Raw genomic sequence first — 57,671 nt, forward strand, 5'->3', positions numbered from 1 at the left:
GATACCCCTAGTTTTTCAAATGGAATGGCTTATGGCGATTTAGACAACGATGGTGATCTAGATGTGGTTGTTAACAATATCGATGGTCAGGCGTTTATTTACAATAATAATGCGACAGGAAATTTCTTAAAAATAGCTTTTAAGGGACCTGTTAATAACCCATTTGGAATCGGAGCCAAAGCAAAAATTTATCAAAAGAACAAAGTTCAGGTGTCCGAGCATTTTTTGTCGAGAGGTTATTTATCTTCTGTAGCACCAGGTTTGTTTTTTGGAGTTGGAAAGGATACACAAATAGACAAGATCGAGATCAGCTGGCCTGATGGTATGGTAAGCGTATTTACAGATGTTGTAGTTAATAAAACAATAACTGCAAATCACTCAAAAGCAATAAAAAGGGATGTTCCTTCTGAAATAAACAAGACGCTGCTGTCATCTGTGGCATCCAATGATATTGGTATCGACTTTATACATACTGAAAATGACTTTGACGATTTTAAAGAGCAAATACTTTTACCTCATAAACTGTCTGAAAACGGTCCATTCACAGCCATAAAAGATGTGAATAATGATGGGCTAGAGGATGTATTTATTGGTGGTGCCGCTGGACAAAGTGCTGTGTTGTATTTGCAACAAGAAAGTGGTACGTTTCTTAGAAGTCCTTCTCAACCATGGCAATGGGATATAGCTAGTGAAGATATGGAAGCTGTCTTTGTTGACGTAGATGGTGATAATGACGTTGATTTATATGTAGCAAGTGGAGGAAGTGAATTTAATATAGGAAATCCGCTACTTAAAGATCGTTTGTATATCAACGATGGGCAAGGGAACTTTAGTAAAAATGAACAAGCCTTACCAGCAATTGCCCAAAGTACCCAAACTGTTAAAATATCCGACATAGATAATGATGGGGATCTGGATCTTTTTGTGGGAACTAGAATGATTCCTGGTAAATACAGTTTCCCAGCAACCAGTTATTTTCTTATTAATGACAATGGAGTGTTTAAAAAATCATCAAGCGATATAGCACCAGCACTACAGGATATAGGAATGGTTACCGATGCTGTATTTACCGATATAGATAATGATGGGGATGAGGATTTAATGATCGTAGGGGAGTGGATGGAAATCAAAGTTTTAATAAATGAAAAAGGTATTTTCAACGATCATTCAAAGCAATTTGGGTTAGAAAATACCAGAGGAATTTGGTGGTCTATTACTGCCAGTGATATAGATAACGATGGTGATGAAGATTATATAATTGGTAATCTGGGTAAAAACAATAAGTTTAAAGCTTCTAAAGAGCACCCTTTTAAAGTGTATGCAAATGATTTTGACAACAACGGTACTAATGACGTCGTATTTGCTAAGTTTTATAAAGGCGATTATGTACCCTTACGAGGCAGAGAATGCACTAGTCAGCAAATGCCCTATGTAGCCGATAAGTTTGAAGATTATCACAGTTTTGCTTCTTCTACCTTGATAGAAATTTTACCTGATGAAAAGATGGAGGGTAGTGTCGTTTACGAAATATCTAGTTTTGAAAGTATCCTATTGATCAATGAAAACGGTAAGTTCATCGTAAAACCATTACCTAATGAAGCGCAAATAGCTCCTATTAAATCATCTCTTGTTATAGACATTAATAAGGATGGTTATAAGGACATCATCACGGTGGGCAATCATTACGGAGTTGAGGTAGAAACAGTGAGGTATGATGCAGGTTATGGAACGGTGTTATTGGGTGATGGCAACAACAATTTTACTTTCATGCCTCCTAGAAAAAGTGGTTTTTATGTACCGCTAGATAGTCGGGACCTCCAACAGTTATCAATTAAGGGAGGTAAGACTCTTGTGATCACAAATAATAATTCCTCTTTATCCCTTTTTAAGGAATAACTTCAGTTCTACACGATAAATTAGAACCAGTGATTGCTACATTGAATACGCTTGTTCATTTTGTATAAATGAGAAGTGTAAAGTTGGTTTCATTTTTTTTACGCATCTTTTTTGCTTGTAAAGGGACTATGATGTATGATTTCGTGCTCGTACTTTTGATAAGGCTTGTATTTTTATAAGTAAAGGTTTCTTTTTTTATATCTGAATCTATTTGAACGTTTTTTATACCATATGGCAGGTTTTAAGTCAGTAGGTATACATAAATAGTCCAAGGAGTAAAACAAAATACTGCATTTATCTTCACATTTCTAAATTACTTTTGGCTACGGCTTAGATGTGCTGGTAAGAAAATTTGTTTTTATTGGATTAAATGGGCACTTTTCTGTATTTAAAAACTACAATTACCTCAAGCTCTAACGGTATATGTTATGCTGATTTAAGGAGAAAACCTTCTTAAATTTTTTATTTCTATTCCTACTAGTAGTAGTTTTTTATATTTTAACACCTTATTTCTAGATTATTACAATTTTGTATAGTTTTTGTATAGGTGTTTTTTAATAGCTATATCGTTATAGTTTTGCATATTGTAGTCTTAAAATTTTAATCAAAAACACCATGAAAAAAATTACATTTTTATTAACCTTCTTAATTAGTTCTGCTTGTATAGCACAAGTTGTTCTAGAAGATTTTGAAGGACCAGCACCTACCTTAGGTTTTTCTAACGGACCAGGTACAGCGACAATTGTGCCAGACCCTGCTGTTGGAGGAACTAATGGTAACGTTCTCGAGATCATTACTGGAGCAGCATCTGCTCCATGGCAACAAGCAGAGCTTACGTTGCAAAACGACTGGATGGATTTAACTACCAACAAAATAGTTTCTGTTGATGTATATTCCACTTCTGCATTTGATATGTTAGCAAGAGTTGAAGGAGGTACAGGACCTGTTTCTGCTACTGATGATAGTCATACTGGTTCTGGATGGGAAACATTAAGTTTTGATTTCAGTATACCTAAAGACAATCAGCAACCAGCTAACGGTTCGTATCCTAAAATTTTCTTTTTCAACCTTTGGGATAGTTCAGCAGGCGGGGGAGCAGGCGGATGGGCCGATCCAAATGGTGCAAGTACGGTAAGAACTAGTTATGTGGATAATATTACTGCATTTTCTACGCCACCACCACCAACATGTAATGATGGTATTCAAAACCAAGGAGAAACAGGAGTAGATTGTGGAGGACCTAACTGTGCAGCCTGTCCTACACCACCAACTGTAGCAGCACCAACTCCACCTAATAGACCAGCCGCTGATGTGATTTCTTTCTTTAGTGATGCTTATACAGACGTTACAGTAGGAACATTTGATACCCCTTGGTGTCCAAATAGTACTGCTGATGTTTCTATCGCTGGAAACCCAACCAAATTAACTACTGGTGCGGTATGTGAAGGAATTGATTTTGCCAGTAATCGTGTAAATGCCTCAGGTTTTACTCGACTGCATATAGATTTTTATACAGATGAGACGAATATCTTAGGCAAAGTATTTAACATGAAATTAGTAGATTTTAATGGAGGTGCAGGAGAAGACAATTCCAGAACTATCGAAATCAATATCAATGATGGTACTAATCCGGGGGTTGTCGCGGGTAATGGTACCAATTGGGTTTCTATAGACGCTGTTGTGTCACCTTTCGATGATCTTGCACAAATAGTTTTTACTACCAACTTAAACAATGTTTGGTACGATAACTTATACTTGCACAAGGATACTACAGCTAGTTTAGAAGATGCTAATGCAGCTGTCTTTACGGCATATCCTAATCCAACTTCAAATAACTGGACTATTTCTGGTACTACTACCATTAATTCAGTTGCTATTTTTGACATTACGGGTAAGCAAATTACTACTGTAGAAGCTAATGATATGGATGTAGTAATTAATACTACTAACATGGTGGCAGGTATGTACTTTGCTAGAATTGAAAGTGCTAATGGCGCACAAACCATAAAACTTATTAAAGAGTAACTATTGGTTATTAGATTGAATTCATTATGAGTTAAAAGGGCTGTCTTAAAGGACAGCCCTTTTTATTTTCCATGATTATGGAATATCTTAAAATTATAAATAGTTTATTTTGCATTAAAATTACATGTGATGATGATTCCTAAAGTTCTCATTTTCGTAGCTTGTTTTATTTTAATTTCAAGTTGTACCAAAAAAGAAGAAAAACATATAGTAATAGTTGATCAAGGACGACCTGCTAATGATTTAGTTCATGAAACAAGTCCGTACTTATTGGAACATGCCTACAATCCTGTAGATTGGAAGGCCTGGAATTCAGAATCTTTAGAACTTGCAAAAAAGGAAAATAAGTTGGTGGTTATCTCCATAGGTTATTCTGCATGTCATTGGTGTCATGTCATGGAAGAAGAAAGCTTTGAAAATGATTCCATTGCAGCTTTAATGAACGAAAACTTTATCAGCATTAAGGTCGATCGGGAAGAGCGACCTGATGTGGATCAAATCTATATGGATGCGGTTCAATTAATGACAGGAAAAGGCGGCTGGCCGCTCAATTGCATTAGCCTTCCCGATGGGAGACCTGTATTTGGGGGTACCTATTTTACAAAAGATCAGTGGACAAAAGTATTGGTCGAAATGTCTGATCTGTACAAGAAGGAACCAGAAAAAGTGATCGCCTATGCCGATAGATTAACTAAAGGCATGAAATACAAGGACTTAATCACGGTTAATAAAGAGGCTGTTGCCTTTAATACGAAGTCACTTGATGCTCTAGTAAACTTTTGGAAACCTTCCTTAGATCTTGTTGATGGGGGACAACAAGGTGCTCCAAAATTCCCCATGCCTAATCAATTGCTCTTTTTACTTCGTTATAGTGTTCAGAACAATGATAAAGAGCTGCAAAAGCATGTAGAGAACTCTTTGTTTAAAATGGCTAATGGGGGTATATACGACCAAGTAGGTGGTGGTTTTTCTAGGTATACTGTTGATGAAGAATGGCACATTCCACATTTTGAAAAAATGCTGTACGATAATGCGCAACTGGTGAGCCTTTATGCTGCTGCATATCAACTCACAGGAAACGAATATTATAAAAAAATTATTGAAGAAACATTGGACTTTGTTCACACAGAGCTGACTCAAAAAGATGGGGCTTTTTATTCTTCTATAAATGCAGATAGTAAAACCAACACTGGTGAACTAAGGGAAGGGGCATTTTACATCTGGACTAAAAATGAGTTAGAAACTATTATAGATAGAGAAATAGAGCTTTTTTACTCCTATTATAATATCAATGAAGCTAGGAAGTGGGAAGATGATACGTACATCTTATACAAAACAAAATCAGATACAGCGTTTTTAAAAGAATTTGGTCTAACTCAACAGGACTTAAATGTCTTAGTTAGCGATTGGAAATCGCGGCTAGATACTTTTAGAGAAGAACGAGAACGACCTTCGACAGATGATAAAGTACTTACTTCTTGGAATGCATTAATGATTAAGGGTTACGTAGATGCTTATCGCGTTTTAGGGAATAAAAAATATTTGGCTCGAGCAATTAAAAGTGCCGAGTTTATAACAACCAAACAATTAAATAAAGACGGCTCTCTATTTCATAATTATAAAGATGGTAGAAGTACGATTGAGGGTTTTTCTGAAGATTATGCGCATACGATTGATGCTTTTATCTCCTTATACCAGGTCACGTTAGATGAACAATGGCTGGTTATGGCTAGTGATCTTATGAAGTATTCCATGATTCATTTTTACGATAAAAATAGCGGTATGTTTTATTTTACTTCTGATCAACAAACCAACCTAATCACTCGTAAAACAGAAGTAGTAGATCAGGTTATTTCTTCATCCAATTCAGTGTTAGCTATTAATTTATTTCAATTGGGGCATTACGAATCTAATAAAGACTACTCTAAAATTTCAGAACGTATGTTGTCTAATGTTTATAAGGATATAAAAACAACACCTTCTGCTTATGCTAATTGGCTGGCGTTATATTTAAACTATTCTAATCCTTATTATGAAGTAGCTATTTCTGGAAGTAATGCTATGGAAAAAATAAAGGAATTACATTCCTATTATTTACCTAATATATTAATTGCAGGTGCCACTGCTGATAGTGACTTACCTATCATGAAAAACAGGTTTAATAAGGATAATACGTATATCTATGTATGTGTAGATGGTAGTTGCAAACTTCCTGTTACCGATACAGAAAGAGCGGTTGGGCAGCTTTTAAAATAATTGATTTTAAAAAATCTTACCAGGATTCAAGATCCCCTTGGGATCCATAAAACTTTTCAGGGATCTCATCAACGCAATTTCTTCTGGAGTACGGCACAATTCTAAATAGGCTTTTTTATGAGTTCCTATTCCGTGCTCGGCACTTACAGAGCCTCCAATTTCTTGGAGTCCATCATAGATGCAATGGTCTATTTCTTTTTTGAGTTCGATACGTTGGTTTTCTTTTCCTATCATAAAATGAATGTTTCCATCTGCTACGTGGCCAAAAGCGTAGATTTGCTGCACACCTTTAATCGCAGCTAGAGCTTTATATCGGGCAGTTATATAAGCACCTATTAGTGGGATGGGCAAACTGATGTCAAAATGCTGATCGTGGGTCATGAAATCTGCCAGATTATTAACATCTTCTCTAATTCTAAAAAACCATTCTACATCACTGGGAGACTGTGCCATCACCGCATCTAGAATCATTTCATTTTCCAAAGCTTTTTCAAGTAAATCCTGAAATTCTGCTCGATCGTTCGTCGGATGATTTCCTGAAACTTCTGTTAGAACATAATACTGGTAATCATAAGGTAAAGGTGGTCTTACCGCTGCACTGGTACTGGTCATTTGCTCGTAACTATTTTTCCAAATCAGTTCAAAGCCACTTAATTTTCCGGCAAGATTACGGTCCATGTATTTTAAAAAACCAACCACTTTATTATAGTCATTAAAACCTATATAGGCGGCGTTGCGACTTTTAGGAGCTTCTTCCATTTTTAGAATCGCCCGAGTCACTATTCCTAGCGTACCTTCACTACCTATAAACAATTGTTTAAGGTCGTAACCACTATTGTCTTTAATGATTTTTTTCATGGAAGAGATCACCGTTCCGTCTGGAAGAACAGCTTCAATTCCCAAAACAAGCTGTCTGGTCATTCCGTACTTCAGAACACGTAATCCTCCGGCATTTGTGGAAATGACTCCACCTATTTGAGCGCTTCCTCTTGCACCAAAGTTTAATGGGAATAGCAATTCTTTCTCATGTGCTGCTTCATGTATGTGCTCCAGAATAACCCCTGCTTGCACGGTCATGGTTCTGCTTGCGGTATCTATTTCTTCTATTTTATGTAGCCTTTCTGTAGAGATGACTACTTCGTTTCCTGTAGTTTCAGTACCACCCACTAGATTAGTAAGACCACCGTGAACAACAACCGGATAGGCTTCTCGAAAACATATTTTCATGATCTCACTCACCTGTTCGGTGTTTTCGGGCAGAAGCACACACAAAGCTTGAAGAGGCTCGTCCATATGCCAGATATGATGGTATCTATGGGACAATTCATTTTTTTCAAGTATTTGTTCTTCTTGAAGACAATGAGAAAATAACTCGTGTGCGATCATGTAAAGAAAATCTTAGATAGTTATAAAAGATGAAAGTTAATCAATTCTAGCTCCATGTTACTTTTTCCCCTTACCATAATTGACCTCGGTGTGGCTTTAAAGCGTCTCTTACTGCTGGCATATCTTTTTCTTCTAGTGCTATAAAGGCGATGTGATGTTTGTCACTTATAGTGGCCACACCAGTGGCTATAGAAGCTACTTTTTCACTCACCACATATTCATCCAAGTGGATGAGGTGATGGGCTGCTGTTCTAGCCGCATCTGGACCTTTAAAATCCCAAATCAATTTTAACTTTCTCATGAATCGGTTTTAATAAAATTATCTTTGTTTTCTGCAAAGGTCTTGAAATCTTCCATGTATTGCAGTGTTTGCTGCTTAAATAATTTAGGTTGGGCTTTTGCTACTACTCTCATCATTCCTGTAAACTTAAAAATGCTGGTGGCATTCCACAAAGTAGTTGGTACTACTTGATCATTGATGTTTGTTTCGCTTTCGCGAAAGCGATTGCTCTGCATATTGAATACACCATTGGTGCGGTAGGTGGCCTCCCATAAATGAGGTAAGTCTACAGCGGTGATTTGTTCCTTCATAATAATGGTGGTTCCAGCAACCCTAATTTTCATTTCTCTAGTACTATTTTCCTCTCCAGGGTTTCCTGAAAGATTACGAGAGCTTACCAGTCCTTTTTGCCAATGTTTAAAATAACTTTGATTTTTAAACAATTCCATTACTTTATCAATAGGAAGTAAAATTTCAATAGAATATGCGCTTTTTATCATAATTTGTTAAGTCGTTCAAACGGAACTAAACTTAATTATATTTAATAAAATAACAAGGGAAACCCTGCGTTTTGAAAGGCAATGTTAAATAGCTATTTTTGCTGTTCTTGAAAATAAAAATATGAAAAATAAAAAGTATACAAAAGCTCTATTAGGTATGGCAGTAGTGCTATTTTCTGCACTGTCTTATGCACAACAACTAAAAGATGCTACTTTTCTTAGTATAGATGGAACGGACTATGATGCCGGAACTTTTATGAAATTTTATTTTAAGAATATTGATATTGTTCAAGAAGAGTCACAAAAAGATATCGATAATTACCTAGATCTTTATATAGACTATCGTTTAAAATTACAACAAGCTTATGAATTAGGATTAGATAAAAAGGATGCTCATATAAGAGATATTCAAAATACGCGTTCCAGTTTATCACAACCCTTTTTAACAGACCACAAGGTTACAGAAAGATTAGTTAAAGAAGGATATAAGAGAGGTTTGCAACAGGTAAATGCGAGTCATATTTTGATTAAAATAAGCAGAGGCGCTTCTCCGACAGATACCTTAATGGCTTGGAACAGAATCCAGGCTATTTATAAAGAGCTTCAACAAGGTGCGGACTTTGGATCTCTAGCCAGAGCTAAAAGTGAAGGTCCTAGCGCAGGTAATGAAGGCAATATAGGCTGGTTTGGAGCATTTGTAATGGCTTATGAATTTGAGACAGCTGCCTATGAGACGCCAGTAGCAAGCTTTTCAAAGCCTATAAGAACAGATTTTGGATATCATATCGTTTATGTAAATGATAAAAGACCTAATCCGGGAGAAGTGACCGTGGCGCACATAATGACTTATGATCAACAAGGAGAAGGGGAGCAAACTGCTGCTACCAGAATTCAGGAGATATACCAGCAACTCGAGGAAGGAAAAAGTTTTGAAGAACTAGCCAGAGAATTTTCTGATGATGAAAATAGTGCTGCCCGAGGAGGAAGGCTTAATAAATTCGGTACTGGCGGAATAGACGAAACTTTTGCAAATGCTGCCTTTGAACTACAAGAAAAAGGAGCATATACCAGACCTCTTGAAACTAAATACGGCTGGCATATTATTCAACTACTGGAAAAGCATCCTCTAAAAACTTTTGAAGACTTGGAAAATGAACTTAAAGATAAAATTCAAAAATCACCTCGTTCTCGTAAGATCACTGAGGCGTTTACCAATCAGCTAAAAAAACAATATCAAATTCCTGAAAAATTAGTCCTACCAAAAAAAGTTTACAATATCGTAAACGACAGTTTAATAATGTCTGGCACATACGTTTATGATAAGAACCAAAATGCTAACACTAACGAGCTTTTTAAAATTAGAGCAACCACCTATACCGTCTCTAATTTTCTTTCTTACGTAGAGCAAAAACAATTAAAAGATTTTACTTATTACGCAGATAAAAAAGAAAAGATAGATGCCTTTTACGACGCCTTTGTAACGGAGAAAATTATTTCTTACTACGATTCTAATTTAGAGAGAGACAATGAAGACTTTAGATTTTTATACAATGAATTTAAAGAAGGTTTTTTAGTGTTTGATCTCATTGAAACACAAATATGGAACAAAGCAGATAATGATTCTGTAGGGCAACAAAATTACTACAATCGTTACAAAGATAAGTATGCTTGGAAGCGTAGGTTAGATATTGACCTTACCCAAAGCACTTCTAAAGAAGTCGCTCAAGAGGTGAGGGGAATGTTGCAAGAAGGTATCCCACTAGATTCCATAAAGGCACGCCTTAATGTAGATAATACTACTAAAGTGATCATCTCTTCTGGAATAGTGGAAGAGACCTATGCAAGATTACCAAAGGATTTTGAACCGCAATTAGGTGTTTCTAAAGTGCACCACTCTGATGGCGATAGTTTTTATAAGGTCATACAAGTGAATGAAATTATAGAATCTACCCTGAAAACAATCGAAGAAGCTAGAGGTAGAGTAATTAATGACTTTAAACAGGAATTGGAAAAAAACTGGATTGAGGAGCTTAGGAAAGGTCATCAAATAGAGGTTGATAAAGAAGTGTTCCAAAAGGTAAAAGCTCAAATACAAAAGCAACTTGATTAAAAAAATCATTTATATCATCCTTTTTATTTCAGTAGTCTCTTGTGGGTATTTTACTAAAGAGACTCCTGCAGATACAGTGGTGAGTTTAGGGAAGTATTATTTAGATAAGGATGATATTGCACGACTTTTACCACAAGGCTATACGCAGCAAGACAGCGTTCAAATTGTAGATGCTTACATCAGTAAATGGGCAACGGCTCATTTGTTAATGGACAATGCTGTGGATAATATACCTCAAGAGAGACAGGTGCAACTGGATCAATTGATTGAAAATTATCAAATAGAATTGTATGCGCAAGAATACCTAGGAGAATTAACCAAGCAAAATTTGGACACGCTCATCTCAGAAAAAGCAATTCTGTCGTTCTATGAAACACGCAAAGAAGACTTTAAATTAAATGAAGATTTAGTTCAGTTTAGGTATGTGCAATTAGATCCTCTCAACACGGATTTGGGGAAAATAACAAAGTTGTTCAATAAAGGGGACCTAACTTCGTTAAAGGAACTAGACAGTTTGAAGTTATCCTACCGCACTTACTTTTTAAACGATAGTATTTGGGTAAAAAAGAGTGCACTCTTTGATGCTATAAATGTGATTAACATCACAAATGAAAAGTTATATATAAAAGAGAATAAAACGTGGAAGCTAGAAGATAGTCTTGGCGTATATTTGGTGCGATTTAATAAAGTGCTTCAACGCGGGGACCGTGCGCCTTTATCTTATGTAAAGCCTATTGTAAAACAGGTGTTGCTCAATAAGAGTAAACTTGCCTATATTAAGAAATTAGAAAAAGATCTATTAAATGACGCTATTAACAGTGATAAACTTAAAATCAATAACTAAATATCTAGCCATTATTTTGGTTGTCGCTTTCGCGAAAGCGGTAACAGCACAAGAGACAATCGAGCAAGATATTGCAGCTATAGATAACAAGAACGTACAAGAAACACTTGCCGCAATGGACAGTGTAACACCCAGTACAAAAAAGAGATTTCTTATTGAAGGAGTTGCTGGAGTTATAGGAGACTATGTTATTTTAGGATCTGATATCGTAAGTGCAAAAGCCCAAGCGAAAAGAGAAGCAGGAATATCTGATATTTCCAGTTGTGAACTGATGGAAAGTTTGCTTTCAGAAAAAATGTATGCACATCATGCCATTCAAGACAGTATTACCATAGGAGATCGGGAGATAGAAGGTAGAACAGAAGGTCAAATTCAATATTTTAAGAATGCACTCCAAACTAATGACGATCAAAAGATCGCAGATTTTTATAAAAAGGAGAATATTACACAGGTGAGAGAAGCCTTAAATCGAGTCAATCGCGATGGACTTCTAGCACAGCGTATGCAAGAACGCATAACCGAGCAGGTAGAAATCACTCCAGAGGAGGTTCGCGAGTTTTATAAATCCATTCCAGAAGTAGACCTACCTCTTTTTAATACGGAGGTAGAAATGGCTCAAATAGTAGTAATACCTGAGCCAGAGCCAGAAGAAGTGAAATTAGTGATTAATAAACTGGCAGGATATCGAGCAGATGTTTTGGATAATGGAGCCGATTTTGCAGCAAAAGCAACTCTTTATTCTGACGATACCGGTACGGAGCGTCAAGGTGGGGTGTTATCCCTTAAGAGAAACGATCCCTTTGTAAAAGAATTTAAAGATCAAGCTTTTTCACTCCAAGAAGGAGAAATCAGTGAGCCTTTTGAAACCATGTTTGGATGGCATATTCTTTATGTAGAAAAAATACGGGGGCAAATTAGGGATGTGAGGCATATTTTATTGAAGCCTTACATATCGGTGGCGCAAATTGAAAAATCAAAAGCAGAGTTAAACGCCATGAGAGATCGCATTATACTTAATGAGATCAGTTTTGGTGATGCGGCCAAGCAAATTAGCGATGAAGAAAGAACGGCAGAAAATGGAGGTAAAATCATCAATCCTAATACGGGAACTGGTAGAATAGAAGTTACTAGATTAGAATCTGATATGGCATCTACTTTGCAATTTCTTGAAAAGGGAGACGTCAGTGGTATCATAGAGGAAACAGACCCTCGTATGGGATCAAAAACCTTTAAAGTGGTCTATATCATTGATAAAATACCAGATCATAAAGCCAACTATGCCAATGATTATTTAAAAATCAAAGATTTGGCATTAAAGGACAAACAAGTAAAGGCGATCAATAAATGGCGTAATGAAAAAATTATCGATACTTACATTAAGATAGGAGCAGAATTTAAGGACTGCGATATTCTTAATGCTTGGAATTAATTCTTATAAACCCATCCCATCATGTCAGATGTTGCAGCGATAGATCACCTAGTTAAAAAGCACCAAGAACTTAAAAAGGAAATTTCCAAAGTAATTATAGGACAAGACCAGGTCATCGATGAAATATTGATATCTGTTTTTTCTGGGGGTCATGCGCTCTTAGTAGGAGTTCCAGGACTGGCTAAAACGTTAATGGTCAATACCATATCACAAGCTTTAGGATTACATTTTAAGCGCATCCAATTTACCCCAGATTTGATGCCTAGTGATATTCTGGGTAGTGAAATACTAGATGAGAATAGGGCTTTTAAATTTCTAAAGGGACCTATTTTTTCAAATATCCTTCTTGCAGATGAGATCAACCGCACACCGCCTAAAACTCAAGCAGCACTTCTAGAAGCCATGCAAGAGAAATCGGTAACCGTAGCTGGGCACAATTATACATTAGATGCTCCCTACTTTGTACTAGCAACTCAAAACCCCATTGAACAGGAAGGAACTTATCCTTTGCCTGAGGCACAGTTGGATAGATTTATGTTTTCTATCAATTTACAATATCCCTCTTTTCAAGAAGAGGTAGATGTGGTAAAAGCAACCACTGGAGACCATAAGCCTGTTGTTAATGCCCTATTTACCGCACAAGAAATAGTGGACTTCCAGCAATTGGTAAGGCGTATTCCAGTCGCAGATAACGTGATTGAATATGCGGTTACTTTGGTAGGTAAGACCCGTCCTAAAAGCGATGCAGCACCAGAGATTGTAAAAGAATACTTGGATTGGGGCGCAGGCCCTCGAGCTTCACAGAATCTAATTTTAGCAGCAAAAACGCATGCAGCAGTTAACGGTAAATACAGTCCAGATATTGAGGATGTAAAAGCCGTTGCGACGGGGATTTTAAGACACCGAATTATCAAAAATTACAAAGCAGAGGCCGAAGGCCATACGGAAGAAAGTATCATCAATCAACTCCTGTAGGACAAAACCAGTTCTTTTTGACATGCTCTTATCCATAACCGATTACCGTCAAATCTGGAAGATATACAGCTTTCGATGGTTATTAACGGGTGCTTGACTAGTTCTCAGATTATTTTGGGTCGCATAGCCTCCTTATTTATTTAGTATTCTAAAGCCAAATTTTCAGAACTTCTTTTTTCAAATATAAAATGCTATTGGTCTGAATTTTAAGCTCATTTACTTAACCTATACTGATTTTAAGCGTTTTTTGATACTGAAAATACCCTTATAGATAATTTCAATTAAGCTTTCGCGAAAGCAAAAACACTACCATCCTTATCGTGAATTGCTTACCTGATAATTTAAGTATACTATAATTATCAAATCGATAATTTATGATGCTTTGATAGCCCGTTATGTTGAGAATGTCAACACAACTGCAGTAGCATAGGGGGACTTTCATTTCACGTCACATTTTTGTAACTTCGCCATCCTTTAAAACTGATAAATTAAATTTAGATATATGGCTTTTGATATAGATATGATTAAAAAGGTGTATGCTGAGATGCCAGAGCGCGTAAATAAAGCACGTGAAACTACTGGTAAACCACTTACACTTGCTGAGAAGATTTTGTATTCTCACCTTTGGGATGGTGTCCCTGGTAAACCGTTTACCAGAGGGAAAGATTATGTTGATTTTGCCCCAGATCGTATCGCATGTCAAGATGCTACGGCTCAAATGGCTTTGCTACAATTTATGCAAGCTGGAAAAGATAAAGTTGCGGTGCCTACGACGGTGCATTGTGATCACTTGATCCAAGCAAAAAACGGAGCGTCTATGGACCTTCAAAGCGCATTGAATACTTCTAACGAAGTCTTCAACTTTTTAGAATCAGTATCAGACAAATATGGAATAGGTTTCTGGAAACCTGGTGCCGGTATCATTCACCAAGTAGTTCTTGAAAACTATGCATTTCCAGGTGGAATGATGATAGGAACAGATTCTCACACGGTAAACGCTGGTGGACTAGGAATGGTTGCTATAGGTGTAGGTGGAGCAGATGCTGTTGATGTAATGGCTGGAATGGCTTGGGAATTAAAATTTCCTAAATTGATAGGAGTAAAACTTACCGGGAAACTATCTGGTTGGACAGCGCCTAAAGATGTGATTCTTAAAGTAGCTGAAATTCTTACTGTAAAAGGAGGGACTGGAGCTATTGTAGAATACTTCGGAGAAGGAGCAATGAATCTTTCTTGTACAGGAAAAGGAACTATTTGTAACATGGGAGCTGAGATCGGAGCAACGACTTCTACTTTTGGTTATGACGATTCTATGGAACGCTACTTGCGTGCTACAGAAAGAGCAGACATTGCAGATGCAGCAAATAAAGTAAGAGAGCATCTTACAGGTGATGCAGAGGTGTATGCAAATCCAGAGCAGTACTTTGATCAAGTCATTGAGATCAATTTAGATACCCTAATGCCACAAATTAATGGACCATTCACTCCAGACCTTGCGACAGAATTGGGTGCCATGAATGAAAAGGCGACTAAAAATGACTGGCCACTTAAAGTGGAATGGGGACTCATAGGTTCTTGTACCAACTCTTCCTATGAAGATTTATCACGTGCCAGCTCTATCGCTCAACAAGCCATAGATAAAAAGTTAAAAACTAAAGCAGAATTTGGTATCAACCCAGGTTCTGAAAAAGTGCGTTACACTACAGAGCGTGACGGAATCCTAGGCATATTTGAAAAATTAGATGCTAAAATATTTACCAACGCTTGCGGACCATGTATAGGCCAGTGGGCGCGTTATAGCGATCCTAAAAATGCTCCTAAAAACTCCATCATTCACTCGTTTAATAGAAACTTTGCAAAACGTGCCGATGGTAACCCTAATACTCACGCCTTTGTAGCTTCACCAGAAATGGTTGCTGCAATTGCAATTGCAGGACGTTTGGACTTTAATCCGATCACTGATACATTGATCAATGAAGACGGAGAAGAAGTAATGTTAGACGAGCCTACAGGATGGGAATTGCCTCCTAAAGGTTTTGAAGTAAAAGATGACGGTTATTTAGCTCCGCAAGAAGACGGAAGCGATGTGCAAATTAAAGTAGCAGATGATTCTGATCGTCTTCAATTGTTAGAGCCATTTACCCCTATAGGTACTGAGGTGAACAATGCTAAATTATTGATCAAAGCTTTCGGTAAATGTACGACAGACCATATTTCTATGGCAGGACCTTGGTTGCGTTACAGAGGTCATTTAGATAACATTTCTAATAACTGTTTGATAGGTGCTGTAAATGCTTACAACAAGCAAACCAACTTTGTAAAAAATCAGTTAGACGGTGAGTATGCAGCTGTGCCAGCAACGGCAAGAGCTTATAAAGCGGCAGGGATTCCTTCTGTAGTGGTAGGAGATCATAATTACGGAGAAGGCTCTTCTAGAGAGCATGCTGCTATGGAGCCACGTCACTTAGGTGTGGTTGCTGTGATCGTTAAATCATTTGCACGTATTCACGAGACCAACTTAAAGAAACAAGGTATGTTAGGTCTTACGTTTGCAAATGAGGCTGACTATGACTTGATTCAAGAAGATGATACGTTCAACTTTATAGATCTGGCATCATTTGCTCCAGACAAGCCATTAACTATAGAGGTAACTCACGCAGACGGTTCTAAGGATACGATCGTGACTAATCATACGTACAATGCTGCTCAAATAGGCTGGTTCCACAAAGGAAGTGCATTGAATAAAATTAAAGAAGATAACGCGGCTTAATCAAGCGTTTTCATGATACTAAAAAACCTCTTAATAAAATAAGAGGTTTTTCTTTCCGTCACGCGCGTCTGTAACGCGAGTGTTATAATAAAGCGTTTGCAACGCGACTCACTTCGCGCGCGTCTGTGACGCGAGTGTTATAATAAAGCGTTTGCAACGCGACTCATTTCGCGCGCGTCTGTGACGCGAGTGTTATAATAAAGCGTTTGCAACGCGACTCATTTCGCGCGCGTCTGTGACGCGAGTATAACAATGCATTAAAATAGTTCTTAATAATTCCTCTATTTTTTAAACCATGTCAGAAAGATATAAAGTTAGAGGTCAGGAAGAAAATTATTTTATAACCATGACTATTGTGCAGTGGATCGATTTATTCACAAAGGATCGATACCTTCATATAGTAGAAGACTCCTTAAATTATTGCATTAAAGATAAAGGTCTTATCGTTTTTGCTTATGTAATTATGCCCAGTCATATCCATATGATTGTAGGAACTAAAGACAAACCTATCAATGACATCATAAGGGATTTTAAAAAACATACATCAAAATCATTCATAGATGCCATTAGAGAACCAGGGGAAAGCAGAAAAGAATGGCTGCTCAACAACTTTTCTTTTTATGCTCTGAAATCAAAAAGACACTCGAGTTATAGGGTTTGGAAAGATGGTTTTCATCCTAAAATTATGGATCGGACGGAAAAGCTAGAAGCTACTTTTAATTACATTCATTACAATCCCGTTGCTGCTGGTTACGTTAAAAATGAGCAAGACTGGGTTCACAGTAGTGCAAGTGCTTATTTAGATAATGGTGCTTGTCCTATTCCAATAACAAAGTGGTATTGAGTAACGGCGCATTACAAATGCGCAGCTTAACTGCACGCGTTGCAAACGCGCGCTACTATAAAAACAGAGAGAATTTTATCTGTGACGCGAGTGTTATAATAAAGCGTTTGCAACGCGACTCACTTCGCGCGCGTCTGTGACGTCTGTGTTTCTCATTATAATCCCGTTGCTGCTGGTTACGTTAAAAATGAGCAAGACTGGGTTCACAGTAGTGCAAGTGCTTATTTAGATAATGGTGCTTGTCCTATTCCAATAACAAACTGGTATGGAGTAACGGCGCATTACAAATGCGCAGCTTAACTGCACGCGTTGCAAACGCGCGCTACTATAAAAACAGAGAGAATTTTATCTAGAAAGCAATAATAGGTTTTCGCTTGCGCGAAAGACAGGGGTACGGATGCTTGTCCTATTCCAATAACAAACTGGTATGGAGTAACGGCGCATTACAAATGCGCAGCTTAATTGCACGCGTTGCAAACGCGCGCTACTATAAAATCACTTCGCGCGCGTCTGTGACGCGAGTGTTATAATAAAGCGTTTGCAACGCGACTCATTTCGCGCGCGTCTGTGACGTCTGTGTTTCTCATTACAATCCCGTTGCTGCTGGTTACGTTAAAAATGAGCACGACTGGGTTCACAGTAGTGCAAGTGCTTATTTAGATAATGGTGCTTGTCCTATTCCAATAACAAAGTGGTATGGAGTAACGGCGCATTACAAATGCGCAGCTTAATTGCACGCGTTGCAAACGCGCGCTACTATAAAATCACTTCGCGCGCGTCTGTGACGCGAGTGTTATAATAAAGCGTTTGCAACGCGACTCACTTCGCGCGCGTCTGTGACGTCTGTGTTTCTCATTACAATCCCGTTGCTGCTGGTTACGTTAAAAATGAGCAAGACTGGGTTCACAGTAGTGCAAGTGCTTATTTAGATAATGGTGCTTGTCCTATTCAAATAACAAAGTGGTATGGAGTAACGGCGCATTACAAATGCGCAGCTTAACTGCACGCGTTGCAAACGCGCGCTACTATAAAAACAGAGAGAATTTTATCTAGAAAGCAATAATAGGTTTTCGCTTGCGCGAAAGACAGGGGTACGGATGCTTGTCCTATTCCAATAACAAACTGGTATGGAGTAACGGCGCATTACAAATGCGCAGCTTAACTGCACGCGTTGCAAACGCGCGCTACTATAAAAACAGAGAGAATTTTATCTAGAAAGCAATAATAGGTTTTCGCTTGCGCGAAAGACAGGGGTACGGATGCTTGTCCTATTCCAATAACAAACTGGTATGGAGTAACGGCGCATTACAAATGCGCAGCTTAACTGCACGCGTTGCAAACGCGCGCTACTATAAAATCACTTCGCCCGCGTCTGTGACGCGAGTGTTATAATAAAGCGTTTGCAACGCGACTCACTTCGCGCGCGTCTGTGACGTCTGTGTTTCTCCATAAAGGCTGAGGGTTTTTTAATGCGCTGCAATGCTGAGCTCGTCAGATCACGGCGACTATTTTTACTGAAAAAACTAATAGAGTTAGTCGTAATGAGGTATATTTCACAAAGAAATGTACTGCTGCTGCATTACAACAGTTATTTAACCATTTTAATGGCAGTGCGATCTATCTTTGTTTTATGTCTCAACAAATTACAACACTTACTTTTTTTAAATATCCCACACTCCAACAAAAGCTTTGGGCGTTTTTAATGATGCAATTTGCCCATGCTCCTTTAAAGAAAGTGGAAGGATTGCAGTTTTATAAATTGTTAGGTTCTGGAAAAGAGAACTTTGATCCTAAACCAGACTGGGGTGTTTATGGTTTATTACAAGTTTGGAATAATGAAGCAAGTGCAAAGGATTTTTTTGAAGATTCTAAACTCTACAAACGTTACCAAGACAACAGCGACCAACAGCTTACGTTTTACATGAAGAGCATCAAAGCCCATGGACAGTGGTCCAAGCAAAATCCCTTTGAGACTAGTGATTCCTTGGATGAGAACAACCCCTATATTTCTGTAATTACTAGAGCGACGATTAAACTTCTAATGCTTAAGAAGTTCTGGGATTACGTGCCTACGTCACAATTAGATTTAGTAGATAATCCCAGTTTGCTTTTTACCGCTGGAGTAGGGGAACGTCCAGTGACTCAAATGGCCACATTCAGCTTGTGGGAGGATGCAAGAGCTTTGAAGAAGTTTGCTTATCGAGGTCAGAATCATCGACATGCCGTACAACAAACACAAGCCTTACAGTGGTATAAGGAGGAAATGTTTACCAGATTTCAACCTTTTAAAATTACAGGTCAGTGGAGCGGGTTTGAAATCCCACCCTCTTTGATACGCGACGAACAATAGATTTGGAAGGCATAAAGAAAAAAGATTAATCTCTTTTGGTTAGGCGAGTAGGCAGAACCTGAAGGGGACCGAGCGGTCAATAAAGACAGTTCTTTTAATATCACTAAAACGAATCTTCCCTTTTTTGAAAGACTCAACTTCTTTCATAACCTGGTTACCATGAGTTGGCTCGATTTTTTTTGTTTCTATTCTAATAGGATATTTTACAGTTAATTTTCTATTTATGGATAACTATATATGGATCAACGTAGAAAGCATTACAGGAACCTATGGCACCACCTCAGAACAATCTAAAGAAGCTTTTTTATTCAGTGCTCAGACCATTACTACCTTAAATTATGCTCGCCTTGCACCTTTAGGACTTGCAGTAAATATAGTTGCGACCATCGAGTCCATGTTCCATGTTGGGCTTGTGGTTCTTTGCCCTAGCTACAGGTTTGCTTTATAAGAGGTTTTCAAAATCACGCAGGAAAATAAACTATAGTGATATAGGTGTTATTGCTCCATATTTAGATGACACCGGTTGTATGATACGCGTAGTGAACCCACAGAAGAATGAATTGCTAGAGGTAAAAGTAGATTTAAGTGTCTCCTTTAGAAAGCAAGGATCACAGCTTAGAGAATTCCACAATTTAAAGCTGGAAAGAAACATGGTATTTTTCTTTCCATCAGTCTGGATGATTGGCCATCCTATTGATATGAAGAGTTTGCTTTATAAAATGACAGAAAAGGAAGTAGAAGAAAGAAACGTTGAGATCTTAGTGATGATCAAAGCATTTGACGAATCTTCTTCATTAACTTTGTATTCTCGATTTTTTTATAAGGCAGATGAAATAGTTTAGGGTGCTCAATTCAAGTGTCTAGGACAACATAAAGAGGGCAAGCTACACATTGATGTTAGTGGTCTCAACACTTATGATCAAAGGGAGTTACAGTAAAAGTTATTAGAACAGTCTTTTAAAAAAGGCATTCAAAAATGGTTTTGAGGTCATCGGAAGCATGATGCTTAATTCTTGTCCAAAACTTGTTTCTTCATCTAGAAAAGCAAATATCCTTTTGATTTTATTCTTTTTGTATAGGGTGTGAAACACTCGAGGCCCACGGTCGTTATCGCCATGCAATACCTCTAACATGATCTCGTCATAAAAGCGAAATTTCTTAGAGATCATTCCGTGATTGATATCCCGATCTGATAAAATATTATCGACTAATTGAGCGGCTTTTTTCTCACTCATTTTAAAACTATAACCTGTAGAAGGTTTTACCCAGCCACCAGCAGTTCCTATTTTAAAAATATTTTTTTTATGGTGTTGCTCAAACTTATAAGTGCTCATTGGGATGATACCTTGCTCGGTTTTTTCAATACTATAGGTCTCTATTTTTAAAAAATCGCTGAGGTATTTTTTTAGATACTTATCATAAGTGGCGTCATTTACCACTTCTTTAGAGAAGTAGGTGAATTCTACCAGTGCTTCTGTTTTGGAATAGGGTAAAATATAGGTAAAACTCGTCGTTTCTGGTTCTCTTAAACGGTAATCCATCATCACAAATTCTTCTGGATTAAAAACGGGTTCTTCTGTTTTGATCACCCAACCTTTAAAATGTTGTTGTAAGGTGATGGCTTGTGTATCTTTAAAAAAAGCTTTGTCGATTCGACTGTCCAATACCAAGTTGGCGGTGATGGTCGTCTGGTCGCATTCTACTTTTTGTAATTCGTCGCCAGACACCTTATGTACCTTCTCTTCTACGAGATGGAAGTTAGGGTGTTGTTGTAATTCCGCTTTCGCGAAAGCGATAAAATCACGGCTCTCGATAGTCTTATAAACATAGGCGTCAAGATCCAAATGTATAAAATCATGAGGCATGATAAAGCTACCTTTATTCCAGCTGTGAGAGATCAAATGATCCCAAAGACCCTTACCTTGCTCCCAATACGACCAAGTTTTTTCCAGAGAATTTGATTTAAAGTCATCGATAACAACCACTTTAAGTGTGGTGTTACGACGCAACAATTCCTGCACCACATGACTGCCAGCACAGCCCATACCTATAATCGCTATATCGTAATGATGATCCATAGACTAATTGCAAAAAATAGTTGAACGCCGTATAGATGATAAGAAATAAGCTTATTACCTCGGAGTTTAAATTGAAATGAAACAGCGTGAAGCGCAGCCGCAATAAGGAACCAACAAAGATAGTTGAACCAGCCTGCACCGCCTTCAAAATGCCAAAAACCTGCAAAATCACAAATTTGTTCTAGAAAATAATCAAAACCTACCATTAAGGCGGCTCCTGTGGCAATGATAGCGACGGGGGACTTAAAAAGGCTTTTGGCAATAACATGGGTAGTAAAGGTGAGCAATGCCCAGTTCACCCCTATTAACAGGGGAATACCGTCTAGTTTAGGGCCAAAATTTTTACCGTAATAATAATCGCCAAAAAGACTTCCTGTATGCACACCTATCCATTCGACCCCTATTCCTACGCTCATGAATGCTATAAATAAAAGCAGTTTATTACGAGAATCAATTTTAAAAAAGAAGATCAAAAAGAACAGCAAATACATGATGGTAAATGGCGACTTAGGAAGAAAGAAATCTTCATATCCAATCGCAATTCCTATCAATGCCGCCAGGTGCAAAACCCATAAAAAAACAATGGCTATTCTCATAGTTGTGTTTTTAAAATAAGATCAGAAGTGATTTGGGCACTTAATAAACACAAAGGAATTCCGCCCCCGGGATGCACTGAACCACCTACATGATACAAGTTTTTAATTTTATTATTGAAATTGGGATGTCTTAAAAATGCTGCAAATTTATTGTTGCTTGCCGCTCCGTATAGGGCGCCTCTATAAGAACTGGTATTGGATTCAATCCCCTGAGGGGTCAAAATATATTCTGTTTTAATATAATCTGTAATGTCTACGTGTAGGCATTTTTTAATTTTCGCTACAATGCGCTCTTTTGATTGGGCCACCAGCTGTTCCCAATCTTGTCCATAATCACCAGGTGCGTTGATCATCACAAACCAGTTTTCATGACCTTTGGGCGCATCTTCTGGAGATTCTTTGCTGGTGATATTGATGTAAACAGTTGGGTCCTCAGAAAGCGTCTTGTGTTGAAAAATATGCTCAAATTCAGCTGCGTAATCTTCAGAGAATAGAATGTTGTGTAATTCTAAATCTGGAAAACTGCTGTCAATTCCCCAATAAAAAATTAGTGCACTACTGGATCGTTCTTGTTCCAGTGTTTTTTCTGGAGCTATAACGTCACGAATTAATTTTTTATAAGTCGGATAAATATCCATATTGGATACTACCAGATCTGTTTTGTAAGTGTCTATTTCAGTAGTGACAGCAGTAACTTTTTTTTTGTGGTGATTGATCTGGGTGACGCTTTCGCGAAAGTGGAACTCGATTCCAACTTCTTGTGCAAGTTCAAATAGGGATTGTGAAATACGGTGCATTCCCCCATTTGGATAATAGGTACCCAAGCCAAGCTCAAGATGTGGGATCATACTCATAATACCAGGTGTTTGATAGGGCGATGAGCCGTTATAGGTGGCGTACCTATTGAAGAGTTGAGTGAGTTTTGGATTTTCAAAAACCTGATTTTCTTCATCCAAAGTATTTGATATTCCTAAAAAAGGAGCGTTGATTAAAGCTTTTAGGGTATCCATGGAGAGGTAAGTAGCGACTTTATGAAGCGATTTTTCTAAAAACAGACTTTTGGTAAGTTGGTATTTTTTTCTGCTATTATGAAGATAAGTGGCAATCGTATTTTTATTTTCAGAAAAAGTAGAAGCCGCCGTTTTTACAAACTTTTGGTTATCGGTACTCGCTTTAAAAACAGTACCGTCCTCCCAAAAATAGTGACAAGCTGTTTGCTTGGTTTTATAAGAAAATGATACGGAGGAATTAGGGAATAAATTAAAAAGTTCTTCTACCAGATGAGGCATGGTGAATAAAGAAGGTCCTAAGTCAAATCGGTAGCCTTCTTGATGTATGGCATGTAATTTACCGCCAGCATAGTCATTTTTCTCAAAAACTTTCACTTTAAAACCTTGTTTATGAAGTCTAAGAGCCGTGGATAGTCCACCTATTCCAGCACCTATAACAATGGCTGTTTTCATCATTTATTTGAAGTACTTAAAGGGTACTACTAGCATACCAAAGTTTTGGCTTTTTGCCTTCCCGATGTGTTTGTGGTGTATTTTATGCGCGCGTCTTACTCCTTTTGCATAAGTATTATCTGCCTTGCGCAACCATTTAAAGCGTTGATGTATAAAGATATCGTGTACCACAAAATAGGCGATACCATAGGCTAATATACCTGCGCTTAAAGGCAATGCCCACCATAAATCCAATTCACTATGAGCTACTTTAAGTGCTATACTAATGACTGCATAAAAGACAAAAAACCAGTCATTCTTTTCGAACCAACTGTCGTGTTTTTTGTGATGATGGTCTTCGTGGAGGTTCCATAAAAAACCGTGCATTACATATTTGTGCATCCACCAGGCGTTAAATTCCATAATGAAAAATGTCCCTATAAAAATCACTATCCACAATACTATATCCATGATTTAAATCAAATTGAGTCTATAAGTTACATATCCTTTAGAAAGCAGGAAAAATTTTTCATAATTAGGAACTCGTATTCTTGTGTTTCTTATTTCTTTAGAAGGAGTGCGTTCTAATCTAGTAAGCAATCTTCTATAATAGACGTAAGCAGTATAAACTCCTAATTTTGCTTCTATAGGTAGTCGTTGAATACCTCGCAAACCTGCATCAAAATCTTCTTTTATTTCTTCAATTAATCGATTTTTATCTTCTTCACTCAGATCGTGAAGATCTGTGTTAGGAAAGTAGCTTCTTTCCAAAGTGTCAAGATCTGCTTTAAGATCACGCAAGAAATTCACTTTTTGAAACGCACTTCCCAAGCGCATAGCGTCTTCTTTCAGGTCATCATAAAGTTCTTTATTTCCTTTTACAAAAACTTTTAAGGACATTAAACCTACCACATCTGCACTGCCGTAAATATAATTTCTATATTCTTCATCGGTTAAGTAAACAGATTTGTCTAGATCTAAGCGCATGCTATTCATAAATGCTCCATACATATCTGGAGTAATATCGTAGTTGTTTGCCGTTTCTTGAAAAGAGTTTAGGATAGGGTTGAGGCTTATTTTTTCTGCTATCGCACTTGTAAGATCTTTCTCAAACCTGTCCAGTAAACTGCGTTTATCAAAGTCGTGAAAGGTATCTACAATCTCATCTGCAAACCTTACAAAACCATAAATATTATGAATATCCTGCCTTATGGTGGGTCCTAGCATTTTGCTCGCAAGTGAAAAAGAAGTGCTGTAATTCTCAGTAACGGCCCTACTGCAATCTCTAGAGACTTTATCAAATAAGCTTTTCATTATTGATCGTGTTTGTTAATAAGTTCGGCAGCTAGTTTTCCAGAGATGAGCGATGGAGGTACACCAGGACCTGGAACTGTTAACTGGCCTGTAAAATAAAGGTTTTTAACTTTGCGACTTCTTAAATTAGGCCTAAGAAATGCTGTTTGTAATAAGGTATTTGCCATCCCGTAGGCGTTTCCTTTATAGCTGTTGTATTCTGAAATAAAATCATTCACACAAAATGATTCTTTAAAGATAATATGATCGGAAACATTTTGCTCTGTTCTCAATTCAAATCTTTTAATAATTTTATCAAAGTATTTTTCTCTTAGCTCTGGCGTATCTTCTAAATCAGGTGCTAAAGGAATTAAGAAAAATCCGTTTTCACAACCTACGGGTGCTGTTGAGGCATCTGTTAAAGAGGTAAAATTTGCGTAAAACAAGGGTTCTTCAGGCCATTTAGGATCTTCATAAATTTCATTGGCATGCTTCGTAAAATCAGTGTCAAAGAACAAATTGTGATGTTCAATGTTTTTTAATTTTTTATCAAAGCCTACATAGAATATCAGAGAACTAGGGGCAAAGGTTTTCTTTTGCCAGTAACTTTCCGAATATTGTCGGTACTTTAGAGGTAGTAACGACTCTGAATGATGGTAGTCTGCTCCAGATAATACAATCGGATAGAGGTGTGTCTGACCACCTGTTATAATTCCTTCCACTCGTCCTTGATTATCTACTACAATCTGGTCAATAGGACTAGTTGTTTTGATTACGACTCCCAACTCTTCAGCAAGTTTTTTCATCGCAATGATTACTTCATACATACCCCCTTTAGGATGCCATGTTCCCAAGCCAAAGTCGGCATAGTTCATGAAATTATAAAAACTAGGAGTGTTTTGCGGGGTCGCTCCTAAAAAGAGTACTGGAAATTCAAGAATACTAATCAATTTGGGATTGGTAAATTTTTTCCTAACATCTTTAGAAACGTTACCAATAAAGGCACCTACCTTTTTTGCTGTCTGAGGGGTAATCAATTCTAAAGGAGATTCACCAGGTCGGTATACTAAGTTTTTGATGGCTATCTCGTAGTTTTCTTCTGCTTTAGCCATGAACTGCTGCAACGGTTTGGAACTTCCTTTTTCTACTTTTTCAAAGGTAGCTTTGATATCGTTTAGATTATCTGCAATTTCAATTTTTTCATCCTCAAAAACTACTGAATAAGCAGGGCTTAATTTATCCAATTGATAATAATCAGAGGGCTTTTTATTAAAGTCTTCAAAAAAGCGTTCAAAGATATCGGGCATCCAGTACCAAGAAGGGCCTATATCAAAAGTAAAACCATTTTTTAGGAGTCTTCTTGCTCGTCCACCTACAGTGTCATTTTTTTCATAAATAGTGACTTCATGACCGGACTGTGCCAAATAGCAGGCAGCGGCCAATGATGAAAATCCAGATCCAATTACGGCTACTTTACTCATGCTTCAATTAATTCAGGTATTTTTTTGATTACCTCAGAGATCCCGCTGTAAACAGTTTGATTTTTACTTAGGTCTTTAGGTTTAATTTTTTGTGCAAGATATCCCAAAATCCACAATTCAACAGCATCTTCTTTAGTTACCTTACGATCAAACTTTCTTAAAAAAGAAGGAAGTTCCTTTTCTGTAGGGTTGACAGTGATATAGGTAATGTAGATAGGAGTAATACCTTGGTTTTTAAAAAACGGCAGGGCTTCAAGAACCATGCTAGCTCCTAGGTAAACCGTTTTGCATCCTCTTTTTAGTAATTCGTAATTTAAAAATAAAAGGCCTAAATCATGCATTTCATTTTCCGGGAGAAATAATACGTAAACGTTATTATTTTTATTAGAAACTTCTTGATATTGAACTTTTTCTAAATTGATTAAAACCTTTTGTTTGATCAAATGACTTATAAAATGTTCGTGAGCTATGTTGATGGTTTTGGATTGCCATAAGTATCCTAACTCCTCTAAAAAAGGAATAAATAGGCGATAAAAAACACCTGAAAATCCTACTTCTGCCAGAACAGCATCGTAAACTTTTTGAAACATAAATTGATCAAAATTAACCATAGCTAATTTTAATTCTTGCACTGCGTGATCGTTTTTACTATTTCTTTTAACGAGAGTGCGTACTTGAGTCTCTATTTCCGTAGTAGTTAAACTGGCAATAGTAGATATCTTGATACCTGAATTTTTTAAATAACTGACGTTTAATATTTTGCGCAAAGAAGAGAGGTTATAAGACCTGATATTAGTATCTGTTCTATCCGGTTCTAAAAGCTCATACCTTTTTTCCCAAATTCTGATCGTGTGAGATTTGATACCACTAAGGTTCTCTAGATCTTTGATACTAAACTTACTTTTTATCAAAATGGAATTGTTTACTTATTACCTGGTAAAGTTAAACAAATTATTGACCAAAGATTGGAGTTTGTTGATTTATTAACTTTATAAACTTGGATGGATTCAGCATAAAAAAATCAGACCTGAAGTCTGATTTATAAAGTACCTGGAATGGGACTTGAACCCACACGTACAAAGTACACACGGCCCTCAACCGTGCCTGTCTACCAATTTCAGCACCCAGGTAAATAAAAAAGTCCTTAAAAATAAGGACTTTTTGAAGAAAAGTGATCTGGCTGGGGCTCGAACCCAGGACCCTCTCCTTAAAAGGGAGATGCTCTGCCAACTGAGCTACCAGATCTTTTTGCGTTAGCGGCTGCAAATATACTGCTTAAGATTAAATGCAACCTAATTTTTTTAGTTTAATTTTATAAAATAATACATACCACAAAATGGAGAATGAAAATGGCGTTTAAAATTGTTTTATTAGGGTATATGGGTTCTGGGAAAACCACTGTGGGAAAGGAACTTGCAAAAACACTTTCAGTCAAATTTGTAGATTTGGATAAGGAAATAGAAAGATTAGAAAACAAAAGTATTCCTCAAATATTTAAGGATCACGGGGATATTTATTTTAGAAAAAAAGAAAAATTAGCTCTCGAAGACGTCTTGAATTCTAAAAATAATATGGTTTTATCCTTAGGAGGCGGAACGCCTTGTTATTATGATTCCATGAATTACCTCAATAATAAGGACGAAGTTCACAGCATTTATTTAGATGTTTCTACAGCAAATTTAGTGAAGCGTTTAGGGTCTGAAAAATCACGACGCCCTATGTTAAGTGGCATCAACACAGAGCAAGAATTACAGCATTTTTTGGGCAAGCACCTTTTTGAAAGACGTCCTTACTATCAACAAGCAAAACAGACGTTAAAGGTCGGTGAGGAATCAGTGGAGGAGCAGGTTAATAAGATAGTGGCTTTACTATTTTAAAACCACACTAAAAGGTTTTTTAGTTAACTGTACCTCAATGTGCTCTTCCATTGTGGTAGATAGAGAAATTCCTTTAAAATCTGCCTTGACAGGATATTTCTTGTGATTTCTATTCACCAACACGGCGGTTTTTAATCGGTCTAAAGGAACGTCTAAAAAGTGCTTTACGGCATATATCAGTGTGGTGCCGCTATTCAATACATCATCACATAGAATTACCCCACAGTTTTTGTACTCGTCTGCTTGCAGGTTGGTTTGTATAGGATCTAACGGATTAGTTTTATTAACGCTGACTTTGCATAATACTATTTCAGTTGGAATGATTTTGGACAGTGCTTTTTTTAACTCCTTGGCAAAAGTGTAGCCACCATTGGCGATACCGGCGAGTATGATGCGATCATTTTTGATGTAAACTTCAGCAATTTGATAGGCGATTCTACGTATTTTATGTTGCACTTGATTGTGATCGAGAATTTGGTTTTCAGTCATTTTTTTTCATCTTTATAATAAGTTCTTTTCCCTGTCTAGTATCTTCTGAAATAAGACATCGATCCAGTTTAATGATGTTAAACTTTTTTTGAAACAAGTTAATATATTCTTTTTTAGTTGCCGTATAAGGCGGTTCGTTGCTTGTAGTTTTAAAGTCAAATAAGACTCCTTTTATACATCCATTGGTGTTTAATAGTTCATGGCATTTATTGATATAGCTTTCGCGAAAGCGAGGTTCTAAGGCACAAAAGAATGTTTGTTCTATAATAAGATCATAACTTCCTTGATGTTCAAAAAAATCCTCATGTATTATATGTATACCTGTTGCATTTGTAATTTTTTCTTTTAACTGCAATAGAGGTTGAATAGCGATGTCCAATACTGTTACATTGTTAAAACCCTTCTTTATCAAATATAGGGCCTCATAAGCATTTCCTGCACCGGGAATTAAAATAGGTGCTTCTTTATGATCACTTTTATCTATGATGCTTTTAAGAGGTGAAGAGGCGTGTCCTAAATCCCAACTTGTAGTATGTTCTGCATATCTTTTTTGCCAGTAATGTTGATCGTGCTTCATTCTTCTTCGTCCTGATTAAGTAGTCCAGTTAAATCACGGCGATCTCTTTTTGTAGGTCTTCCTTCACCTTTTTTCCTATAGTAATCTTGATTAAGCGCGATCAGCTTTTTGGTATCAAAATTCTCCTGAGGAGTTCGATCCAAACGATATAAATCAACAATTTTGTTTCCCACACGACCATCCGGTAGATCAAGAACTTCCACTTTATAATCGATCTGGTCTTTGCGCATTTCAATTAAATCACCAGGGAATACCTCTCTAGAGGGTTTAACTATAGAATTAGCTATACGAATACGCCCTTTTTTAGCGGCATCGGTTGCCTTACTCCTGGTCTTATAATAGCGCACACTCCATAAAAATTTATCTACTCGCATAAGATGCTTTGTTATTAAACGTTATCACAGCACCACAAAAATAGTGGAAAATACTATCTTTGGTGGCTTTAAAAAATGATGATGAAAAAAATTAAATATTTATTCTCTTTTATTATTACTGGTATTGTTTTGATTTCTTGTGGGAACGACGATGACAACCGCATCACGGTAAGAGACAGAGGCGAAGTATACACGGAAGATCTTGTTAAATTACAAAATTATTTGAATACCCACTTTTACAACTATGAAGAGTTTGCTGCTCATCCTGTAGGGACTGATTTCGCAATAGCATTTGATACCATTGCAAATGCCAATGCTAACAAGATACCACTGTCAAGTCAAGTGGCTTCTAAGGTCTTGACTAGAGATGGAATAGATTACACTTATTACACGTTAATTGTTCGTCAAGGAGGTGGATTGGAACAACCTACTTTCGCTGACAGCACCCTTGTCTCCTATGAAGGAAGGTTACTAGACAATACTGTTTTTGATGGTTCAATTAATTCGGTATGGTTTGATTTGCCTAATGTGGTGGATGGCTTTACGGCAGGTATTTCAGAGCTCAATGAAGCTGCCAGTATTACTTCTAATGGAGACGGAACCCTTTCTTATTTCGATTCTGGAGTAGGAGCTGTTTTTATGCCGTCAGGTTTAGCTTATTTCAATCGCATCCAAAGTGCCATTCCACAGTACTCCCCATTAATTTTTACCTATCAGTTGAGAAAAGTAAAAATTACAGATCACGATAATGATGGTATCCTCTCAAAATTTGAAGATTTAGACGGTGATCAAGACGTACGATCTCCAGAGGATAGAGATAATACAGATAAGGACCGCATCAATGGAGGTTTTAACTACATTGATGCCGACGATGATGGCGACGGCGTACCTACCATATTTGAAAATGCAGACCCTAACGGAGATGGTGATCCTAGCGATGCAGAAGATCTTGATGGCAACGGTATTCCTGGGTATTTAGACCCTAATGAAGTAAATATAGATCTTGATAATGACGGTATTCAAAACCGCTTTGAACAACCAGATCCCAATGGTAATGGTAACCCTGGAGATGCGCGTGATACGGATAATGACGGTATACCAGATTATCTAGATAGCGATGACGACGGGGACGGTATTCCTACTTCACAAGAACATGCAGATCCCGACAATAACGGTAACCCTTCAGATGCGCGCGACACTGATGGTGATGGTATACCAGATTATTTAGATCCAGATTCATAGATTTCAAAAAGCTAAATAGAGAAATGGAGTCTTCTTACTAAGTGGGCTCCATTTTTTTTATGTGTTCTTTGCTGTTATAAAAATAAGAATCCTGACTTACAATTTTATATCGAGTCATGCCTAGAATCTGATGTTTCTGGATCTCATAAATACGAACGAACCAATATAAGTTGTTCATTTTAAAAATTGCTGCAGGCTTTGTATGGTAAACTGATAATCCTTCCTAATTGGAAGAGTTGGTGATTTTAAAAACCCGATAGAATTGAAGTTTTCCTTAGCCACATAATTTGTTGTAATGGAATAGGATGTTATAGTTTTTAAGAGGCATTATCCCATTTGTTCAAGCTACTTTCAGATTTGTCTCATGATTACAGGGGTGAAGATTACCTTGTGTTTCAAATCTCTTTAGAGGTATTCTTCTCTTTTTGTTTCTTATTGCTGTGTATAAAGGTATTGAAGTGTTATGTCGTTTATAATAGGCGCAAAAAAAGTCCTCATATTGATATGAGGACTTTGTAATAAAAAAGTGTTGGGTTATTTTCTTTTGATTACTTTTTCAGCCTTTAGTGTGATGTTTTCTGCATTTAGGCCGTATTTTTCAAGCAATTGTTCAGGTGTTCCACTTTCTCCAAAGGTGTCATTAGTGGCTACAAATTCTTGAGGTGTAGGGCAGTTAAGAGATAAAGTTCTAGCAACGCTTTCCCCTAATCCTCCCAAGAAGTTATGTTCTTCAGCAGTGACAACACACCCTGTTTTTTTAGCAGATTGGATAATGGCTTCCTCATCTAGAGGCTTGATCGTGTGAATGTTAATCACTTCTGCACTGATTCCTTTTTCATTTAGAGCTTTAGCAGCTTCTAGAGCTTCCCAAACTAAGTGACCGGTTGCAATAATAGTAACGTCGGTTCCTTCTTGAAGTACTACCGCTTTTCCTATCTTAAACTCACCTTTCTCTGGGGTAAAGTTAGCTACTTTAGGGCGTCCAAATCTTAAGTAAACAGGACCGTGGTGTTCAGCTATAGCAAGTGTTGCTGCTTTAGTTTGATTGTAATCACAAGTATTGATTACGGTCATTCCTGGAAGCATTTTCATCAATCCTATATCTTCAAGGATTTGATGAGTTGCACCGTCTTCTCCAAGAGTTAACCCAGAGTGAGAAGCACAAATTTTTACATTTTTATCAGAATAAGCAATACTTTGTCTGATTTGATCGTATACACGACCTGTAGAGAAGTTAGCAAATGTTCCTGTAAATGGAATTTTACCACCTATAGTCATACCTGCAGCCATTCCCATCATGTTAGCTTCTGCTATTCCTACTTGAAAGAAACGTTCTGGGTGGTTATCTGCAAAAGCGTTCATTTTGAGCGATCCGGTAAGATCTGCACAAAGCGCTACCACATTTTTATTCTTTTGTCCTAGTTCTGTAAGTCCGTCACCGAATCCGGATCTGGTGTCTTTACTTCCTGTATTTTCGTAAATTTTCATATCTAAAATCTGCTGGGCAGATGCTCTTTAAGTTAATAGTCGCCTAAGGTTTCTGGATTTTGTCTCAATGCTTCAGCCAGTTGCTCGTCATTAGGAGCAATACCATGCCATGCATGAGATCCCATCATAAAGTCTACTCCATTACCCATTTCTGTGTGCAACAGGATACAAATAGGTAAGCCTTTGCCTGTAGAGGCAAGTGCTTCTTTTAAACCTGCGAGAACAGCGTCTACATCATTACCTTTTGCAACAGTAATAACTTTCCAGCCAAAAGCTTCAAACTTATTTTTTAAATCCCCTAGAGCGAGAACCTGTTCGGTACTTCCGTCTATTTGTTGTCCATTGACATCAATAGTAGAAATTAAATTATCCACTTTATTGGCGGCAGCATACATTGCTGCTTCCCATATTTGACCTTCTTGAAGCTCCCCGTCCCCGTGTAAAGTGAAGACTGTTTTAGCATCTCCATTTAATTTTTTTACAACGGCTGCACCTATAGCAACACTCATTCCTTGACCCAAAGAACCACTTGCGATACGCACACCCGGAAGTCCTTCATGGGTAGTAGGGTGTCCTTGTAATCGGGAGTTTAATGTTCTGAAGGTGCTCAATTCTTCAACTGGAAAATAACCAGATCGCGCTAAAACGCTGTATAGAACAGGAGAGATGTGACCATTAGAAAGAAAAAATAAATCTTCATTTGTTCCATCCATGTTAAATTCAGGATTGTGGTCCATCACCTCGTTGTATAAGGTTACTAGAAATTCTGCACAACCTAGTGAACCACCAGGGTGTCCACTGTTTACGGCGTGTACTTGTCTAACAATATCGCGACGTACTTGTGTTACTAAATCTTTTAATTGCTGTGTATCAGCCATTTTAGAGGTTTTAAATGATCTTCCAAAAGTAGGCTTAAACAGGCTTAAGAAGAATTTTTCTTAAAGCCAGTTATTAACGATATCAGGTGTTTTGTGAACAAATACGGTTTGTTTTCAAGTAAAAACTTGAAACGCTTTGGTTTTAAGGTTGATGCATATCTCGCTTTCGCGAAAGCGGAACATTTCAAAATTTGATTCCTATTCCAGCTCTGTTTATTTGTTCACTTGATCTTAAGCACAAATTTAAATTCATATAAGTATCTTTGCCGCTCATGAAATTTGATATACTACAAAGCGATTCACAGAGTCAAGCCAGAGCTGGAGTGATCCATACCGACCACGGTAAAATAGAAACTCCTATTTTTATGCCAGTAGGTACTATTGGTACTGTAAAAGGGGTCCACCAGCGGGAGCTGAAAGAAGAGGTCAATCCAGATATTATACTGGGAAACACCTACCATTTATACTTGCGACCAGGTACTGATATTTTAGAAAAAGCAGGAGGACTACATCAATTCATGAATTGGGACCGCCCTATTTTAACCGACTCTGGGGGCTATCAAGTCTATTCTTTAAGCTCTAATCGCAAGATTAAGGAAGAAGGGGTGAAGTTCAAATCGCATATAGATGGCTCGTACCACACCTTTACTCCAGAGCGTGCTATGGATATACAGCGCAGTATTGGTGGGGATATCGTCATGGCTTTTGATGAATGTACTCCTTATCCATGTGATTATAATTATGCGAGACGTAGCATGCACATGACGCATAGGTGGTTAAAAAGATGCATTACTCATTTTGATAATACACCAGACTTGTACGGCCACAAACAAACACTTTTCCCTATTGTTCAAGGAAGTACTTATGTGGATTTAAGACAACAAAGTGCCGAGGCTATTGCTGCAACCGATCAGTTTGGTAATGCTATAGGCGGACTTTCTGTAGGAGAACCCGCTGAAGAAATGTATGCCATGACGGAAGTGGTAACTGCTATTCTTCCAAAAGAAAAACCTCGTTACTTAATGGGCGTGGGAACCCCCATCAATTTATTAGAAAATGTCGCTTTAGGGGTCGATATGTTTGATTGCGTTATGCCTACACGTAACGGTCGCAACGGTATGATCTTTACCGCTCATGGTACCATGAACATGAAAAACAAAAAATGGGCAGAAGATTTCACTCCATTAGACCCTGCAGATTATGCTTGGGTAGATACGGTTTACACTAAAGCTTATGTGCGTCATTTATTTACCGTAAATGAAATGTTAGGAAGACAAATTTGTACCATACACAATCTTTCTTTCTATTTGTGGTTAATGAGAGAGGCACGCAAACGCATTATTGAGGGTGATTTTAGAACGTGGAAAGATAAAATGGTCAAGCAAATGGATAACAGACTCTAGTGTTAAGTATATTAGATACATACATATTAAAAAGGTACCTAGGTGCATTTGCACTTTTGTTGGTTTTGTTCTTACCTATTATGGTAACCGTACATATTGCCGAAAAAATAGGTAAAATAATAAGTAATGATGCGCCTTTTGGTGAAGTAATCGTATACTTGATAGACTTTACTATTTATTTTTCTAACTTCTTGTTTCCACTCTTTTTGTTTATTTCTACGATGTTCTTCACCTCCAAACTGGCGATGAACACCGAGGTAATTGCCTTCTTAAGTTCTGGAGTTTCCTTTAACAGATTTTTACGGCCTTATATTATAGGAGCTACTATAGTCTGTGTCATTGCACTTATTCTTAGCGCCGTCTTTGTGCCAAACGCCTCTTCTGGCTTTAATGAATTTCAAAACAAGTACTTCAATCGTGGTGGTGATAAAAAGACCACTAATGTTTTTAGACAAATCAACGATAACGATTATATTTATGTGAGCAATTACCAACCGTCTTCTCAAATAGGTTTTGATTTTACCTTAGAACATTTTGAAGGAAATGAATTGAAATATAAGATCTATGCCAACCGCATCAAATTTGAAGATTCTATCTATGTGCTAAGTGGGTATAAAAAAAGAACGATTCTTGAAGACGGAGAAAAAATAGAACGTGAGCAGAGAAAGGACACCCTGTTTTTCTTTGATATCGATGAGCTTACCCCCTCAGACTATATCGCAGAGACCCTTCAATTCACTGAATTAAACGACTTTATTGAATTAGAAGAAAAACGCGGTAATGCCGATATGAACATCTATTATGTAGAAAAGTACAAGCGTACTTCCATTCCTGTAAGTGCTTTTATTTTTACGCTTATTGCTGTAGCGGTGTCCTCTGTTAAAAAACGTGGAGGTATGGGGATGAACCTCGCTATTGGAATAGTTATCGCAATGACCTATGTGTTTTTAGATAAAGTCTTTGGTACGATTGCCGAGAAAAGCACCTTTAATCCTTGGATCGCCGTATGGTTTCCCAATATATTCTTTGCTGTTGTTGCATTTTTTCTAATTAGAAATGCGAGACGATAAATTCCTTAATTACCTGCACCTACATGTTATAGTTTTCATCTGGGGTTTTACCGCAGTACTGGGTGCGCTTATCAGTATAGATTCTATTCCGCTGGTTTGGTGGCGCATGAGCATGGCCGTGGTACTCATCTTTATCTATATGAAATGGAAGAAAATTCCTTTTCAATTGGTCGGTAAAGGTTCGCTTTCGCGAAAGCGAATCCTGGGTTTTCTAATAGCAGGAGTAGTAATTGCCTTGCACTGGGTCACCTTTTTTGGAGCAATTAAAGAATCCAATGTTTCTGTAACTCTGGCGATGCTAAGTATGGGAGCTTTTTTTACCGCCTTACTAGAACCCTTGTTTACGTCAAAAAAAATGGTGTGGTACGAACTGGTTTTTGGAGTAGTGATCATGGGGGCACTGTATTACATCTTTCAAATTGAGACAAAATACGTGACCGGAATGATTTTGGGCTTGATCAGTGCTTTATTGAGTGCGACTTTCTCTATTCTGAATGTGAAATGGGCAAAGGAACATCCGCCGTCGTTGATTTCTTTTTATGAGTTATCAAGTGGTGTGATTTTGCTTTCTTTGTTTTTTGTGTTTCTTCCAGTGGATTTTGTGATGCCATCGCAGCTCACCCAAATGGATTGGTTGTGGTTAGGTATTCTCTCCTCTTTTTGCACTGCTTATGCCTTTATAGCTAGTGTAAAAGTCATGAAGTTCTTAAGTGCTTATACGGTCATGTTAACTATTAACTTAGAACCAGTCTATGGTATTTTTCTGGCATTTTTAATTCTAGGAGATGCTGAAGAAATGACTCCTGAGTTTTATATAGGTGCGGTAGTGATTCTTGTCGTTATTATAAGTAATGGTATTTTAAAGACACGTCTGGCAAAGAAGTAGCGAGCAGTCTCATTCTCAGTTTTCAGTCCCAGTCTCAGTCGCAGTATCAGTTTTCAGTATCAGTTTTAATTAGGCGTTTTGGATCAAGGTGTTCATAGCATATTCTCATCAAGTCATGCCGCTTTAAAGGGGGGTGCTTATTATTATTTCAAACACATAGTTATGGGGTATTCCTTTTGGGTCAGGTAGTTCAGGTGAATGGCGCTTTTATTGAAGTAGGGCAAAGCAGACTTGCAATTAGAGATCAATTCAAATACCGTTGGAGTTTCAAATTCAAATGTATTTTTACTTCAACTCATATGACTATATTTGTTGATCCAAAAAACAAATTCCCTCATATGGAATATTTAGAATTTGAATTACCGATCAAAGAGCTGGAAGAAAAATACCAGCAAACGATTACCTTAGGAGAAGAGAGTGATGTTGATGTCAGTGCTACGATCAAGCAAATAGAGAAAAAACTCAAAGCAACTCGTAAAGATATATATGCCAACTTGACCGCATGGCAACGTGTGCAGATGTCTCGTCATCCTAGTCGTCCGTATACCTTGGACTACATCAAAGCGATTTGTGGTGATACCTGGTTGGAATTACATGGTGATCGCAATGTCAAAGACGACAAGGCGATGATCGGTGGACTAGGTAAGATAGGCGACCAGAGTTTTATGTTTATAGGACAGCAAAAAGGATTTAATACCAAAACACGCCAGTACCGCAACTTTGGTATGGCAAATCCAGAAGGATACCGCAAAGCTCTTCGTTTAATGAAAAGTGCAGAGAAATTTGGAATACCAGTGGTCTCTTTAATTGATACTCCAGGGGCTTATCCAGGTCTCGAAGCAGAAGAACGTGGTCAAGGAGAAGCTATAGCAAGAAATATTCTAGAAATGACACGTCTCAAGGTGCCTATTATCGTTATGATTATAGGTGAAGGAGCTAGTGGTGGAGCATTAGGTATAGGAGTAGGAGACAAGGTAGTCATGTTAGAAAATACCTGGTACTCTGTGATATCGCCTGAATCTTGTTCTTCTATCTTATGGAGAAGCTGGGAATACAAGGAAAGAGCTGCAGATGCCCTTAAACTAACTTCCACAGATATGAAGAAACTTAACCTAGTAGACGAAATTCTCAAAGAACCAGAAGGCGGCGCTCATAAAGATAGAGAGACTACTTTTAAATCTGTGGCAGAATGCATACTTCGACATTATGAAGAATTAAAAGATTTAACGCCTAAAGACCTTGTAGAGCAACGTATGGACAAATATGCTAATATGGGAGTCTTTAAAGGATAAACGAGAAGACAATATTTAACAATCTCTTAAAAAAGCTACAAAGTTGTCACATCAATTTTGTGGCTTTTTTCATTTGTTTTTTTTGTTTTCTAAGATCTAAAAGACTTATCAACTGAAAACGCGATAGAGAAGAAGGCTAGCTTTTTTTGTATCCATTGATACTACCTAGCTTTTAAAAAAAAACAATGCTTGTTAACATGTTATAAACTGTCTTTTTGATCAAATTGTTGATGAAGTTGTCATTGATCAACACAAATAAAACCTTTTTAAAACCCTACTTTTGAACTCTATGGAAAAAGTACAACAACTCCCTAATCTCTCTTCAGGAAACACTTCTGTCATCACTCTTGAAAAAGGTAAAATACCACCTCAAGCAGTTGATTTAGAGAAGGTTGTAATTGGTGCTTTGATGATTGATGGTAAAGGAGTAGATGAGGTCATTGACCTTCTTACTCCAGATGTTTTCTATCAAAAAAACCACCAAGTCATTTTTGAAGCCATAGATATTCTCTTTAAAGAAGGGAAACCAGTTGACTTATTAACTGTTAGCGCACAGTTGCGTAAAATGGAAAAAATAGAAGTCGCTGGTGGAGATCATTACCTGGTTCAATTATCACAATTAGTAAGTTCTACTGCGCATATCGAATTTCATGCGCGAATCATTCTTCAAAAATTCATACAACGCAGTCTGATCAAAATTTCTACAGAGATTATTACTGAATCTTACGAAGAATCTACGGACGTTTTTGATTTACTAGACAAGGCAGAATCTAAGCTTTATGAAGTTACTCAAGGCAATATCAGAAAAAGTACAGAAACCGCTATGGATTTGGTGCGTCAGGCAAAGGAGCGTATTGAAGAAATAGCAAATCGCGATGGACTCTCCGGAATTCCATCTGGTTTTACAGATTTGGACCGTTTAACAAGTGGGTGGCAGCCTTCAGATTTAATTATTATCGCTGCACGTCCAGGTATGGGTAAAACAGCCTTTACTTTGAGTATGGCTCGTAACATTGCCGTAGGAAATAATATTCCAGTAGCCTTCTTCTCTCTAGAGATGAGCTCGGTACAATTGATTACCCGTTTGATTTCTTCAGAAACAGGCTTGAGTTCTGAAAAATTGCGTACCGGTAAACTAGAGCCACATGAATGGGAACAACTTAACGTAAAAGTAAAAGACTTAGAACAAGCGCCTATTTTTATTGATGACACCCCATCACTATCTATTTTTGACCTACGTGCCAAATGTAGAAGACTGGCGTCACAATACGGTATCAAGTTAATCATGATTGATTACTTGCAATTAATGACAGCCCAAACTGGTAACAAAGGAGGGAATCGCGAACAAGAAATCTCTACGATCTCTCGTAACTTAAAAGCCCTTGCCAAAGAACTGAGCGTACCAGTAATTGCACTTTCACAACTGTCTCGTGCGGTAGAATCTCGTGGTGGGTCTAAACGTCCATTGCTTTCTGATTTAAGGGAATCTGGAGCGATTGAGCAAGATGCAGATATTGTATCCTTTATCTATCGACCAGAATATTACGGTCTGGATGAATGGGATGATGACGACCGCACTCCTACTGCTGGTCAAGGAGAGTTTATCGTTGCAAAACACCGTAATGGTGCGACCGACTCCATACGTTTAAAGTTCTTAGGACAGTTCGGTAAGTTTGATAATTTGGATCAGTTCTTTACTACTCCAGAAGAATTCGGTTCTAAAATGAATGCTGCAAACGACGACACTTTAAAACCAGATCCTTTTGACAATCCTAAAGCGGGAACTCCTGGGGATGCTTTTGGAATTCCTAATGACGACATGCCGTTCTAGTGGAATAATTTGGACTCCTTATTGCAGTCTGTTCCGCATTCCATTATTATATTAGTGGTCAGCTTGTAGAAGGTAGGTTTTTATTGAAATTCCGCTTTCGCGAAAGCGGTATAATTACACACTTGAAGAATGCTAAAAAGAACCATCTTACTCTTGTTATTTTGTGCGAGTGGACTCTTTGCACAGGCTCAATATTTATTCATACCCATGGATGCAGAGACTCAGGCAGACCATTTAAAAGCTTATGGGATCTCTTATTGGGTGCTTTCTAAAGGAACTAAAGTGAAGTGGTTGCTCAATTATAGAGGTGGCTCTTTTTTAGTTCCTAACGTGGAAGAAATCAAAAAAGAATTGATCGTAAGAGGTGTGAGCTTTGAAGAAATGACCGAAGCTGAGGTACGTTCTATCTTAGAATTGGTAGCCAGTCCCTCTCAAAACATGCAAGAAGTCTTGCTAGAAAAAGCTCCTAAAATAGCCGTGTATTCTCCTACAGGTACGTTGCCTTGGGACGACGCCGTTACTATGGTGCTCACCTATGCAGAGATTCCATACACCAAGGTCTACGACGAGGAAGTACTATCTGACCAACTTATATTATACGACTGGTTGCACTTGCATCACGAAGATTTTACGGGGCAGTACGGTAAATTTTACCGCAGTTTTAGAGCAGCGCCTTGGTATGTGGAAGAAAAGAAGCAAGCCGAAGAATTGGCGCAAAAGCTAGGCTACGATAAAGTGAGTGAAGAAAAACGCGATGTGGCACTTAAAATTAGAGACTATGTAGTCGGTGGAGGTTTTATGTTTGCGATGTGCAGCGCGACAGACAGTTTTGACATTGCACTTAGTGCCGAAGGAGTTGATATTGCAGAACCTATGTTTGATGGTGATGCGAGTGATCCCGGGTATCAAAATAAAATTGATTACTCTAAGACTTTTGCTTTTACAGATTATACCTTAGAGCGTTCACCTATGGTTTACGAATTCAGTTCCATCGATATGACCACCAAGCGTACGATTGATCGAGAATTGGATTATTTCTCTTTAATGGATTTCAGTGCTAAATGGGATCCTATTCCTACCATGCTCAATCAAAACCATACCAGTCTTGTCAAAGGATTTATGGGGCAGACCACTAGTTTTTATAGGGAAGAGGTAAAGAAAAATGTTTTGGTACTAGGGGAGAACAGAATCAACAAAGAAGCCAAGTACATACACGGCATACGCGGTAAAGGATTTTTCACTTTCTACGGCGGCCATGATCCAGAAGATTACCAGCATCGAGTAGGAGATCCACCTACGGAGTTGAGCTTGCATCCCAACAGTCCAGGTTATCGCTTGATTTTAAATAACGTACTCTTTCCTGCGGCTAGAAAGAAAAAGCAGAAAACTTGATAAGGCAGTTGTTTTGTTATAACGATTACTATCCTGGCGGTATGCTACTGCCTTACCGCCACGGTTCTGTAGATAGTGATTCTTATAGATAAGGCTTCCAAGGACAGGAGCGTGATGATGAAGTGAAAGGAGAAGGGAATAGTTATAACTATAAGTATAGAATGCATGATCCAAGGTTGGGTAGGTTTTTTGCTGTGGATCCCTTGTCTATTCAGTATTCTTATAATAGTCCTTATGCATTTAGCGAAAATAGAGTTATAGATGGAGTTGAATTGGAAGGACTAGAAGTCATTCCGTGTCGCGCGCGATTGCATCGCGTTCGTTTTAACCAGCTAGCTGGCGGCTTTAATTAACAGATTATTATTTTAGTTTTATATTCTAAACGTGATCACGGGTAACGAAGAATGATTGACCATAGACTCTACAATACTACCAGAAAAGAAATGAGCTAATCCTTTACGGCCGTGTGTTGGAATACCAATAATATCAGCTTGTTTTTTTTCAGCAAAATGAAACACTCCACTCTCCACACTGAAGTCTGAAAAAATAGTAACCTCCTCAGGTGAAAATTGATAAGCATCTTTCAAAATATTAGAAAATTCTTCGATTTGATGATGAATCTGATTGGTGCTTAGAAAACTGCTTGATGGCAGATTGACATAAACTAAAGAGATATGTATTTGTAGCACTTTAAATAGATTCATCGCTTTTATAAAAACATCTTTACTTTCTAATTTAAAATCACATGCAAGCACTCCTTGACGCGGCGCAAATTTTTTATCACCTTTAATTACTAATACTGGAATATTAGATGTTCTAACTACTTTTTCAGTTGTAGAACCTATAACAACCTCTTGAATTCCGCTACTTCCATGAGACCCCATTACAATAAGGTCTGCATGATGTTCTTTTGCTACCTGATTCAATTCACTAAAGGCTTTATAATTTTTTACAACAGTTTGAATAGCAACTCCTTTCAAATATTCCTTATTTAAAAATTTGTCTAAGCGTTTTTGCGTAAGCTCCATAAAATAGCGACTTTCTTCAGATTTCTCTTCTTGAGATAAATGTACTTCTTGAAATTCGATCATGTGCACTATAGTTACCGTGGATTGGTGTTTCTTGGCAATTTCCACCGCAGCTTTAAGTGCATTTTCTGAGTGAATGGAAAAGTCTACGGGAATAATTATATTTTTCATTTTCTTCTGTTAACTACCTTTTATTGATGCGTTCAAAAGTAATCTGCTTCTATAATTTAAAAGCTGATATAAATCAGATTTCCCTATTATTAAGACATGCTAGTTATCCAAAAAGCAATATTTAGGTCTGTTATTATCCTCTTTTATGTAGTTTCAATTGTGTCCCTAGCTGTGAGGTCAAGAGCGAGAAGCTCGCGCTAGCGGTCACTAGTGAGTCGCTCACGCTAGCTGGGGGTTTATTGATTTCCATTATCAAATTCAATTTCTTTTCCTTTTTCTTCTTCAAAAAATATTCCATCATCGTACACTAAATTTCCGTTCACAAATGTTTGTTTTATTTCCGTTTGAAATGTCGTCCCTTCTAACGGCGACCATCCGCATTTGTAAAAAAGATTGTCTTTAGCCACTGTCCATTTGCTATCTAAGTCTACCAAGGTCAAGTCGGCAAAATAGCCTTCTCGTATAAATCCTCGATCTGTTATACGGTATAAAATAGCAGGATTATGGCACATTTTTTCAACTATTTTTTCTAACGAAATCAGATCTTGTTTGTAAAACTCCAACATACAATTGAGCGTATGTTGAACCATTGGAGCTCCAGACATAGACTGGAAATACGGTCTTTCTTTTTCTTCTAAAGTGTGTGGAGCGTGGTCAGTGGTTATGATATCTATCCTGTCATCAAGTAATGCTTGGAATAGACCTTGTTTGTCTTTATTGGTTTTAATGGCTGGGTTCCATTTTATAAGCATGCCTAGTCGATCATAATCGTTATCTGAAAACCATAAATGATGAACAGAAACTTCTGTAGTTATTTTTTTCTCATTTAGAGGAATGTTATTTTTAAATAAGTGGGTTTCTGCTTCTGTTGATAAATGAAGAATATGAAGGCGAGTGTTGTATTTTTCGGCAATAGCAATGGCGCGTTTAGTAGCTTCGTAACAGCCTTCAGTACTTCTAATGATTGGATGAAATTTTGCCGGAATATCTTCACCGTACGTTTTTTTGAACGCCTGTTCATTTGCCTCTATAATTTCCTCTTTCTCTGAATGAATTGCTATTATTGATTTACAGTTAGCAAATAATTTTTCCATCTTTTCAGGACTATCAGCTAAAAGGTTTCCTTTTTTTGTAAAATATAAACCGTCATCAGAAATACCTATAAATGGGCCCGTATCTAATTTTATTATTTCATCAATATTATCTCCGTTTACCCCAAGAAAAAATGAATAATTTGCTAAAGATTTTTTTGAAGCAATTTTAAATTTTTCCTTCAAACTTTTTATTGTTAAAATATTTGGAACTGTATTTGGCATATCAATAAAAGAGGTGACACCGCCTGCTACGGCAGATTTGCTTTCGGTATACAAATCCCCTTTGTGTGTGAGTCCAGGCTCTCTAAAATGAACTTGTCCGTCAATTATTCCTGGGAATAGGTACTTTCCGGTTCCGTCAATTATTTTATAATTTGGTCCTACGTCAATACTTCCAATTTGGTCAATTCGTCCATTAGAGATCAGTAGGTCTGCCACAACTATCTTTCCTTCATTTACGATAGTAGAATTCTTAATTAAAATATCTTGATTCATGGTTCAGTTCTTGTTGAATAAGCCTAGTTTATTAGTTTAAAGCAAACGTCGTTGTGAAATTTGGGTAACATTAGATAGCTTCAAATTTACTACATACCAACCGAATAGAAAATCGCTACAGGTTTTTGAAAGTTGGTGGGAACGATAACTAATTAAAGCTGAGATAAATGTGCAGTTGAATAAAATATAGTTATTAAGGCGTATCAACCTTTAAAAAGAAAATAGAGGTAATAGATGGGTTTATTTTTAGAGACGTTAATCTTCACTACAGTAAAATAAAAAAAACCTGATCATCTTTAGATGATCAGGGTTGTTGCGGAGAAGAAGGGATTCGAACCCCTGGAGGTGTAACCCTCGCTGGTTTTCAAGACCAGTGCATTCGACCACTCTGCCACTTCTCCTAGTCGTTCCACAAAAATTGCTTTTTGTTTAAGCGGTTGCAAATATACAATTATTCTTTAAAAATCGATGAGATAATAAGAAAAAACATATCGAATTCTATTTTAAAATGAAAAGAAAAATTAATACCTACATTTTTAAAAACAGGCATAGAAATGCATAATGTACTTTAGCAAGACTTACTTTTTCATTCAATTTTTGAAAAGCGTATTTTTAAACTTTCGAGCTTTCAGTCTTTGTCATGAGACAGCTTACTATCACCGGTAATTGGGATCACCTTTCCAGAATAGGTTGGCGTTTTTTTAATGTTCAGTTCTATCCAAGCTTTCATATTTGCTAGCCATTCTCTCCGAATAAAGCGGTTATTTCCTGGATACTCATGTTGATCGGCTATAAAGCCTTGTACAGTCATCCCCATATTTTTACCTATATAAAGGGCTCTAGGGAGGTGAAATTCTTGCGTAAATACAATGGCACTTTTTACTTTAAAAATATCCCTAGCTCTATACATAGAGTCGTAGGTGTCAAAGCCGGCATGATCTAAAAAAATATCTTCGTCTGGAACACCTTTATTGTTGAGGTAGTTTTTCATGGCGTTTACTTCATCGTAGTTTTTTGTTCGATGATCACCACTCAAAAGAAATTTTTTAAACTTTTTGTTTTCATAAGCGAGTAATGCTGCGTCTACTCGATCTTGAAGTATAAGAGAAAGGCTTTTATCTGGTTTTACACTAGCACCTAAAACAATACCAGTGTGGGCTTCTTGAAGTTGGGTAATCTGGGTTACCATGAAATCTCTGGAGCTGCGCTTGATGTGCAGTTGTAGAATGAAAATGACTACTAGTGCTATGATGACACTAAAAACGAGTATGTTTAATATCCTGCGCATTAAATAATAGATGAAGGTTTTTTGTCAGCGCCTATGGCGACAAAAGTAAAGATTCCTGTCACCACTTTTTCACGACAATAGCAGTACATATCTTCTATATAAGTATAAGTTTCTACCACAAAATTGGTTTTACCTACTTTAGCAAAATGACCTACCAGTTCAATAATACTAGCAAGCGGGAATGGTTTTTTATATTCTATTTGATCTGTGTTTATGGGTACCACATTTTTTCTAGAGAATCTAGCGGCGCAAATAACAGAAACTTCATCCATAAGAGGTAAGGCTGTACCTCTAAAAAGCGTGTCGTGATGATTGGTCGTTTTAGGAAAAATAGCCTTGAAAATACTCGTCCTGGATTGCTTAATTCGTTTATCGATGTACTTCATTGAAAAATCTTATAGTAAAGCCCTTAAAGGACAAGTTGTGCATATTATTTTTGTATGGTAATTAAAAAGGTCCTGTTATGGTTCTAGCTTTCCGTTTTTCTTTTAAAAACAGAATTTTATACCGAACTGTATTCCGTGCGAAAGCGGAATATGTACCAAATTCTCATTTACAAAGATAACGTATGACAACTATGGATAGTATAGAAAGTTTGCAATGGAGGTATGCAACCAAAAAATTTGATTCTGAAAAAAAACTGGAAACAACCCAATTAGAGTTGCTCGCACAAGCCTTTAATCTTACCGCTACTTCCTATGGCTTACAACCTTGCAGGTTAATTGTTGTTCAAGATCAAGATCTTAAGGAGAACATGGTACCTCATTCTTATGGTCAGATGCAAGTTAAAGATGCCAGCGCCGTATTAGTGATATGTACGACTGCTGTTGATGAACAATACGTAAAAGATTATTTTTCTATAGTTAAAAAGGAGCGCAACACACCAGATGAGGTGATTCAGCCTTTTCAAGACTTCTTGATAAGTACTTTTTCCAAGAAAGAATCTGAAGAAATTGAGTTGTGGGCAAAGAACCAAGCTTATTTGATTTTAGGTAATTTACTCACTGTTTGCGCGCAACAGCAAATCGATTCCTGTCCTATGGAAGGTTTTGTACCCGAGAAAATAGATGAGTTACTAGATTTAAAAAGCAAAGGGTTAAAAAGCACCTTACTACTTCCTGTGGGTTACCGAGCGATGGATGACTTGATGTCTCAATTAAAAAAGGTACGCCGACCACAACAGGAAATGGTTTCCTACTTGTAGAAAACAGTAAAATAATAGAAGATACAACCCACTACTGACTGAATAAAATGAGGTAAACATGATTTAAGGTGTCCTACTATTCTAACGGAATGTATTATTAAACTATAGCATAAAAAAAGCGTGATTTTCAAAATGAAAATCACGCTTTTTTTATGCTTAAAATTTATTTTTGCCTACTGCCTACTGCCTACTGCCTACTGCCTACTGCCTACTGCCTACTGCCTACTGCCTACTGCCTACTGAATTGTGTATTCAATTTCAAAAGCCTCAGAAATTCTAAAGTATCCAAAAGGGAACCTACTAGAATCTGTGGTATTGATGATGTTACCTCTTACCACTGCCGGTTGTGTACCAAAAGGGCCGCCACCTCCTTCTCCTGCTTGCTGTAGTAGGGTCTCATAGAAATTAAAACAGCGTTGGTCTATTCCCATAATACGTATGGTTGCGGTGACCCCTGGAGTAGCTTCTTCAATAAAAAAGGTTGTCTGGGAACGGTTTCCATCAGTAAATTCATCATCAATAACATCTACTTGTTCGTTATTAATATCTTGGTATTCAAAAAGATAAAAATCACCAAGACCAGATGGGTCGTTAAAGAAGGCAGTGACCTCAGTAATATCATCGCCAAAGCCGCTTATGATTTCCTGCTCTACATTTGTAAATGGTACCGTAGGCTCAAGACTTTCTGTAGCCGTATAGATAGCTCCATTATCAGTAATAGTTAAGGTATAGCTGTTTTCAGTAGGATTGCTCATTCTTATAAAAGGATAGTTAGTGCTATACACTCCGTCTGCAACAAAAGGAATAGGGATGAGGCTGCCATCGGCATCGGTGATGCTAACTACAGCATCGTTTACAAAAACAATTTCCTCATCATAAAACCCTGCAGATCTGGTAAGTTGTACTCGGGTAGATGAGGTTCCAGACTCGTTAAGCTCTATGTACGCATCTACAACCAGTCGCGGATCTGAATTATTGAGATCTAATTGAACTACATCAGAGCATGAAGAGAATAACAATAACGTAAGGGCGTATATAAAAAAGTTCTTCATCTCTTAAAATTTAAAATTATAGGTGACCGCAGGAACTACGCCAAATATAGCAAGCCTCGTCGCTTCATTTCTATTGGTATCTTCATTTTCTGCAAAAGAGATACTCACCGCATTTCTTCGGTTATAGGCATTGTATAAACTAAACACCCAGCTGGATTGCCAGCCTTTCTTCTTGTCCGGTTGAGGAGTATAGGTAGCCGAAAAATCTAGTCGATGCACCATAGGCAGGCGGCTGCTATTTCTAGATTCATAAGTAGGGATAAACAAGCTGTCAAATTGATACTGACCGTTAGGATAGGTAACAGGTTGTCCAGTTTGCAGGGTAAAATTAGCGCCTAGATCCCACTTTTTATTCAAGTTGTAATTTGCCGTTAGGGTAAGATCGTGTGTTTTATCCCAAGCGGCATTGTACCAGTCTCCATTATTAATTCCTGGTTCCATCGCGGTTCTTCCAGGGGTGCGTTGTTCACTTTTGGATAGGGTATAAGCAATCCATCCTTGAAGTTTCCCTTCATTTTTTCTCAGTAAAAACTCCAGACCATAAGCTCGAGCTTCTCCTTCTAGTAAAATTTGCTCTACGGCATCATTGGCAATTAAATCAGCACCATCGATATAGTCCAACCGGTTTTTTACGGTTTTATAAAAGGCTTCGGTTTCTATGGAGTAGTTCCCTATGTTCTTAAAAAAACCAGCAGCGACTTGAGTTCCTTTTTGTGGTTCTATAAAGGTTCCGCTAGGGGCATAAAGATCAAATGGAGTAGGAGCATTGGTATTAGAAATCAAGTGGATGTATTGATTGATACGCTGGTAGCTTGCTTTGATACTCGTATCCTCATCTAAGGAGTAAGCAATGGAAAACCTAGGCTCTAAGTTGACAAAGGACTTTAGGGTTTCACTGCGACTGCTAGAAAAAGAAGCTGTAGGTGTGGCGCTTTCATAAATTTCTAGATCTTCATTATACAATAGAGGTTGGTTGTTTTCATAGATATTAAGGCTTTCTTGACCTAACCTATTAAAACTGCTTATTCTTAAACCCGCATTGATATTGATTTGGTCGCTTATTTTAAATTCTCCATCTGCATAGATGCCGTTCTCCCAAGCGTATTTTTTAATCAGCTGCCTATCGTTGATACCACTTGTAGCGGTGGTAGGCTTTATTCTTCCTGGATCAAACTCGTAATAAATGGAATTGATTCCGTATTTCATTTTTACCTTATCATTGACAAAATTGGTCAGGTCGTATTTAACATTCATATTAGTAATACCACTATCAAAGGTAAACTCGACAAATTGTAATTCCAGTCCGTAGTTGTAATCACTATAAATTACAGAAGCATTGGAAAACCATTTTTCATTATAAATATGGTTCCACCTGATATTCACAAAACTATTGCCGAAAGTGTTGCCAAAAAGATTATTCACATTAAAAACATCCCTACCGAAGTAGCTAGACATATACAGACGGTTGTTGTCATCTAGGTTAAAACTGGCTTTGGCGTTGAGATCGTAGAAATAAGCAACATTATCAACATCAAATAATGGCAAGAATAAATGTGCATAACTACTACGTCCACCTATTAAAAACGAAGCCTTTTCTTTGATAATAGGACCTTCAAATAGCAACCTGCTCGATACAAGGCCTATTCCTCCTGTACCGCTAAATTTTTGTTTGTTTCCATCGCGTTGATAAATGTCCAGTACACTAGAAACACGACCGCCATATCGCGCTGGGATCCCACCTTTGTAAAGTTTTAAATCTTTTATTGCATCTGGGTTAAAGACCGAGAAAAAACCAAACAAGTGGTCACTTCCATAAAGAGTAGCTTCGTCCAGTAGCACCAAATTCTGGTCTGCTGAGCCACCTCTTACGTTAAAGCCAGCAGATCCTTCACCTGCGTTACTAACTCCAGGAAGTAAGGTGAGGGCTTTGATAAGATCAGTTTCTCCAAGTACCACAGGAACTTTTCTAATGGTTTCTATAGACAGTGCGTTCACGCTCATTTGAGGTGATTTAGTGCTCATCTTTTCTACATCGGCAGTGATGACAATGGCGTCTAGTTCCTCACCTTGTTCTTTTAAAGCTAGGTCTAGTTTTACGTTTTCGTTCAGGGAGATCTTTTTTACTACAGTGGCATATCCTATGCTGGAATATTGCACCGTATAAGCTCCTGTAGGCAAGGTGATGGAATAATAACCGTAAGCGTTGGTAATGGTTCCGGTTTTTAATTCGATGATGTTGACAGTAACGTTGAGCAAAGTTTCACCAGTTCCTTCCTCGATAATAGTTCCTGAAAGCGTGGCTTTTTGCGAGTGCGCTTTCGCGAAAGCGAGAAAGGTAAAAACACTTATAAGTACAATATTCTTCAATAGTTAGGTATTAGTTCTTGATAATTAATGATGTAAATAAAAACATGATGTAAAAGTAAAGTCCAAATGCTTTCTAAAGCTAAGCTTTACATTTAATTTAATATCTTTTTAAACTAGGATGCACACATCGTAGCTCACTTTAGTAACTTTGGTAAAAACTAGTTCCATGACAACAGCACAACTTACCGACCAACTTTCTTTACCTGTAGTAGCAGCCCCTATGTTTTTAATATCAGGGCCAGAGCTAGTTATTTCTTGTTGTAAAAATGGAATAGTAGGTACCTTTCCGGCCTTGAACCAACGATCTAGCGAAGGCTTTGAAGAATGGTTGGTACAAATCAAAACAGAACTTAAGAATTGGGAAGAAGCAACCGGTAAAAAAGCAGCGCCTTTTGGTGTGAACTTGATCGTTCATGGAAGCAATCCGCGACTTCAAGCAGATTTGAGGTTATGTATGAAGCATCAAGTACCGTTGATCATTACTTCTTTAGGAGCGGTAAGTGATGTGGTAGATGCGGTACACAGTTATGGTGGTGTTGTTTTTCACGATGTGATTAAAAAACGCCATGCTCAAAAAGCACAAGAAGCAGGAGTAGACGGACTGATCTTGGTTTGCGCAGGAGCTGGAGGGCATGCGGGTGTTCTCAACCCGATGCCTTTTATAAGAGAAGTTAAAGAGTTCTTTGACGGTACCATTTTGCTAGCTGGAGCCATGAGCTCTGGTCAAGACGTGGCTAGTGCTTTACAAATGGGTGCAGATCTCGCTTATATGGGAACGCGTTTTATCAATACAGACGAATCTAAGGCCACAGATGAATACCGAGATATGATCATAAAGGCTGGTTGTAGTGATATTGTTTACACTGCTGCGATCTCTGGAGTGAGTGCTAATTTTTTAGGCGCTAGTTTACAAGCAGCAGGAATTACAGAAGAGCAAATGAAAGCCAAAGTAAAAATTGACTTTGGTAAAGAAATGGACACCGAGGCCAAAGCCTGGAAAACCATCTGGAGTGCGGGACAAGGTAGTGCCACTATAAAAGATAGTATACCAGCCGCAACACTTATAGCTAGGATGAAAGCAGAGTTTAAAGCCGCCGTAGAAAAGCAACTAGAAAACTTAAAGAAGTACAGTTGATTGATATGAAAATTTGTTGATTTCGTGATTTGATAATTTGCTAAGGCAAATTGATGAGATAGAGAAGGTCAACCTCTGCTGAGTTGAGCGTCGTAAAGGTGGTAAGGAATTTGTTCTAGATATTTTTTTTCGTTGTGACGGCTTTTTTTAGAGAGTTTCAACTAGTAGTTTTTTAGATACTAGATCTTAAACTCAAAACGTTCTTTACTCTTGCTCCAATTGACATACGACTTGGAACTTTGAATGTTCATTTTTGATGTTACATTTTGGAATTATTTCCAATTACCTTTGCCCCATGAGCCAACTAGTACAAATATCTATTTTACCCCATTATCTGGAAGATGAAAATCATATTCTGAATAAGGTTTTTGAAAAAATAGATGTGCGTATGGATGATGTCCAGAAATGGAATATCAGAAAGCGTTCTATAGATGCCAGACAGAAAAAAGTAACATTTAATTTACAAATAGAGCTATGGCTTCAAGGAGAAGATATTCCTGAAAGAGAGGTGTATCAAATTCGAGATGTTTCTCAATCAAAAGAAGTGGCTATCATAGGAGCTGGTCCTGCGGGGTTATATGCAGCATTAAGAGCTATTGAGGGCGGATTAAAACCTATCGTCTATGAACGTGGTAAAGATGTGCGCTCTAGAAGACGGGATCTTGCTGCGATTAATAAAGATCATATCGTCAATCCTGAATCCAATTATTGTTATGGAGAAGGAGGCGCTGGAACCTACAGCGACGGTAAATTATATACCCGATCTAAGAAAAGAGGTAACGTGCTAAAAGCTTTGGAATGGTTTGTTGATTTTGGTGCTACGCCCGACATACTGGTAGATGCACATCCTCACATAGGGACCAATAAATTACCGCAGATTATTACTTCTATGCGGGAAGCAATTGAAAAAGCTGGTGGGAAAGTACATTTTGAGTCTAAAATGACGGATATACGTCATGAGAATCAACAAATTAAGGCGATTCAGATCAATGACAGGGAATGGATTCCCTACGACAACCTTATCCTAGCAACCGGTCATTCGGCTAGAGATATTTTTTATTTACTTCACAAAAGAGGTATCAAGGTACAGGCAAAAGCATTTGCTATAGGCGTCAGGGTAGAGCATCAACAAGAGTTGATTGATCAGATTCAATACCATGGCGATGATCAAAACCCTTATTTGCCACCAGCCAGTTACAGTCTTGTAGAGCAAGTAGACGGAATGGGAGTGTACTCCTTTTGTATGTGCCCAGGTGGTATTATTGCACCATGTGCCACAGCTACAAATGAGGTGGTTACCAATGGTTGGAGCCCGAGCAAACGCAATAATCCATATGCTAACAGCGGGATTGTGGTCAGTGTATCTCCAGAAGACTTACCTAATTACGATCCTGAAGATCCGTTTGTGTCCCTTAATTTTCAGAAAAAAGTGGAATACGACTGTTGGGTTGCTGCTGGGAAAACTCAAAAGGTTCCTGCCCAACGTATGCAAGACTTTGTAGAGGGAAAACTGTCCACTGACTTTCCTAAAACCTCCTATTTTCCTGGTTTAACAAGTGTTGATTTGAACAAAGTACTTCCAGAAATGCTAGCCACTCGTTTAAGTGCTGCTTTTATAGCTTTCGGTAAAAAAATGAAAGGCTATTACACCAATGAGGCGGTGCTTCACGCACCAGAAAGTCGTACAAGCTCTCCAGTGCAAATTCCAAGAGATCCGTTTACTATGGAACATATAGAAATTAAGGGTTTATATCCTTGTGCCGAAGGAGCAGGCTATGCAGGAGGTATTATAAGTGCCGCAATAGACGGTATTAATTGTATGGACCGTATTATTGAAAAATCATACAAGTCTTCATAGCAATACCTTTGAGCTAAGAAAGGTTATTTATGTAGGAGGTAACAACTATTGATTCCTTCCGTATCAAATTATTGAAATCCCTAAACCTTATTTAGGGTCTATTTTATCCTATGTAAAGCTGGTTGTATTGTTCAAACACCTGATGCATTATAATTATCAGGATGCATAAAACGGTTTTTTATAGCCTGTTAAGCGTGACAATGGTTACTTCATTAGAAATTGAAATAAAACAACAAAGTTTTAAAGCAACTTCTACGTAAAAGCTTTGAACTGGTCGAAAAACCTACTAGAAAAGTAAGCGTTTTGATATAAGTTCCGCTTTCGCGAAAGCGGGAATATTAACAGCACTGATCATTACTAAAGCCCGTCGTTAACCTAGAAGGAAAGGAAACCTGTTAAAATGTAACAGATTCTTTTTGTAAAATATACTTAGTAGTTTAAAACACTAGTTATATTTTTATTTGGAAGTAATTGCCTGCCATTTAAGAAGTCTAATTCAATTATAAAACTATAACCTAAGACTTCAGCTCCAGTTTGATGGATTAATGCGTGTGCGGCCGCTGCGGTACCTCCAGTGGCTAGCACATCATCATGAATAAGGACACTATCCGTACTGTTAATAGCTGCCTCCTGCATTTCAATAGTGTCAGACCCGTACTCTAGTTGATATTCTTGACTCATTATTTTACCCGGTAGTTTTCCAGGTTTGCGCAGCATCACAAACTTGGCGTCTAGCGCATCTGCCATAAGCATTCCAAAAAGAAAGCCTCTTGATTCTATTCCAACAACTACATCAATTTTTTGATTTTGAAATGGCTGGATCAAGTGTTGAATCATTAAATCTCTAGCTTCTATAGAGGCTAATAATGGGGAGATATCTTTAAAAATAATCCCTGGTTTTGGAAAATCAGGAATGTCTATGATATGTTTTGCTAGGTAAGGATTATTCATGGGTTAAATATAGAAAAGGCAAGTCTTAGTTGCCTATTTGAAGTAGCGATTTTTAAAAATAATTTTTAGAGAAAAATAATTTTGAGTTTAATGTTGAATAAAGTTGACAATATTCTAAATTCTCGTATATTTGCAGCCGCAAAAGCAACAAGTCTTTTGTTCTTTGGCCTCGTAGCATAACTGAATAGTGCACCACATTACGGCTGTGGAGGTTGCAGGTTTGAATCCTGCCGAGGTCACGAATAAATATAAAATCTGCAAATGAAATTGAGTTTACTCAAAATTTTGTTTGCGGATTTTTTATTTTCAAAGCGGAGCTTTGAGGGATGCGCGGAGCGAATCCTGCCGAGGTCACCATCACTCACAACTGCGTTGTGAATTAAAACATAGAAACCTTGACAAGCTCGCTTGATCAAGGTTTTTTGTTTTAAGACACCAGACTTGCAAAGGCTGGCAGTTGTATTTGCAACATCGACCTCATTTATGATAGGCAATCCTACCGAGGTCTCCCTGGTGGCGGGAGCTTCCCGCTCGCGATCTACACAATAAGAGTTAAGAAAAACAGGAAGGTTAGAGATAGCTTTCCCAGCTGGCACTGGAGAATTATTCCATTAATGATGTTAATTATGATAAGAATGGAAATATTACTACTTTAAACAGATTTGGTTTGTTTGAAAGCGCTCAGAATAATCAGAGAAAACATAGAAAAGAAAAACACTTGTAAAAACGTTTTTGCAAGTGTTTAATTAATCATCATTGTTTAATAATCTGTATCTATTATTTAGGGCCAGTCAAATTTCTTTATAAAAATGCAATAAAATTATATGTTTATTTTTTTACTTTAAAGATTAAATTTTAAGTAAAATTCATTAGTATTATTTGCTCTTGCTAACAATTGTCTTTGCATCATGTATTCATATGCGAAACCTAATTGTAGTCTTTTGTTAATAGCGATTTTAACCATTCCTGCTAACGAATTGTCTGTTCTGTAAGTTACTCCAAGATCAAATTTTTTATTAAAAATGGTTGTTGCTGTAAAGTCAGATGAAAATGGTGCTCCGTTTACATAACGGACAATCACCGATGGCAATAAGTCAACCGAAGAACTTAGTTCAAAATTGTATCCACTTGACATATAAAAGTGTACACGATCTGTTGATACAGTAGCGTAACCATCCTCGTTTTTTGCTCTTTGTGTATTTAACATTTTTGGGGTAGATAAAGAAACATAGTATTTCTCATGTTTTAAGTAAAACCCCATTCCAATATTGGGATTAAATCTTGAAAAGGATTGTAAACTTGGATCCACAACAAAGTTATAGGTTTGTAATCCGCTAGTATTTACTTCATAGTTATTACCTCCAACTTTTACACCCATAAATAAATCTAGCTTGTCCGATAATTTAACATCGTAAGATAAATCAATTGCAAAAAAAGTTTGTTTCTCAATAAAAACTTTGTCGTGAACAAAAGAAAGTCCTAATGAGAATTTCTTTTCTCCTAAAGGTGCCATAAAAGAAAAAGCTTGAGTCTCTGGAGCATTTTCTACTCCTGTCCATTGGCTTCTAATGGATGACTGAATACTACTTTCTGCTTCTACTCCTACATAAGCAGGATTCACTAAATTTAAATGATTTCTATAGAAAGTAATAATACTCTCTTGTTGAGCCAATAGACTACTGCTTGTTAGTAAAAGAAGAGCTATTAGAATTATTGTTTTTTTCATTGTGTAGATATTTATTGTTTTTTCATTTTCATATGTAATGCCATGAATAAAATCTCGTTGGATTTTGCGATTTACAACTCATGGCATTTCCATAGTTCTAAAAATTATTTAGAGATATAAACCCAACCGTCATAAATTGTCCCATTACCATCTAAATCAATTTGGTAATAGTAAGAACCACTATCTGGTAAAGATTGAGATCTGTTTTTAAAATGTCCATCCCAATCATTTTGGTAGTTTCTAGCCTCAAACACTAAATCTCCCCAACGGTTGAAAACACGCACATAATTATTTGGGTGGTTTTCAATATTGTAAATCATCCACGTATCATTTATACCATCTCCATTTGGTGTAATTGCTTGCGATATGTTGATCTCTATCGTATCACAAACATCTCCTATACCATCATTATCTCTATCCTCTTGGTATGGGTTATAAGTTAATGGACAGTTGTCATTCACATCATCAATTCCATCATCATCATCATCATCATCACATATATCTCCTAAGCCATCATTATCATTATCTGCTTGGTCAGGATTATAAGTTAAAGGACAATTATCATCAATGTCAATTACTCCATCATTATCATCATCATCGTCACAATTATCTTTAATGCCATCATTATCATTATCTCCATCTGTAGATATTACCGTTACAATTGCAGTTTGTGTCGCAATATTTCCATAAATATCTGTTACCGTTAAAGTCACCGTGTTAGCACCTAAGTTATTACAGTTAAAATTTTCGATATCTATTGTAATACTTGCAATTGTACAGTTATCCGTTGAACCATTGTCTATCTGAGACGCAGTAATTCTTACTTCTCCAGTAGCATCTAAAGTAACCGTTACTGGTTGGGTAGTAACTGTTGGCAGAGTTGTATCTTGAACTGTTACTACTTGAGTAGCCGTTGTAGTATTTCCTAAACCATCTATTACTGTCCATGTTACTGTTGTGTTTCCTATTGGGAAACCTAATGGCGCATCGTTAGTCACACTTGCCACTGTACAGTTGTCTGCAGTTATTGGTGTCCCTAAAGCAACCCCTGTAGCAGTGCAACCTGAATTAGTTGTAGTGTTAATTGCAGCTGGTGCTGAAATGGTAGGATTAGTAACATCTACTATTGTTCCAATTGTGAACGTTTGAGTAGTTGTACATCCATTTGCATCTGTAACAGTAACAACATATATCCCGTCCATTAAGCCAGTTGCAGTAGCATTTGAACCTCCTGAAGGAGCCCAAGAGTAGGTATATCCGGGCGTTCCACCAGCAACAGCAACTGTAGCGGAACCATTAGCTCCTGAGTTACAAGATACATTGGTTTGTGACGCTGGAGTTGCTACAAGAGCAGTTGGCTCTGTGATTGTAAAACTTTGTGTAGCGGTACAAGAATTCGCATCAGTAACAGTCACGGTATATGCACCTGCTGACAGTCCTGAAGCTGTAGAGGCCGTTCCACCAGATGGAGCCCAAGAGTAGGTATATCCGGGCGTTCCACCAGCAACAGCAACTGTAGCGGAACCATTAGCTCCTGAGTTACAAGATACATTAGTTTGTGAAGCTGGAGTTGCTACAAGAGCAGTTGGCTCTGTGATTGTAAAACTTTGTGTAGCGGTACAAGAATTCGCATCAGTAACAGTCACGGTATATGCACCTGCTGACAGTCCTGAAGCCGTAGCGGCAGTTCCACCAGATGGAGCCCAAGAGTAGGTATATCCAGCCGTTCCACCAGCAACAGCAACTGTAGCGGAACCATTAGCTCCTGAGTTACAAGATACATTAGTTTGTGAAGCTGGAGTTGCTACAAGAGCAGTTGGCTCTGTGATTGTAAAACTTTGTGTAGCGGTACAAGAATTCGCATCAGTAACAGTCACGGTATATGCACCTGCTGACAGTCCTGAAGCTGTAGCGGCAGTTCCACCAGATGGAGCCCAAGAATAAGTAT

At 37.6% G+C, this 57,671-nt stretch carries 47 protein-coding genes, 4 tRNA genes and 1 pseudogene (1 of these 52 only partly in view); 25 read left to right on the forward strand and 27 right to left on the reverse strand.

All coding sequences use genetic code 11. From position 1 onward, the window contains the following. From KG732_RS06915 to KG732_RS06925, 3 genes are all read left to right on the forward strand, one after another. Nucleotides 1–1,896, forward strand: the 3' portion of a protein-coding gene (locus KG732_RS06915) for a VCBS repeat-containing protein (RefSeq protein WP_213521840.1). Its footprint begins 1,395 nt before the window's first position; the window shows 1,896 of its 3,291 coding nt (coding positions 1,396–3,291); its start codon lies beyond the left edge, outside the window; its stop codon occupies nucleotides 1,894–1,896. Between the two features lie 615 nt (nucleotides 1,897–2,511). Then, nucleotides 2,512–3,921 (forward strand): T9SS type A sorting domain-containing protein, encoded by a 1,410-nt coding sequence (locus KG732_RS06920; protein WP_213521842.1) that lies wholly within the window; start codon nucleotides 2,512–2,514, stop codon nucleotides 3,919–3,921. 129 nt (nucleotides 3,922–4,050) lie between these two features. Further along, nucleotides 4,051–6,177, forward strand: a complete 2,127-nt coding sequence (locus KG732_RS06925; RefSeq protein ID WP_367271486.1) for a thioredoxin domain-containing protein — start codon at nucleotides 4,051–4,053, stop codon at nucleotides 6,175–6,177. Nucleotides 6,178–6,183: 6 nt separating this feature from the next. Here KG732_RS06925 and KG732_RS06930 read toward each other — a convergent pair whose 3' ends face one another. From KG732_RS06930 to KG732_RS06940, 3 genes are all read right to left on the reverse strand, one after another. Continuing rightward, the gene (locus tag KG732_RS06930) at nucleotides 6,184–7,563 is read right to left on the reverse strand and encodes an FAD-binding oxidoreductase (RefSeq protein ID WP_213521845.1); all 1,380 of its coding nucleotides are present in this window, start codon (nucleotides 7,561–7,563) and stop codon (nucleotides 6,184–6,186) included. Between the two features lie 70 nt (nucleotides 7,564–7,633). Further along, nucleotides 7,634–7,864 carry a hypothetical protein gene (locus KG732_RS06935; protein WP_213521847.1) on the reverse strand — a complete coding sequence of 77 codons (231 nt, stop codon included), beginning with the start codon at nucleotides 7,862–7,864 and terminating at the stop codon, nucleotides 7,634–7,636. Then, complete coding sequence (locus KG732_RS06940; protein ID WP_300980373.1) at nucleotides 7,861–8,343, reverse strand: SRPBCC family protein; 483 nt, start codon at nucleotides 8,341–8,343, stop codon at nucleotides 7,861–7,863. Before KG732_RS06940 ends, KG732_RS06935 begins: the two co-directional genes overlap by 4 nt. Nucleotides 8,344–8,464: 121 nt before the next feature. Between KG732_RS06940 and KG732_RS06945 the strand changes: the two genes are divergently transcribed. The 9 genes from KG732_RS06945 to KG732_RS06985 all read left to right on the forward strand — a co-directional run bounded on the left by KG732_RS06945 (nucleotide 8,465) and on the right by KG732_RS06985 (nucleotide 20,507). Further along, nucleotides 8,465–10,453 (forward strand): peptidylprolyl isomerase, encoded by a 1,989-nt coding sequence (locus KG732_RS06945; protein ID WP_300980374.1) that lies wholly within the window; start codon nucleotides 8,465–8,467, stop codon nucleotides 10,451–10,453. After that, nucleotides 10,446–11,297, forward strand: coding sequence for a hypothetical protein (locus KG732_RS06950; protein ID WP_300980375.1), 852 nt, complete (start codon nucleotides 10,446–10,448; stop codon nucleotides 11,295–11,297). The genes KG732_RS06945 and KG732_RS06950 overlap by 8 nt, the downstream gene beginning before the upstream one ends. After that, nucleotides 11,257–12,726 carry a peptidylprolyl isomerase gene (locus KG732_RS06955; protein ID WP_213521849.1) on the forward strand — a complete coding sequence of 490 codons (1,470 nt, stop codon included), beginning with the start codon at nucleotides 11,257–11,259 and terminating at the stop codon, nucleotides 12,724–12,726. Before KG732_RS06950 ends, KG732_RS06955 begins: the two co-directional genes overlap by 41 nt. A 21-nt stretch (nucleotides 12,727–12,747) precedes the next feature. Beyond that, nucleotides 12,748–13,701 carry a MoxR family ATPase gene (locus KG732_RS06960; protein WP_213521850.1) on the forward strand — a complete coding sequence of 318 codons (954 nt, stop codon included), beginning with the start codon at nucleotides 12,748–12,750 and terminating at the stop codon, nucleotides 13,699–13,701. Nucleotides 13,702–14,203: 502 nt separating this feature from the next. Further along, nucleotides 14,204–16,471 carry an aconitate hydratase gene (locus KG732_RS06965; RefSeq protein ID WP_213521852.1) on the forward strand — a complete coding sequence of 756 codons (2,268 nt, stop codon included), beginning with the start codon at nucleotides 14,204–14,206 and terminating at the stop codon, nucleotides 16,469–16,471. Between the two features lie 295 nt (nucleotides 16,472–16,766). Then, a complete protein-coding gene (locus tag KG732_RS06970) occupies nucleotides 16,767–17,315 on the forward strand; it encodes a transposase (RefSeq protein ID WP_213521861.1) in 549 nt (182 codons plus the stop codon). A gap of 1,630 nt (nucleotides 17,316–18,945) precedes the next feature. After that, nucleotides 18,946–19,665, forward strand: coding sequence for a DUF3291 domain-containing protein (locus KG732_RS06975; RefSeq protein WP_300980377.1), 720 nt, complete (start codon nucleotides 18,946–18,948; stop codon nucleotides 19,663–19,665). A gap of 223 nt (nucleotides 19,666–19,888) precedes the next feature. Further along, nucleotides 19,889–20,113, forward strand: a complete 225-nt coding sequence (locus KG732_RS06980; RefSeq protein WP_213521863.1) for a hypothetical protein — start codon at nucleotides 19,889–19,891, stop codon at nucleotides 20,111–20,113. Nucleotides 20,114–20,192: 79 nt separating this feature from the next. Further along, nucleotides 20,193–20,507, forward strand: a complete 315-nt coding sequence (locus KG732_RS06985; RefSeq protein WP_300980379.1) for a hypothetical protein — start codon at nucleotides 20,193–20,195, stop codon at nucleotides 20,505–20,507. Between the two features lie 102 nt (nucleotides 20,508–20,609). Here the strand turns inward: KG732_RS06985 and KG732_RS06990 are convergent, their stop codons facing one another. The 9 genes from KG732_RS06990 to KG732_RS07030 form a co-directional block, all read right to left on the reverse strand. Next, nucleotides 20,610–21,743, reverse strand: coding sequence for a lycopene cyclase family protein (locus tag KG732_RS06990; RefSeq protein ID WP_213521867.1), 1,134 nt, complete (start codon nucleotides 21,741–21,743; stop codon nucleotides 20,610–20,612). Further along, nucleotides 21,722–22,339 (reverse strand): carotenoid biosynthesis protein, encoded by a 618-nt coding sequence (locus tag KG732_RS06995; protein WP_213521869.1) that lies wholly within the window; start codon nucleotides 22,337–22,339, stop codon nucleotides 21,722–21,724. Before KG732_RS06995 ends, KG732_RS06990 begins: the two co-directional genes overlap by 22 nt. Next, nucleotides 22,336–23,805: a 1-hydroxycarotenoid 3,4-desaturase CrtD gene (gene crtD / locus KG732_RS07000; protein WP_367271487.1), complete on the reverse strand. Its 1,470-nt coding sequence runs from the start codon at nucleotides 23,803–23,805 to the stop codon at nucleotides 22,336–22,338. The genes KG732_RS06995 and crtD overlap by 4 nt, the downstream gene beginning before the upstream one ends. Continuing rightward, nucleotides 23,806–24,252, reverse strand: a complete 447-nt coding sequence (locus tag KG732_RS07005) for a sterol desaturase family protein (protein ID WP_213521871.1) — start codon at nucleotides 24,250–24,252, stop codon at nucleotides 23,806–23,808. It lies immediately after the preceding gene. Nucleotides 24,253–24,255: 3 nt separating this feature from the next. Continuing rightward, on the reverse strand, nucleotides 24,256–25,095 hold the full coding sequence (locus tag KG732_RS07010) for a phytoene/squalene synthase family protein (RefSeq protein ID WP_213521873.1): 840 nt from the start codon (nucleotides 25,093–25,095) through the stop codon (nucleotides 24,256–24,258). Then, nucleotides 25,095–26,555, reverse strand: a complete 1,461-nt coding sequence (locus KG732_RS07015; RefSeq protein WP_213521875.1) for an NAD(P)/FAD-dependent oxidoreductase — start codon at nucleotides 26,553–26,555, stop codon at nucleotides 25,095–25,097. The genes KG732_RS07010 and KG732_RS07015 overlap by 1 nt, the downstream gene beginning before the upstream one ends. Further along, nucleotides 26,552–27,466 carry a MerR family transcriptional regulator gene (locus KG732_RS07020; RefSeq protein ID WP_213521877.1) on the reverse strand — a complete coding sequence of 305 codons (915 nt, stop codon included), beginning with the start codon at nucleotides 27,464–27,466 and terminating at the stop codon, nucleotides 26,552–26,554. The genes KG732_RS07015 and KG732_RS07020 overlap by 4 nt, the downstream gene beginning before the upstream one ends. Before the next feature lie 136 nt (nucleotides 27,467–27,602). Further along, nucleotides 27,603–27,685: transfer RNA gene (locus KG732_RS07025), tRNA-Leu, on the reverse strand. A 42-nt stretch (nucleotides 27,686–27,727) separates the two neighbouring features. Next, nucleotides 27,728–27,800: transfer RNA gene (locus KG732_RS07030), tRNA-Lys, on the reverse strand. Between the two features lie 98 nt (nucleotides 27,801–27,898). On the opposite strand from KG732_RS07030, the gene KG732_RS07035 reads away from it, so the two are divergent. Beyond that, the gene (locus tag KG732_RS07035) at nucleotides 27,899–28,432 is read left to right on the forward strand and encodes a shikimate kinase (RefSeq protein WP_300980381.1); all 534 of its coding nucleotides are present in this window, start codon (nucleotides 27,899–27,901) and stop codon (nucleotides 28,430–28,432) included. Here KG732_RS07035 and KG732_RS07040 read toward each other — a convergent pair. The 3 genes from KG732_RS07040 to KG732_RS07050 are packed head-to-tail and all read right to left on the reverse strand — an operon-like array spanning nucleotide 28,424 to nucleotide 29,872. Further along, complete coding sequence (locus tag KG732_RS07040) at nucleotides 28,424–28,921, reverse strand: phosphoribosyltransferase family protein (RefSeq protein ID WP_213521879.1); 498 nt, start codon at nucleotides 28,919–28,921, stop codon at nucleotides 28,424–28,426. The genes KG732_RS07035 and KG732_RS07040 overlap by 9 nt on opposite strands. Continuing rightward, nucleotides 28,914–29,498 carry a class I SAM-dependent methyltransferase gene (locus KG732_RS07045; protein ID WP_213521881.1) on the reverse strand — a complete coding sequence of 195 codons (585 nt, stop codon included), beginning with the start codon at nucleotides 29,496–29,498 and terminating at the stop codon, nucleotides 28,914–28,916. The genes KG732_RS07040 and KG732_RS07045 overlap by 8 nt, the downstream gene beginning before the upstream one ends. Next, nucleotides 29,495–29,872, reverse strand: a complete 378-nt coding sequence (locus tag KG732_RS07050; protein ID WP_213521883.1) for a S4 domain-containing protein — start codon at nucleotides 29,870–29,872, stop codon at nucleotides 29,495–29,497. The genes KG732_RS07045 and KG732_RS07050 overlap by 4 nt, the downstream gene beginning before the upstream one ends. A gap of 81 nt (nucleotides 29,873–29,953) precedes the next feature. On the opposite strand from KG732_RS07050, the gene KG732_RS07055 reads away from it, so the two are divergent. Further along, nucleotides 29,954–31,114, forward strand: coding sequence for an FKBP-type peptidyl-prolyl cis-trans isomerase (locus tag KG732_RS07055; RefSeq protein ID WP_213521885.1), 1,161 nt, complete (start codon nucleotides 29,954–29,956; stop codon nucleotides 31,112–31,114). 534 nt (nucleotides 31,115–31,648) lie between these two features. Here KG732_RS07055 and KG732_RS07060 read toward each other — a convergent pair. Together KG732_RS07060 and KG732_RS07065 are read right to left on the reverse strand one after the other, a co-directional pair. Beyond that, a complete protein-coding gene (locus KG732_RS07060) occupies nucleotides 31,649–32,602 on the reverse strand; it encodes a transketolase family protein (RefSeq protein ID WP_213521887.1) in 954 nt (317 codons plus the stop codon). A gap of 32 nt (nucleotides 32,603–32,634) precedes the next feature. Further along, nucleotides 32,635–33,480 carry a transketolase gene (locus KG732_RS07065; protein ID WP_213521894.1) on the reverse strand — a complete coding sequence of 282 codons (846 nt, stop codon included), beginning with the start codon at nucleotides 33,478–33,480 and terminating at the stop codon, nucleotides 32,635–32,637. Between the two features lie 272 nt (nucleotides 33,481–33,752). Here KG732_RS07065 and tgt point away from each other — a divergent pair, with 272 nt between their 5' ends. The 7 genes and pseudogenes from tgt to KG732_RS07100 form a co-directional block, all read left to right on the forward strand. Then, nucleotides 33,753–34,883 carry a tRNA guanosine(34) transglycosylase Tgt gene (tgt, locus tag KG732_RS07070; RefSeq protein WP_213521896.1) on the forward strand — a complete coding sequence of 377 codons (1,131 nt, stop codon included), beginning with the start codon at nucleotides 33,753–33,755 and terminating at the stop codon, nucleotides 34,881–34,883. Beyond that, nucleotides 34,883–35,953, forward strand: coding sequence for an LptF/LptG family permease (locus tag KG732_RS07075; RefSeq protein WP_213521898.1), 1,071 nt, complete (start codon nucleotides 34,883–34,885; stop codon nucleotides 35,951–35,953). The genes tgt and KG732_RS07075 overlap by 1 nt, the downstream gene beginning before the upstream one ends. Continuing rightward, complete coding sequence (locus KG732_RS07080; RefSeq protein ID WP_213521901.1) at nucleotides 35,940–36,839, forward strand: DMT family transporter; 900 nt, start codon at nucleotides 35,940–35,942, stop codon at nucleotides 36,837–36,839. The genes KG732_RS07075 and KG732_RS07080 overlap by 14 nt, the downstream gene beginning before the upstream one ends. 338 nt (nucleotides 36,840–37,177) lie before the next feature. Further along, nucleotides 37,178–38,131, forward strand: a complete 954-nt coding sequence (locus KG732_RS07085) for an acetyl-CoA carboxylase carboxyltransferase subunit alpha (protein ID WP_213521903.1) — start codon at nucleotides 37,178–37,180, stop codon at nucleotides 38,129–38,131. Nucleotides 38,132–38,420: 289 nt separating this feature from the next. Next, the gene (gene dnaB / locus KG732_RS07090; protein WP_213522479.1) at nucleotides 38,421–39,962 is read left to right on the forward strand and encodes a replicative DNA helicase; all 1,542 of its coding nucleotides are present in this window, start codon (nucleotides 38,421–38,423) and stop codon (nucleotides 39,960–39,962) included. A gap of 129 nt (nucleotides 39,963–40,091) precedes the next feature. Next, a complete protein-coding gene (locus KG732_RS07095) occupies nucleotides 40,092–41,354 on the forward strand; it encodes an asparagine synthetase B (RefSeq protein ID WP_213521905.1) in 1,263 nt (420 codons plus the stop codon). A gap of 104 nt (nucleotides 41,355–41,458) precedes the next feature. After that, nucleotides 41,459–41,707 (forward strand): annotated as a pseudogene (locus KG732_RS07100) (hypothetical protein); the annotation flags it as partial. A gap of 18 nt (nucleotides 41,708–41,725) precedes the next feature. On the opposite strand, the gene KG732_RS07105 reads toward KG732_RS07100, so the two are convergent. The 5 genes from KG732_RS07105 to KG732_RS07125 form a co-directional block, all read right to left on the reverse strand. Beyond that, on the reverse strand, nucleotides 41,726–42,553 hold the full coding sequence (locus KG732_RS07105; RefSeq protein ID WP_213521909.1) for a universal stress protein: 828 nt from the start codon (nucleotides 42,551–42,553) through the stop codon (nucleotides 41,726–41,728). 236 nt (nucleotides 42,554–42,789) lie between these two features. Next, nucleotides 42,790–44,142, reverse strand: coding sequence for a dihydroorotase (locus KG732_RS07110; protein ID WP_213521911.1), 1,353 nt, complete (start codon nucleotides 44,140–44,142; stop codon nucleotides 42,790–42,792). 316 nt (nucleotides 44,143–44,458) lie between these two features. Next, a tRNA-Ser gene (locus KG732_RS07115) sits at nucleotides 44,459–44,543 on the reverse strand. A 227-nt stretch (nucleotides 44,544–44,770) separates the two neighbouring features. Then, a complete protein-coding gene (locus KG732_RS07120) occupies nucleotides 44,771–45,430 on the reverse strand; it encodes an ElyC/SanA/YdcF family protein (RefSeq protein ID WP_213521913.1) in 660 nt (219 codons plus the stop codon). Further along, the gene (locus tag KG732_RS07125) at nucleotides 45,430–45,816 is read right to left on the reverse strand and encodes a hotdog domain-containing protein (RefSeq protein ID WP_213521915.1); all 387 of its coding nucleotides are present in this window, start codon (nucleotides 45,814–45,816) and stop codon (nucleotides 45,430–45,432) included. The genes KG732_RS07120 and KG732_RS07125 overlap by 1 nt, the downstream gene beginning before the upstream one ends. A 182-nt stretch (nucleotides 45,817–45,998) precedes the next feature. On the opposite strand from KG732_RS07125, the gene KG732_RS07130 reads away from it, so the two are divergent. Beyond that, nucleotides 45,999–46,634, forward strand: a complete 636-nt coding sequence (locus KG732_RS07130) for an NAD(P)H-dependent oxidoreductase (protein ID WP_366508887.1) — start codon at nucleotides 45,999–46,001, stop codon at nucleotides 46,632–46,634. Nucleotides 46,635–46,870: 236 nt separating this feature from the next. On the opposite strand, the gene KG732_RS07135 is transcribed toward KG732_RS07130, so the two are convergent. Then, nucleotides 46,871–47,686 carry a DUF4249 family protein gene (locus KG732_RS07135; protein ID WP_213521917.1) on the reverse strand — a complete coding sequence of 272 codons (816 nt, stop codon included), beginning with the start codon at nucleotides 47,684–47,686 and terminating at the stop codon, nucleotides 46,871–46,873. 3 nt (nucleotides 47,687–47,689) lie between these two features. After that, nucleotides 47,690–50,053 carry a TonB-dependent receptor gene (locus KG732_RS07140; protein ID WP_213521919.1) on the reverse strand — a complete coding sequence of 788 codons (2,364 nt, stop codon included), beginning with the start codon at nucleotides 50,051–50,053 and terminating at the stop codon, nucleotides 47,690–47,692. A 166-nt stretch (nucleotides 50,054–50,219) separates the two neighbouring features. On the opposite strand from KG732_RS07140, the gene KG732_RS07145 reads away from it, so the two are divergent. Together KG732_RS07145 and KG732_RS07150 are read left to right on the forward strand one after the other, a co-directional pair. Next, on the forward strand, nucleotides 50,220–51,188 hold the full coding sequence (locus tag KG732_RS07145) for a nitronate monooxygenase family protein (RefSeq protein WP_213521921.1): 969 nt from the start codon (nucleotides 50,220–50,222) through the stop codon (nucleotides 51,186–51,188). 295 nt (nucleotides 51,189–51,483) lie between these two features. Next, a complete protein-coding gene (locus tag KG732_RS07150) occupies nucleotides 51,484–53,046 on the forward strand; it encodes an NAD(P)/FAD-dependent oxidoreductase (RefSeq protein ID WP_213521923.1) in 1,563 nt (520 codons plus the stop codon). 429 nt (nucleotides 53,047–53,475) lie between these two features. Here the strand turns inward: KG732_RS07150 and KG732_RS07155 are convergent, their stop codons facing one another. Further along, nucleotides 53,476–53,997, reverse strand: coding sequence for an adenine phosphoribosyltransferase (locus tag KG732_RS07155; RefSeq protein ID WP_213521925.1), 522 nt, complete (start codon nucleotides 53,995–53,997; stop codon nucleotides 53,476–53,478). Nucleotides 53,998–54,162: 165 nt separating this feature from the next. Here KG732_RS07155 and KG732_RS07160 point away from each other — a divergent pair. Next, nucleotides 54,163–54,236 (forward strand) — tRNA-Arg (locus KG732_RS07160). Between the two features lie 602 nt (nucleotides 54,237–54,838). Here the strand turns inward: KG732_RS07160 and KG732_RS07165 are convergent. Beyond that, complete coding sequence (locus KG732_RS07165; RefSeq protein ID WP_213521927.1) at nucleotides 54,839–55,723, reverse strand: PorP/SprF family type IX secretion system membrane protein; 885 nt, start codon at nucleotides 55,721–55,723, stop codon at nucleotides 54,839–54,841. Nucleotides 55,724–55,827: 104 nt separating this feature from the next. After that, complete coding sequence (locus tag KG732_RS07170) at nucleotides 55,828–57,600, reverse strand: gliding motility-associated C-terminal domain-containing protein (protein WP_213521929.1); 1,773 nt, start codon at nucleotides 57,598–57,600, stop codon at nucleotides 55,828–55,830. Nucleotides 57,601–57,671: the final 71 nt, after the last annotated feature.

It is taken from the genome of Nonlabens sp. (assembly GCF_018401815.1).
Classification (GTDB): Bacteria; Bacteroidota; Bacteroidia; order Flavobacteriales; family Flavobacteriaceae; genus Nonlabens.

Bases quoted from the DNA above. Each gene is read 5' to 3' on its own strand.
- tgt (WP_213521896.1), top strand. From the start codon at position 33,753: ATGAAATTTGATATACTACAAAGCGATTCACAGAGTCAAGCCAGAGCT.
- KG732_RS07125 (WP_213521915.1), bottom strand. From the start codon at position 45,816: ATGAAGTACATCGATAAACGAATTAAGCAATCCAGGACGAGTATTTTC.
- KG732_RS07050 (WP_213521883.1), bottom strand. From the start codon at position 29,872: ATGCGAGTAGATAAATTTTTATGGAGTGTGCGCTATTATAAGACCAGG.
- KG732_RS07010 (WP_213521873.1), bottom strand. From the start codon at position 25,095: ATGAAAAGCTTATTTGATAAAGTCTCTAGAGATTGCAGTAGGGCCGTT.
- KG732_RS06975 (WP_300980377.1), top strand. From the start codon at position 18,946: ATGTCTCAACAAATTACAACACTTACTTTTTTTAAATATCCCACACTC.
- KG732_RS06985 (WP_300980379.1), top strand. From the start codon at position 20,193: ATGATACGCGTAGTGAACCCACAGAAGAATGAATTGCTAGAGGTAAAA.
- KG732_RS07150 (WP_213521923.1), top strand. From the start codon at position 51,484: ATGAGCCAACTAGTACAAATATCTATTTTACCCCATTATCTGGAAGAT.
- KG732_RS07005 (WP_213521871.1), bottom strand. From the start codon at position 24,252: ATGGATATAGTATTGTGGATAGTGATTTTTATAGGGACATTTTTCATT.
- KG732_RS06945 (WP_300980374.1), top strand. From the start codon at position 8,465: ATGAAAAATAAAAAGTATACAAAAGCTCTATTAGGTATGGCAGTAGTG.
- KG732_RS06995 (WP_213521869.1), bottom strand. From the start codon at position 22,339: ATGAGAATAGCCATTGTTTTTTTATGGGTTTTGCACCTGGCGGCATTG.
- KG732_RS07065 (WP_213521894.1), bottom strand. From the start codon at position 33,480: ATGGCTGATACACAGCAATTAAAAGATTTAGTAACACAAGTACGTCGC.
- KG732_RS06935 (WP_213521847.1), bottom strand. From the start codon at position 7,864: ATGAGAAAGTTAAAATTGATTTGGGATTTTAAAGGTCCAGATGCGGCT.
- dnaB (WP_213522479.1), top strand. From the start codon at position 38,421: ATGGAAAAAGTACAACAACTCCCTAATCTCTCTTCAGGAAACACTTCT.
- KG732_RS07015 (WP_213521875.1), bottom strand. From the start codon at position 26,555: ATGAGTAAAGTAGCCGTAATTGGATCTGGATTTTCATCATTGGCCGCT.
- KG732_RS07095 (WP_213521905.1), top strand. From the start codon at position 40,092: ATGCTAAAAAGAACCATCTTACTCTTGTTATTTTGTGCGAGTGGACTC.
- KG732_RS06940 (WP_300980373.1), bottom strand. From the start codon at position 8,343: ATGATAAAAAGCGCATATTCTATTGAAATTTTACTTCCTATTGATAAA.
- KG732_RS07080 (WP_213521901.1), top strand. From the start codon at position 35,940: ATGCGAGACGATAAATTCCTTAATTACCTGCACCTACATGTTATAGTT.
- KG732_RS07035 (WP_300980381.1), top strand. From the start codon at position 27,899: ATGAAAATGGCGTTTAAAATTGTTTTATTAGGGTATATGGGTTCTGGG.
- KG732_RS07120 (WP_213521913.1), bottom strand. From the start codon at position 45,430: ATGCGCAGGATATTAAACATACTCGTTTTTAGTGTCATCATAGCACTA.
- KG732_RS07040 (WP_213521879.1), bottom strand. From the start codon at position 28,921: ATGACTGAAAACCAAATTCTCGATCACAATCAAGTGCAACATAAAATA.
- KG732_RS06955 (WP_213521849.1), top strand. From the start codon at position 11,257: ATGACGCTATTAACAGTGATAAACTTAAAATCAATAACTAAATATCTA.
- KG732_RS07110 (WP_213521911.1), bottom strand. From the start codon at position 44,142: ATGAATCAAGATATTTTAATTAAGAATTCTACTATCGTAAATGAAGGA.
- KG732_RS07045 (WP_213521881.1), bottom strand. From the start codon at position 29,498: ATGAAGCACGATCAACATTACTGGCAAAAAAGATATGCAGAACATACT.
- crtD (WP_367271487.1), bottom strand. From the start codon at position 23,805: ATGATGAAAACAGCCATTGTTATAGGTGCTGGAATAGGTGGACTATCC.
- KG732_RS07055 (WP_213521885.1), top strand. From the start codon at position 29,954: ATGAAAAAAATTAAATATTTATTCTCTTTTATTATTACTGGTATTGTT.
- KG732_RS06980 (WP_213521863.1), top strand. From the start codon at position 19,889: ATGGATAACTATATATGGATCAACGTAGAAAGCATTACAGGAACCTAT.
- KG732_RS06970 (WP_213521861.1), top strand. From the start codon at position 16,767: ATGTCAGAAAGATATAAAGTTAGAGGTCAGGAAGAAAATTATTTTATA.
- KG732_RS06960 (WP_213521850.1), top strand. From the start codon at position 12,748: ATGTCAGATGTTGCAGCGATAGATCACCTAGTTAAAAAGCACCAAGAA.
- KG732_RS07060 (WP_213521887.1), bottom strand. From the start codon at position 32,602: ATGAAAATTTACGAAAATACAGGAAGTAAAGACACCAGATCCGGATTC.
- KG732_RS07155 (WP_213521925.1), bottom strand. From the start codon at position 53,997: ATGAATAATCCTTACCTAGCAAAACATATCATAGACATTCCTGATTTT.
- KG732_RS06930 (WP_213521845.1), bottom strand. From the start codon at position 7,563: ATGATCGCACACGAGTTATTTTCTCATTGTCTTCAAGAAGAACAAATA.
- KG732_RS07145 (WP_213521921.1), top strand. From the start codon at position 50,220: ATGACAACAGCACAACTTACCGACCAACTTTCTTTACCTGTAGTAGCA.
- KG732_RS06925 (WP_367271486.1), top strand. From the start codon at position 4,051: ATGATGATTCCTAAAGTTCTCATTTTCGTAGCTTGTTTTATTTTAATT.
- KG732_RS07130 (WP_366508887.1), top strand. From the start codon at position 45,999: ATGACAACTATGGATAGTATAGAAAGTTTGCAATGGAGGTATGCAACC.
- KG732_RS06920 (WP_213521842.1), top strand. From the start codon at position 2,512: ATGAAAAAAATTACATTTTTATTAACCTTCTTAATTAGTTCTGCTTGT.
- KG732_RS07135 (WP_213521917.1), bottom strand. From the start codon at position 47,686: ATGAAGAACTTTTTTATATACGCCCTTACGTTATTGTTATTCTCTTCA.
- KG732_RS07105 (WP_213521909.1), bottom strand. From the start codon at position 42,553: ATGAAAAATATAATTATTCCCGTAGACTTTTCCATTCACTCAGAAAAT.
- KG732_RS06990 (WP_213521867.1), bottom strand. From the start codon at position 21,743: ATGGATCATCATTACGATATAGCGATTATAGGTATGGGCTGTGCTGGC.
- KG732_RS06965 (WP_213521852.1), top strand. From the start codon at position 14,204: ATGGCTTTTGATATAGATATGATTAAAAAGGTGTATGCTGAGATGCCA.
- KG732_RS07165 (WP_213521927.1), bottom strand. From the start codon at position 55,723: ATGAAAAAAACAATAATTCTAATAGCTCTTCTTTTACTAACAAGCAGT.
- KG732_RS07085 (WP_213521903.1), top strand. From the start codon at position 37,178: ATGGAATATTTAGAATTTGAATTACCGATCAAAGAGCTGGAAGAAAAA.